Source organism: Pseudomonas sp. 2FE, from assembly GCF_005503735.1.
Lineage (GTDB): Bacteria > Pseudomonadota > Gammaproteobacteria > Pseudomonadales > Pseudomonadaceae > Aquipseudomonas.
The window spans coordinates 1-56,045 of record NZ_SCMO01000006.1; the positions used below are offsets into that span (position 1 = coordinate 1).

General features: G+C 63.8%; 52 protein-coding genes and 1 pseudogene. 25 read left to right on the forward strand and 28 right to left on the reverse strand.

Translation table 11 applies throughout. The annotated features are described in order from the left end of the window. Nucleotides 1–748 precede the first annotated feature (748 nt). Together FFS12_RS11630 and FFS12_RS11635 are read right to left on the reverse strand one after the other, a co-directional pair. Nucleotides 749–2,197 (reverse strand): sodium:solute symporter family protein, encoded by a 1,449-nt coding sequence (locus tag FFS12_RS11630; protein ID WP_137886973.1) that lies wholly within the window; start codon nt 2,195–2,197, stop codon nt 749–751. Nucleotides 2,198–2,747: 550 nt separating this feature from the next. Next, a complete protein-coding gene (locus FFS12_RS11635; protein WP_256657377.1) occupies nt 2,748–4,154 on the reverse strand; it encodes a cytochrome c family protein in 1,407 nt (468 codons plus the stop codon). 676 nt (nt 4,155–4,830) lie between these two features. On the opposite strand from FFS12_RS11635, the gene FFS12_RS11640 reads away from it, so the two are divergent. After that, nucleotides 4,831–5,601 (forward strand): phytanoyl-CoA dioxygenase family protein, encoded by a 771-nt coding sequence (locus tag FFS12_RS11640; RefSeq protein WP_137886975.1) that lies wholly within the window; start codon nt 4,831–4,833, stop codon nt 5,599–5,601. Between the two features lie 202 nt (nt 5,602–5,803). Here FFS12_RS11640 and FFS12_RS11645 read toward each other — a convergent pair whose 3' ends face one another. After that, entirely contained in the window at nt 5,804–6,367 is a 564-nt protein-coding gene (locus tag FFS12_RS11645) for a hypothetical protein (protein ID WP_256657372.1), read from the reverse strand. A gap of 393 nt (nt 6,368–6,760) precedes the next feature. On the opposite strand from FFS12_RS11645, the gene FFS12_RS11650 reads away from it, so the two are divergent. Then, nucleotides 6,761–7,486 carry a hypothetical protein gene (locus FFS12_RS11650; RefSeq protein ID WP_137886976.1) on the forward strand — a complete coding sequence of 242 codons (726 nt, stop codon included), beginning with the start codon at nt 6,761–6,763 and terminating at the stop codon, nt 7,484–7,486. A 262-nt stretch (nt 7,487–7,748) separates the two neighbouring features. Next, nucleotides 7,749–8,093 (forward strand): zinc ribbon domain-containing protein YjdM, encoded by a 345-nt coding sequence (locus tag FFS12_RS11655; RefSeq protein WP_137886977.1) that lies wholly within the window; start codon nt 7,749–7,751, stop codon nt 8,091–8,093. A 155-nt stretch (nt 8,094–8,248) separates the two neighbouring features. Here the strand turns inward: FFS12_RS11655 and FFS12_RS11660 are convergent, their stop codons facing one another. The 3 genes from FFS12_RS11660 to FFS12_RS11670 form a co-directional block, all read right to left on the reverse strand. Continuing rightward, on the reverse strand, nt 8,249–9,742 hold the full coding sequence (locus tag FFS12_RS11660; RefSeq protein ID WP_137886978.1) for a CoA-acylating methylmalonate-semialdehyde dehydrogenase: 1,494 nt from the start codon (nt 9,740–9,742) through the stop codon (nt 8,249–8,251). A 164-nt stretch (nt 9,743–9,906) separates the two neighbouring features. Then, complete coding sequence (locus FFS12_RS11665) at nt 9,907–10,191, reverse strand: cupin domain-containing protein (protein WP_137820346.1); 285 nt, start codon at nt 10,189–10,191, stop codon at nt 9,907–9,909. A 13-nt stretch (nt 10,192–10,204) separates the two neighbouring features. Next, nucleotides 10,205–11,551, reverse strand: coding sequence for an aspartate aminotransferase family protein (locus FFS12_RS11670; RefSeq protein ID WP_137886979.1), 1,347 nt, complete (start codon nt 11,549–11,551; stop codon nt 10,205–10,207). 159 nt (nt 11,552–11,710) lie between these two features. Between FFS12_RS11670 and FFS12_RS11675 the strand changes: the two genes are divergently transcribed. From FFS12_RS11675 to FFS12_RS11700, 6 genes are all read left to right on the forward strand, one after another. After that, the gene (locus tag FFS12_RS11675) at nt 11,711–12,631 is read left to right on the forward strand and encodes a LysR family transcriptional regulator (protein ID WP_137886980.1); all 921 of its coding nucleotides are present in this window, start codon (nt 11,711–11,713) and stop codon (nt 12,629–12,631) included. A gap of 96 nt (nt 12,632–12,727) precedes the next feature. Next, nucleotides 12,728–13,387, forward strand: coding sequence for a TetR/AcrR family transcriptional regulator (locus tag FFS12_RS11680; protein WP_137886981.1), 660 nt, complete (start codon nt 12,728–12,730; stop codon nt 13,385–13,387). A 2-nt stretch (nt 13,388–13,389) separates the two neighbouring features. After that, entirely contained in the window at nt 13,390–13,974 is a 585-nt protein-coding gene (locus FFS12_RS11685; protein ID WP_137886982.1) for a YigZ family protein, read from the forward strand. A 330-nt stretch (nt 13,975–14,304) separates the two neighbouring features. Then, nucleotides 14,305–14,991 carry an SDR family oxidoreductase gene (locus tag FFS12_RS11690; RefSeq protein WP_137886983.1) on the forward strand — a complete coding sequence of 229 codons (687 nt, stop codon included), beginning with the start codon at nt 14,305–14,307 and terminating at the stop codon, nt 14,989–14,991. A gap of 153 nt (nt 14,992–15,144) precedes the next feature. Next, entirely contained in the window at nt 15,145–16,500 is a 1,356-nt protein-coding gene (locus tag FFS12_RS11695) for an 8-oxoguanine deaminase (protein WP_137886984.1), read from the forward strand. Nucleotides 16,501–16,623: 123 nt separating this feature from the next. After that, nucleotides 16,624–17,577 carry an adenosine deaminase gene (locus FFS12_RS11700; RefSeq protein ID WP_137886985.1) on the forward strand — a complete coding sequence of 318 codons (954 nt, stop codon included), beginning with the start codon at nt 16,624–16,626 and terminating at the stop codon, nt 17,575–17,577. Between the two features lie 143 nt (nt 17,578–17,720). On the opposite strand, the gene FFS12_RS11710 is transcribed toward FFS12_RS11700, so the two are convergent. The 6 genes from FFS12_RS11710 to FFS12_RS11735 all read right to left on the reverse strand — a co-directional run bounded on the left by FFS12_RS11710 (nt 17,721) and on the right by FFS12_RS11735 (nt 22,073). Further along, entirely contained in the window at nt 17,721–18,248 is a 528-nt protein-coding gene (locus FFS12_RS11710) for a cytochrome b/b6 domain-containing protein (protein WP_137886986.1), read from the reverse strand. Nucleotides 18,249–18,251: 3 nt separating this feature from the next. Continuing rightward, nucleotides 18,252–18,533 (reverse strand): PepSY domain-containing protein, encoded by a 282-nt coding sequence (locus FFS12_RS11715; protein ID WP_137886987.1) that lies wholly within the window; start codon nt 18,531–18,533, stop codon nt 18,252–18,254. A 93-nt stretch (nt 18,534–18,626) separates the two neighbouring features. Next, complete coding sequence (locus FFS12_RS11720) at nt 18,627–20,003, reverse strand: PepSY domain-containing protein (RefSeq protein ID WP_137886988.1); 1,377 nt, start codon at nt 20,001–20,003, stop codon at nt 18,627–18,629. A 54-nt stretch (nt 20,004–20,057) separates the two neighbouring features. Further along, entirely contained in the window at nt 20,058–20,531 is a 474-nt protein-coding gene (locus tag FFS12_RS11725; RefSeq protein ID WP_137886989.1) for a copper chaperone PCu(A)C, read from the reverse strand. A gap of 170 nt (nt 20,532–20,701) precedes the next feature. Beyond that, entirely contained in the window at nt 20,702–21,082 is a 381-nt protein-coding gene (locus FFS12_RS11730; RefSeq protein WP_137886990.1) for a DUF2946 domain-containing protein, read from the reverse strand. 73 nt (nt 21,083–21,155) lie between these two features. Then, a complete protein-coding gene (locus FFS12_RS11735; RefSeq protein ID WP_137886991.1) occupies nt 21,156–22,073 on the reverse strand; it encodes a LysR family transcriptional regulator in 918 nt (305 codons plus the stop codon). 109 nt (nt 22,074–22,182) lie between these two features. Here FFS12_RS11735 and FFS12_RS11740 point away from each other — a divergent pair. Together FFS12_RS11740 and FFS12_RS19920 are read left to right on the forward strand one after the other, a co-directional pair. Then, a pseudogene (locus tag FFS12_RS11740) lies at nt 22,183–22,327 on the forward strand (zinc-binding alcohol dehydrogenase family protein); the annotation flags it as partial. Between the two features lie 161 nt (nt 22,328–22,488). Beyond that, a complete protein-coding gene (locus tag FFS12_RS19920; RefSeq protein WP_171006510.1) occupies nt 22,489–22,665 on the forward strand; it encodes a hypothetical protein in 177 nt (58 codons plus the stop codon). Nucleotides 22,666–22,678: 13 nt separating this feature from the next. On the opposite strand, the gene FFS12_RS11745 is transcribed toward FFS12_RS19920, so the two are convergent. From FFS12_RS11745 to FFS12_RS11755, 3 genes are all read right to left on the reverse strand, one after another. After that, a complete protein-coding gene (locus FFS12_RS11745; RefSeq protein ID WP_137886992.1) occupies nt 22,679–23,863 on the reverse strand; it encodes a multidrug effflux MFS transporter in 1,185 nt (394 codons plus the stop codon). 132 nt (nt 23,864–23,995) lie between these two features. Beyond that, entirely contained in the window at nt 23,996–27,133 is a 3,138-nt protein-coding gene (locus tag FFS12_RS11750; RefSeq protein WP_137886993.1) for an efflux RND transporter permease subunit, read from the reverse strand. Between the two features lie 12 nt (nt 27,134–27,145). After that, nucleotides 27,146–28,324, reverse strand: coding sequence for an efflux RND transporter periplasmic adaptor subunit (locus FFS12_RS11755; RefSeq protein ID WP_137886994.1), 1,179 nt, complete (start codon nt 28,322–28,324; stop codon nt 27,146–27,148). Nucleotides 28,325–28,487: 163 nt separating this feature from the next. Between FFS12_RS11755 and FFS12_RS11760 the strand changes: the two genes are divergently transcribed. Further along, complete coding sequence (locus FFS12_RS11760; protein WP_137886995.1) at nt 28,488–29,138, forward strand: TetR family transcriptional regulator; 651 nt, start codon at nt 28,488–28,490, stop codon at nt 29,136–29,138. Here FFS12_RS11760 and FFS12_RS11765 read toward each other — a convergent pair. Continuing rightward, on the reverse strand, nt 29,117–29,314 hold the full coding sequence (locus tag FFS12_RS11765; RefSeq protein ID WP_137886996.1) for a heavy-metal-associated domain-containing protein: 198 nt from the start codon (nt 29,312–29,314) through the stop codon (nt 29,117–29,119). The genes FFS12_RS11760 and FFS12_RS11765 overlap by 22 nt on opposite strands. 182 nt (nt 29,315–29,496) lie before the next feature. Here FFS12_RS11765 and FFS12_RS11770 point away from each other — a divergent pair, with 182 nt between their 5' ends. Both FFS12_RS11770 and cueR read left to right on the forward strand, forming a co-directional pair. Further along, on the forward strand, nt 29,497–31,875 hold the full coding sequence (locus FFS12_RS11770; RefSeq protein ID WP_137886997.1) for a heavy metal translocating P-type ATPase: 2,379 nt from the start codon (nt 29,497–29,499) through the stop codon (nt 31,873–31,875). 94 nt (nt 31,876–31,969) lie between these two features. Beyond that, entirely contained in the window at nt 31,970–32,371 is a 402-nt protein-coding gene (cueR, locus tag FFS12_RS11775) for a Cu(I)-responsive transcriptional regulator (RefSeq protein WP_137886998.1), read from the forward strand. Between the two features lie 146 nt (nt 32,372–32,517). On the opposite strand, the gene FFS12_RS11780 is transcribed toward cueR, so the two are convergent. Together FFS12_RS11780 and yedA are read right to left on the reverse strand one after the other, a co-directional pair. Next, nucleotides 32,518–33,411 carry a PA4780 family RIO1-like protein kinase gene (locus FFS12_RS11780; protein WP_137886999.1) on the reverse strand — a complete coding sequence of 298 codons (894 nt, stop codon included), beginning with the start codon at nt 33,409–33,411 and terminating at the stop codon, nt 32,518–32,520. Between the two features lie 205 nt (nt 33,412–33,616). Continuing rightward, a complete protein-coding gene (gene yedA / locus FFS12_RS11785) occupies nt 33,617–34,525 on the reverse strand; it encodes a drug/metabolite exporter YedA (RefSeq protein WP_137887000.1) in 909 nt (302 codons plus the stop codon). A gap of 153 nt (nt 34,526–34,678) precedes the next feature. Here yedA and FFS12_RS11790 point away from each other — a divergent pair, with 153 nt between their 5' ends. After that, nucleotides 34,679–35,137: an Lrp/AsnC family transcriptional regulator gene (locus FFS12_RS11790; RefSeq protein ID WP_137887001.1), complete on the forward strand. Its 459-nt coding sequence runs from the start codon at nt 34,679–34,681 to the stop codon at nt 35,135–35,137. A 178-nt stretch (nt 35,138–35,315) separates the two neighbouring features. Here the strand turns inward: FFS12_RS11790 and FFS12_RS11795 are convergent, their stop codons facing one another. Continuing rightward, nucleotides 35,316–36,593 (reverse strand): acetyl-CoA C-acetyltransferase, encoded by a 1,278-nt coding sequence (locus FFS12_RS11795; RefSeq protein ID WP_137887002.1) that lies wholly within the window; start codon nt 36,591–36,593, stop codon nt 35,316–35,318. A 269-nt stretch (nt 36,594–36,862) separates the two neighbouring features. Here FFS12_RS11795 and FFS12_RS11800 point away from each other — a divergent pair, with 269 nt between their 5' ends. Continuing rightward, complete coding sequence (locus FFS12_RS11800; RefSeq protein WP_137887003.1) at nt 36,863–38,215, forward strand: 3-oxoacyl-ACP reductase; 1,353 nt, start codon at nt 36,863–36,865, stop codon at nt 38,213–38,215. Nucleotides 38,216–38,315: 100 nt separating this feature from the next. Here FFS12_RS11800 and FFS12_RS11805 read toward each other — a convergent pair whose 3' ends face one another. Then, complete coding sequence (locus FFS12_RS11805) at nt 38,316–39,308, reverse strand: AraC family transcriptional regulator (RefSeq protein ID WP_137887116.1); 993 nt, start codon at nt 39,306–39,308, stop codon at nt 38,316–38,318. A gap of 182 nt (nt 39,309–39,490) precedes the next feature. Between FFS12_RS11805 and FFS12_RS11810 the strand changes: the two genes are divergently transcribed. The 8 genes from FFS12_RS11810 (at nt 39,491) to FFS12_RS11845 (ending at nt 45,223) form a co-directional block, all read left to right on the forward strand. Beyond that, nucleotides 39,491–40,342, forward strand: a complete 852-nt coding sequence (locus FFS12_RS11810) for a MaoC/PaaZ C-terminal domain-containing protein (RefSeq protein WP_137887004.1) — start codon at nt 39,491–39,493, stop codon at nt 40,340–40,342. A gap of 37 nt (nt 40,343–40,379) precedes the next feature. Continuing rightward, nucleotides 40,380–40,685, forward strand: a complete 306-nt coding sequence (locus tag FFS12_RS11815; protein ID WP_137887005.1) for a nucleotide pyrophosphohydrolase — start codon at nt 40,380–40,382, stop codon at nt 40,683–40,685. After that, nucleotides 40,682–41,431, forward strand: coding sequence for a methyltransferase (locus FFS12_RS11820; RefSeq protein WP_137887006.1), 750 nt, complete (start codon nt 40,682–40,684; stop codon nt 41,429–41,431). Before FFS12_RS11815 ends, FFS12_RS11820 begins: the two co-directional genes overlap by 4 nt. A gap of 24 nt (nt 41,432–41,455) precedes the next feature. Continuing rightward, the gene (locus FFS12_RS11825; RefSeq protein ID WP_137887007.1) at nt 41,456–42,058 is read left to right on the forward strand and encodes a DUF4136 domain-containing protein; all 603 of its coding nucleotides are present in this window, start codon (nt 41,456–41,458) and stop codon (nt 42,056–42,058) included. 287 nt (nt 42,059–42,345) lie between these two features. After that, nucleotides 42,346–42,906, forward strand: coding sequence for a DUF4136 domain-containing protein (locus FFS12_RS11830; protein WP_137887008.1), 561 nt, complete (start codon nt 42,346–42,348; stop codon nt 42,904–42,906). A 38-nt stretch (nt 42,907–42,944) separates the two neighbouring features. Next, complete coding sequence (locus tag FFS12_RS11835) at nt 42,945–43,427, forward strand: GNAT family N-acetyltransferase (protein ID WP_137887009.1); 483 nt, start codon at nt 42,945–42,947, stop codon at nt 43,425–43,427. Between the two features lie 142 nt (nt 43,428–43,569). Beyond that, a complete protein-coding gene (locus tag FFS12_RS11840; RefSeq protein WP_137887010.1) occupies nt 43,570–44,019 on the forward strand; it encodes a DMT family transporter in 450 nt (149 codons plus the stop codon). Nucleotides 44,020–44,092: 73 nt separating this feature from the next. Beyond that, the gene (locus FFS12_RS11845) at nt 44,093–45,223 is read left to right on the forward strand and encodes a GGDEF domain-containing protein (RefSeq protein ID WP_137887011.1); all 1,131 of its coding nucleotides are present in this window, start codon (nt 44,093–44,095) and stop codon (nt 45,221–45,223) included. 45 nt (nt 45,224–45,268) lie between these two features. Here FFS12_RS11845 and FFS12_RS11850 read toward each other — a convergent pair whose 3' ends face one another. From FFS12_RS11850 to FFS12_RS11865, 4 genes are read right to left on the reverse strand one after another with little or no spacing between them, the layout of a single operon-like run. Beyond that, nucleotides 45,269–45,922, reverse strand: coding sequence for an ABC-type transport auxiliary lipoprotein family protein (locus tag FFS12_RS11850; RefSeq protein ID WP_137887012.1), 654 nt, complete (start codon nt 45,920–45,922; stop codon nt 45,269–45,271). Then, complete coding sequence (locus tag FFS12_RS11855) at nt 45,919–46,857, reverse strand: MlaD family protein (protein ID WP_137887013.1); 939 nt, start codon at nt 46,855–46,857, stop codon at nt 45,919–45,921. The genes FFS12_RS11850 and FFS12_RS11855 overlap by 4 nt, the downstream gene beginning before the upstream one ends. Nucleotide 46,858: 1 nt before the next feature. Further along, a complete protein-coding gene (locus tag FFS12_RS11860; RefSeq protein WP_137887117.1) occupies nt 46,859–47,647 on the reverse strand; it encodes an ABC transporter ATP-binding protein in 789 nt (262 codons plus the stop codon). A 14-nt stretch (nt 47,648–47,661) separates the two neighbouring features. Beyond that, on the reverse strand, nt 47,662–48,807 hold the full coding sequence (locus FFS12_RS11865) for an ABC transporter permease (RefSeq protein ID WP_137820379.1): 1,146 nt from the start codon (nt 48,805–48,807) through the stop codon (nt 47,662–47,664). Nucleotides 48,808–49,077: 270 nt separating this feature from the next. Between FFS12_RS11865 and FFS12_RS11870 the strand changes: the two genes are divergently transcribed. After that, nucleotides 49,078–50,205 (forward strand): glycoside hydrolase family 5 protein, encoded by a 1,128-nt coding sequence (locus FFS12_RS11870; RefSeq protein WP_137887014.1) that lies wholly within the window; start codon nt 49,078–49,080, stop codon nt 50,203–50,205. Here the strand turns inward: FFS12_RS11870 and FFS12_RS11875 are convergent. The 4 genes from FFS12_RS11875 to FFS12_RS11890 form a co-directional block, all read right to left on the reverse strand. Next, on the reverse strand, nt 50,191–51,957 hold the full coding sequence (locus FFS12_RS11875) for an ABC transporter ATP-binding protein/permease (RefSeq protein WP_137887015.1): 1,767 nt from the start codon (nt 51,955–51,957) through the stop codon (nt 50,191–50,193). The two genes, FFS12_RS11870 and FFS12_RS11875, sit on opposite strands and share 15 nt — an antisense overlap. After that, complete coding sequence (gene glk / locus FFS12_RS11880) at nt 51,957–52,937, reverse strand: glucokinase (protein WP_137887016.1); 981 nt, start codon at nt 52,935–52,937, stop codon at nt 51,957–51,959. Before glk ends, FFS12_RS11875 begins: the two co-directional genes overlap by 1 nt. A 196-nt stretch (nt 52,938–53,133) precedes the next feature. Further along, on the reverse strand, nt 53,134–55,461 hold the full coding sequence (gene pbpC / locus FFS12_RS11885; protein ID WP_256657374.1) for a peptidoglycan glycosyltransferase PbpC: 2,328 nt from the start codon (nt 55,459–55,461) through the stop codon (nt 53,134–53,136). Nucleotides 55,462–55,482: 21 nt separating this feature from the next. Next, nucleotides 55,483–55,986: a GNAT family N-acetyltransferase gene (locus tag FFS12_RS11890; protein WP_137887017.1), complete on the reverse strand. Its 504-nt coding sequence runs from the start codon at nt 55,984–55,986 to the stop codon at nt 55,483–55,485. Nucleotides 55,987–56,045 lie beyond the last annotated feature (59 nt).

Genomic DNA, 56,045 nt, shown 5'->3' on the forward strand with positions numbered 1-56,045 from the left:
CGCTGATAATCAGTTGACTATCAGTCTTACCTCACAAGCACCCACACGAATTGCTTGATTCAGTTGTTAAAGAACAGTTGGTTAAGTCTTTCGCCTCAACCGAGGCGCGCATTTTACAGCAGCCTCTCAATCTGTCAAGCGGTTATTTCAACGAAGTTTCAAAATTTCTTTATCAACTTCAACCACTTGCGCTTCCGATCCACTCTAGCTTCTCGTCAGCGGGAGGCGAATTCTACAGCGTTTCAACCCGCTGTCAACCACCTCTTGCAACCGCTTTCGATCCATCCAGCAGACCAACTCACAAGACTCAACCACCACCTTGTCAGCCCGGCGCATTCTACACAGCTTTCGCTGCTTTGCAACCCCTCTTTTAAAGCTAACTTCTTGTTATCTAAGAAGTTTTCCGAGAGGTCTACGCCGGAAGAGGTGCGCATTATAGGCCCAGCAAATTCACCGTCAAGCACTTATTGAAGGCTTTTTGTCATAACCGACGACTTGCGATCTGCAAGCCTTGAAGCAGTCTTACCTGGCTAATCACTACCTATATATAGAAGAAGCGATAAAACGCTTACCACGCAGCCGCGCCGGAGTACTAAGCCTCCCTCTCCAGCACCCTGGCTTCACTTTGAAGCCAGCCCCGTTTTCCAACCGATAAAAAGCAGCCCCAATCCACGGGGAGCAAATCGGGGCTGCGAAAAGAGGCGAACCCAACGACCCGCCGCTTTTCTATGGTTGCATTTGCAATGCCTTAATAGGCCTCTTGCCCACCAGTAACCGAGGCCTCTGCACGCTCCTGCCCGACCGGCAGGAGCTGCGGCAACAGTGAACCCAACAGCATGCCCGACAGACTGAACAGCAAACCGGCCAACTGCGGCGGCCAGAAATCGGCCTCCCGATAAGTCATCTCCAGCGTCACCCAAGAAAGCAGACCGAAAGCACTCGCCAGCAAGGTGCCCTGAGTCGTGGCGCGCTTCCAGAACAGCCCGGCGAATAGCGGCACCACGGCAGCCACCAGCGTCACCTTGTAGGCATTGCCGACCATCTCGCAAATGCTCGCATCGGAGTACAGCGCAAAACTCAAGGTCGCGATGGAGCAGAAGAAGATGCTGATGCGCATGACCTTAAGGAACTGACGGTCGTTCATCTCCGGCATAAAGCGCTTGAGCACGTTCTCGGCGAAGGTCACCGAGGGCGCCAGCAGGGTGCCAGAAGCGGTCGACAGGATCGCCGAGAGCAGCGCGCCGAAGAACATGATCTGGGCGAACAGTGGCGTGCGTTCGAGGATCAGGTGCGGCAGGATCATCTGCGCATCTTCCGCCAACCATTTCTTGACCATTGCCGGGTCGATCATCAACGCGGCATAGGTGAGGAAGATCGGCAGCATGCAGAAGCACAGGTAGAACACCCCGCCGGTCACCGTGGCACGCACGGCGATGTTCTCGGTCTTGGCCGACATCACGCGCGCGTACACGTCCTGCTGCGGAATCGAGCCGAACATCAGGGTAACCGCTGCGCCGATAAAGGCGACGATATCCTTGGGCTCGAAGCTGTGGATAAAGGTGAACTTGCCCGCTGCCGCCGCATGGCTAATCACCACGTCGGCGCCGCCGGCCATGTCGCCAATCAGCCAGGTCCGATAGACCAGGCCGGCGACGATGATGATCATCAGGAAGAAGTCGGTAAACGCCACCGACAACATGCCACCGAACAAGGTGTAGGCCAGCACGATCGCCGTGCCGATCAGCATGCCCTGAGTAGTGCTGATGGTGCCATCGGAGAGCACATTAAACACCAGGCCCAGCGCGGTGAGCTGCGCCGCGATCCAGCCCAGGTAGGAGCCGATGATCACCAGACTGATGATCATCTCGACGTTGGGGCCGAAACGCTTGCGGAAAAAATCGCCGATGGTCAGCAGGTTCATCCGGTACAGCGGGCGAGCGAAGATCAGACCCACTAGCATCAAGCAGCCGAAGGGGTCTTCGATGATTCCGGCGAAACCTTCTTCGATAAACGTGGCCGGAATGCCCAGCACGGCTTCCGAGCCGAACCATGTGGCAAAGACCATAGCCGCCACAATCGGGAACGACATGCGGCGCCCACCGGCAGCGAAGTCATTCGAGTTGCGTACGCGGGTGGAGGCGTAGAAACCGATACCCAGGGTGATCAGCAGGTAACCTGTAACAAACCAAATCAGCATTTGCTCTTGTTCCAATGGCTCTAGCCCGTCGACGGTCTGCACGCTCACACAAGGGGAGCGGGCAGACGTTGCCACGACCGGCAAATGTTTTTGTTTTTAGCTTGGTAGATCAGGCAACGCGCACCATTGCATGGGCTGTTACAGCCCCAGCAGCGGCCTATTTGCCTGGTACAACGGCCGCACCGGCCTGCCAACCTCGTAAAATATGTCAAACAATTACAGCCGAGTGACTCCCTTAAAACCGCTAACCCGCATCATTTAAATGACTAAAAATCATTCCAGTCATTGTAATTAAACGTTTTTTTGTAAATATCCACGCCTCGTTAGTTTTTTATTTTTTACACGCGGGGGTAAGACCAAAACAGAGCATTGGCGGCTCCAGCCCCCATGAATCCGCAGCGCTTTCCGAGGTTCCAGCGGAGGGGATTTGTCGCACAGCGTACCCTCGTCGCCCCTCCCCTCGGAGTAAGACGGGAAGAGGCGAAGCATGCGCAATGGCCGAGGCGCAGAGCGGCAGGCCTGGGCACGCCCAGACGCCGACTAGGCACGCCTAAAAGCGTGCAGCGCCTGGCCCTGCGGCTGGCAGAGCTGTCGAGAGGGGTACGCTCTGCGTGACTTTGGCCATCTGGGTGATTTCCACCTGCAACCTATCCTTGCCGAGCAGGTAGTCGGCCAGCTTCTGCGAAAACGGCCAGTAGTTCAGTTCCGCCGTCAAGGTGAGCGACCCGACGGCGTCGGCCGGCACCAGGAAGGAGAACTCCCGAATATCGTAACCATTGGGCAGAAGGCGGTTATCCGAGAGAATTTGCGTGGCATTCCAGACCTCGATGTCCAACTCATTGCCGTCCTTGTCGCCCAGGTGCACTTTGAAATTTCGCGTGTCGTTCTCGGTCTTGCCGTCCTTGACCGAGCCCAGGCGATAGAGCTGGCGGCCACTGGCATCCAGCACCCGAAAATCGATCCAGATCTCCCGCCCCTCCGGAAAGCCGGTCGGCAGCTTGTGCCCGGCGCCGACGTTGGCCACCTTGACCGCTACCGAGGTGTATTGCCCGGGCAGGATGGCGGCCGGCAGTTGCTGAAAATGGATTTCCCCCGCGCGGGCGAGCATGTCGCGCGCGCGTTGTGCGTTCTCGTGCTGACCGAGATGCGTGAGCATCGTGGCGTTGGCGCCGCTGAACCAATGCGAGGCGACCTGCTCGCGGTCTGGCCCCATGCTCGCGGCCTTACCCGCAAATCCCGGCATATGGCAGCTCTGGCAGGTTTCACCACTGAGGCTGTAGGGGCTCTCCAGCCACTCGTCATAGGTGCGCTCGACCGCCACGCTGCTGAACGGGTGGGTGACGTTGTGGCAGGTCGCGCAGAAGTCCGAGCGCGTGTGCAGGGCGGAATACACGGAGTCGTGATAGGGCGAATCCTCATCTTTACGCGGGCCGAACTTGGTCGGTTTACCGTGCGCCCGCGGGCTCAAGACATAGGCGCCGTTATCCAGGCCGGTGCGGGCACTGATGTTGTGGCAGGTCTCGCAATCGACCCCCGGCATCGGGTGATTCTTTGCGCTGTCCTCAATCGAGGAGCGGTTGAGTTCTGACGTAATCTGCCCGGTCGTGAGACCGATCGGGGTATGGCAGCCGCTGCAGAAGTTATCGACCCGCCCATCGGTGGCCTCGCTCGCAAGCTTGAGCAAGGCCCGATAGATGGGCTCATCCCAGGCCTGGGACATCATCGAAGCGCGCCACTGCCGGTAGATCTCCGTATGGCAGGCGCCGCAAACCTGGGCATCGTCGAAGTCCTTCACATTCAAAACCACATTGCCCGTGGTATTGGCCCGATGCGGAAAGAAGGGCATCCCGCCAATCACACGCATGAGCTTGGAACGTGCCGGCTCCAGCCACTTGTCATTGCCTTGATTGTCATTGCCCTGGGGCTCGTCGGCTGCAACCAGCGTTGCCGCAAGCAGGTAGGCTAGAACACACAAATGACGGCCAGCGGAAGATTTACAAGCGGCCCGGGTATCGGCAACGCGCGTCGAGGGTGGCTGTGTATTTTCTGCCACGTCGCCGACTCTACCCATCTCACGGCCTCCCTCACACTGCTCGACGCTAAAGAGCCAATATCGCGGCACGCTCTGCGCTGGTATTGCGGATAGCCCTGAAACCGCCAAGCCACCTGCTCACACGAGCAAGCGAGATAAAAGCGCCCACTGACACCTGAAGGGTGGCCCAGACAGACCCCGCACCATTGCCCTAGCCAGCACAGCGGTCTGCGCACCCGCCCCAAGCGCAACGAACACACCTATTGCTTGAGCGTACTTAAGGTAGTAGTTGCGCGGCAGAGCCAAGTCAATATTTCGCCAAATATTAAAATTCGTAATTTATGATTACTAACTTATTGATAAAATTCAGTTTTATATTTAATAAAACTAATCGTCACAGATCTTTATAGCTAATCAAACGAACAGCTCGTCGCTCCGCTCGACAGCACGCGGAGTGATCTGAAAATCATTGAAGAAGCCGTTCTAAAATCGATTCGACCGAGTGACCATCACCACGCGTCTTCCGGCACTTGGCAGGGGGGAATTTTCAAACCGCAGCGATCATGCAAGCATGCCAAGGGAGCATTGAAGGGAGTGCGCCATGAGTACCGCCGCCGTTGAGCCGAGGCTTACCGCCAGCCGCCTGCAAGCCTTGCATGAACAGGGTTTCGTGCTACTCCCCGGCGTGCTGGAAGCACAGCAGCTCGCCGAGCTGCGCGAGGCCATCGACCGGCTCAGGCCGGAGCACTGGGATTACACCGGCCTGGTCGATCACTACAAATGCGTGTTCAACCGCGATCCCCTGTGGCTGCCCTACCTCGACCCGCCGGGCGTCATCGAATTGGCCGAGACTGCCCTGGGGGCGGACTGCCATGTGATTGGCCAAACGGCCTGGCGCTGCCACCCCGGCTTTATCGGCGCCGAGCTGCATCTGGATTATCTAGTGATGGAGTTACCGCCGGCCCTGCTGGCCGATCCGGCCTTCGTGTTGCCCATGCAGATCTGCACGGCGCACCTCTACCTCGATGACATCACCGAAGACCTCTGCCCGACCCTGGTCGTACCCGGCAGCCATCGCGCCGGACGCAAGCCTCTGATGAGAGAAACTCAGTGGCAGGGCCGAACAGCGGAGCCGGTGCTGTGCCGGGCCGGCGACGTACTGTTCTTTCGCAGCGAGCTTTGGCATGCCGGCAGCCGCAACCGCACGGCGGACCGGACGCGCTACCTGCTGCAGGTGCATTACGGCCGGCGCATGGTCGCGCAGAAGTTCTCGCCCTATCTGGCGTGGCGGTTCAATCCCGAAGTGATTGCCGCGTGCACGCCGAGGCAGCGCAGGCTGCTGGGGGAACATGAGGCAGCGGAGTACGACTGATAAAGGCCGACGGGCAGGTCCTGCCCCGGCTTCGGCAAGGGTGTGCACGGCGCTGATCGTTCCCAGGCTCCGCGTTGGAATGCAGCCCGAGACGCTCCGCCCTGCACCGCCTAATGGACGCCGAGCCCCGTTGCGCAGCCTTGCTGAAACGCAAAAGCCCCGGCGCAAGGGCCAGGGCTTTCTGCTTGACGCGTGGACGCTGTTATTGGCTCAGCGATACCTGGCGGGCCTCGACCTTCAGTACGCTCAAACGCTTGAGCAGAGCGGCGATGTTTTCCTTGGCCGAGCCCTCGTTGGCCAGGCGCAGGCGCTTGACCCCGTAAAAGGCATCACCCACCCCGGCGGTGAAGGGGGCGCGCACGACTTCGCGAAACAGCACCTTGCCGCTGACATTGTCGACCAGGGTGTACTCGACCTCGGTAGTCACCTCGAAATCCAGACCGAACAGTGGTTGGTCGACCCGCTGCAACTTGGCACGCAGGGCGAAGGGGGCCTGGCTGGAAGCACTCAGCAAGCCGGCATTGTTCAGAGATTGATGCAGCGCAGCTTGAAACGCTGTGCCATCGATTTCCGAGGTCCACAGCGGATTGGTTTTCTCACCACCGGCGACTTCGCTGAGTTGCAGGTTGTCGTGCAGCGGCTTGTCGAACTGCAGAGCCTGCGCCTGGTTGTCGCTGACGGTCATGCCTTCAATCTTCGCAGATGAGGCGCAACCGGTAAGCACGATGGCGAATACAGAAGCAAACAGCAAACGGAGCATGGGCATGGGCTTTCCTTAGCGGTCATGGTGACCTGACAACTGGATGAGATCGGCAGTGCCGACCGCGCCAGGAACGGACGGGCAAGGAGCGGCGGCTAGCCGACCCCTCTGCGCTATTCGTCCATGTTTGCGCGGACAGAAGATTAAGGCCTTAGGCTGGAATGCTCAAGCTGTGATGCTGGGTTGACCGGTGGCGAAGCATTAGAAAGCAGGTTTAGGGGCGTGTAGGGGGCCGGGGTGAGGTATTTGGCCTTAATAAAAGATGGCTATCGCATTGCTCAACTCAACCTACGAACTATGCTCAATCCATCCTCAGGGTCTTGGCTAATTGAAAAGTGGTCAACAACACAAAAAAATTGATCTACCCCAAATCACATTGATGCGGATTGGAGCAATACATTGGACGGACTAACCCAACTCACACTAAACAAGCTAGACGCTCTAACTAGGGCAGAGCCCTTAACGATATTCGCCCTTACAATACTAGTAGTCGCTGCAATAATTTTTATTTTGCACAAAGTCCTTCAGTCAATCACAAACTCACAAAAAGAGTTTATCGAGGTCAACGAAAGCACAATCCATCACTACACCTATACAATAAACACCATATCCGAAAGAAAAGAGACCATAGAGAGCGAGTTTGAATCACTAAAAGTAAAATTGCTTGAAATCCAGTCAAACTTCGCAAAACCAAACAAGCCCACCGAAATAACCGAAAAGGAACCTAATGATCTTGCGAGCCACACCCACAGGGCCACACAAAGCCTGGTAATTGTTAACTATGCTGTTAAGAGCACGCAACTGATAGGCGCAATTCGCGAGACAGGGCTTCTTGTCATCAAGCTGGCAGAAGCCTCCAAAATCCCTGCAACTGCAGATGTAATAGAGATAATAATAAAATTAAACAGCATTGAAAAAGACATACGCCTATATCTAACCGAAATGGAAAACTGTTTTGCAATCACGGATTTCTCACTAAGACTAAACAACCCATCAGAAATATTACTGAAGCTACCCAGCATAATCGACACGTACTCAAAAGAAATTTACAGTTACGACCTTGCCATTCAAGAAAACTTTAACGCAATAACCTCCCAAGCGGCCCCAAGAGCATTAAGGGTTTAAATGGAAAGCCTACCCCACAGAATGGGGTGAGTGCCGTAATACCCATCGTCCACAAAACAAAAAGGCCAGCCCCGCCGACTGGCCTTTTTGTTATCCGCTCACCCTTGATCGTTCCCACGCTCAGCGAATGCCGCCCAAGAGGCTCTGCGCCTGGCAGCGCAAATAAGTCCGTCCCTTTACCCTGTGGCCAGCAAACGCCTCAAAGCCATCGAAACCTTATACAATTTACGGCTTTTAGCCTTCCTGACCGTGAGGATCCCTCGTGAGCACTCTGCCGCCCTGCCCCAAATGCAATTCCGAATACACCTATGAAGATGGCCAGCAACTGGTTTGCCCGGAATGCAGCCATGAATGGTCCGCGGGTGACGCGGCTGAAGCCTCGACCGATGGCGAAAAGGTGATCAAGGATGCGGTCGGCAATGTCTTGCAAGACGGCGACTCGGTTTCCGTGATCAAGGACTTGAAGGTCAAAGGCACATCGCTGGTGGTGAAGGTCGGCACCAAGGTCAAAAACATCCGCCTGTGCGATGGCGATCATGACATCGACTGCAAAATCGACGGCATTGGTCCGATGAAGCTGAAGTCGGAGTTTGTGAAGAAGGTTTAAGCCCGCCGTTGATTGATCGTTCCCACGCTCTGCGTTGGTCCGTTCGGACGCGGAGCGTCCGGGGCTGTGCTCCCACGCTGGAGCATGGGAGCGATCGCAATACCGGGAATGAAAAAGGCCAGTCTCTCGACTGGCCTTTTTCATTCCGCTAACTCTTACAAGCTGGGGAAGGCGAATTGCGAAGCCTCATGGCTGGCACGTTGCGGCCAGCGCTGGGTGATGGCTTTGCGGCGGGTGTAGAAGCGTACGCCGTCCGGGCCGTAGGCGTGGAGGTCGCCGAACAGGGAGCGCTTCCAGCCGCCGAAGCTGTGGTAGGCCACCGGTACCGGCAGCGGTACGTTGACGCCGACCATGCCGACTTCGATCTCGTCGCAGAACAGGCGGGCCGCTTCACCGTCACGGGTGAAGATGCAGGTGCCGTTGCCGTATTCGTGGTCGTTGATCAGTTGCATGGCGTCTTCCAGACTGTTGACCCGCACGATGCACAGCACCGGGCCGAAGATTTCTTCCTGGTAGATGCGCATGTCCGGGGTCACGCGGTCGAACAGGCAGCCACCGAGGAAGAAGCCGGACTCAAAGCCGGCGACTTGCAGGCCGCGGCCGTCAACCACCAGTTGCGCGCCGGAGTTCACGCCGTCGGCGACGTAGCCGCTGACTTTGTCCAGGTGTTGGCTGGTGACCAATGGGCCCATGTCGAGGCCGCAGGAGGTGCCGGCACCGATTTTCAGCGCCTTGATTTGCGGCACCAGTTTGGCGACCAGGGCGTCGGCGACTTGGTCACCCACGCAGACGGCCACCGAGATGGCCATGCAGCGCTCGCCGCAAGAGCCGTAGGCGGCGCCCATCAGTGCGCTGACGGCGTTGTCCAGGTCCGCGTCGGGCATCAGCACCGCGTGGTTTTTCGCGCCGCCCAGGGCCTGTACGCGCTTGCCGCGCTTGCTGCCTTCGGCATAGATGTATTCGGCGATCGGCGTCGAGCCGACGAAGCTCAGGGCCTTGACTTCCGGGGCTTCGATCAGCGCATCCACGGCTTCCTTGTCGCCGTGTACCACGTTGAGCACGCCTTTCGGCAGACCGGCTTGGTTCAGCAGTTCGGCGATCAGCAGGGTGGAGCTTGGGTCGCGCTCGGACGGCTTGAGGATGAAGCAGTTACCGCAGGCAATCGCCAGCGGATACATCCACAACGGGACCATGGCCGGGAAGTTGAACGGGGTGATGCCGGCAACCACGCCGAGCGGCTGGAAGTCGCTCCAGGCGTCGATGTTCGGGCCGACGTTGCGGCTGTATTCGCCCTTGAGGATTTCCGGCGCGGCGCTGGCGTACTCGACGTTTTCGATGCCGCGCTTGAGTTCGCCGGCAGCGTCTTCGAGGGTTTTGCCGTGCTCTTCGCTGATCATCTGGGCGATGCGCGCTTCGTTGGCTTCGAGCAGTTGCTTGAAGCGGAACATGACCTGGGCACGCTTGCCTGGCGGGGTGTTGCGCCAGGCCGGGAAGGCGGCTTTAGCGGCGTCGATGGCCTGTTGCACGGTGGCGCGGCTGGCCAGCGGCACTTTGTGGATCGCCTCGCCGGTGGACGGGTTGAACACATCGGCAGTGCGGCCGGTGTCGGTCACGAACTCGCCGTTGATCAGGTGCTTGATGGTGCTCATACAAAAACTCCGTTATCGAATCCTGGTGTAGGGTGGATGACGCTGTATTCATCCACCATTGGCGGTGTTATCGAGATGGTGGATGTAGCAAGCGACATCCACCCTACGTTCTCCCCCGCCCTCTCCCTGAACGGGAGAGGGGGATTAATCGTGTTGGGCCGCGCTTACTTGATCTCGGTTTCGACGAAGACGATTTCATGCGTGCTGGCGTTGACCACGTTGTGTTCGACGCCCGCTTTGCGGAAATACGCCTGCCCGGCCGTGAGGGTCGCGTGCTTGTCGCCCTCGGGGGTTTCCAACAACAGAGTGCCGGTGGTCATGGGCACCACTACGTAGTCGTAACCGTGGCTGTGGTGGCCGGTTTCGGCACCCGGCGCAAAGCGCCATTCGGTGACGATCACCCGCTCGTTGTTCACTTGCACGGTAGGCACGGCTTGCGGTCGTTTCATCTTGGCTGTGGGCTCAATCCAGTTGATTCAGCGCTTCGCCGACTGCATCGAACAGGCGGTCGAGGTCTGTTGGTTTGGCGTTGAAGGTTGGCCCGAACTGCAGGGTGTCGCCGCCGAAACGCACATAGAAGCCGGCTTTCCACAGCTTCATCCCGGCCTCGAACGGGCGGACGATGGCGTCGCCATCCCGCGGGGCGATCTGAATCGCGCCGGCCAGGCCGCAGTTGCGGATATCGACCACGTGCTTCGCGCCTTTCAGGCCATGCAGGACGTTCTCGAAGTGCGGCGCCAGTTCGGCGGATTGCTGAATCAGGTTCTCGCGCTCGAGCAGCTCCAGCGCGGCCAGGCCAGCCGCGCAGGCGACTGGGTGGGCCGAGTAGGTGTAGCCGTGGGTGAATTCCACCGCATACTCCGGGGTCGCCTGGTTCATGAAGGTCTGGTAGATCTCGCGGCTGGCGATCACCGCACCCATCGGAATCGCGCCGTTGGTGATCTGCTTGGCGACGTTCATCAGGTCCGGGGTTACGCCGAAGTATTCGGCACCGGTGGCCTTGCCCATACGGCCGAAGGCGGTGATCACTTCGTCGAAGATCAGCAGGATGTTGTTGGCATCGCAGATCTCGCGCAGGCGTTGCAGGTAACCCTGCGGCGGCACCAGCACGCCAGCGGAGCCGGCCATCGGCTCGACTATCACGGCGGCGATGTTGGAGGCGTCGTGCAGTTCGATCAGTTTCAGCAGCTCGTTGGCCAACTCGACGCCACCGGTCTGCGCCATGCCGCGGGTAAACGCCAGGCCCGGCTGCAGGGTGTGCGGCAAGTGGTCGACGTCCATGAACTGGCCGTACAGCTTGCGGTTGCCGTTGATGCCGCCGAGGCTGGTACCGGCGATGTTGACGCCGTGGTAGCCACGGGCACGGCCGATCAGCTTGGTCTTGCTCGCTTGGCCTTTCAGGCGCCAGTAAGCACGGGCCATCTTCACCGCGGTGTCGGCGCACTCGGAGCCGGAACCGGTGAAGAACACGTGGTTCAGCTCGCCCGGCGTCAGGTCGGCGATTTTCTCCGCCAGTTGGAACGACAGCGGGTGGCCGTATTGGAAGGCCGGCGAGTAGTCGAGGGTGCCCAGTTGACGGGCCACGGCTTCCTGGATTTCCTTGCGGGTATGCCCGGCGCCGCAGGTCCAGAGGCCGGACAGGCTGTCGTAAATCTTACGGCCCTGCTCATCGATCAGGTAGCTGCCCTCGGCGCCGACGATGAAGCGCGGGTCGCGCTGGAAGTTGCGGTTGGCGGAAAACGGCATCCAGTGGGCGTCCAGTTTGAGCTGGCTGGCCAGAGACGGGGTGGAGGTTTGCGGCATGTTCATGGGCGGCCTCGCAAGGAAGTGCAGTGTTCTTGTCTGTAGGTGCGGGTGTTCGCGGTCATGGCCCGCGCCTACGGTTGTTTCTCTTGCCGCTAAGGTGCCACGGGCTTAAAGTCTGAAAAACACGATTCTTCTAATTCTCAGATTGGTTTTTACTAAACTATGAGCAGCCGCCGCCCCGATCCCTTGGCCCAAGTCAGCGACTTCGATATCCGCCTGTTACGCATCTTTCGCAGCGTGGTGGAGTGTGGCGGCTTCTCCGCGGCGGAAAGCGTGCTGGGCATCGGCCGCTCGGCGATCAGCCAGCAGATGAGCGATCTGGAGCAGCGCCTGGGCCTGCGCCTGTGTCAGCGCGGGCGCGCCGGGTTTGCCCTGACCGAGGAAGGCCGCGAGGTTTACCAATCCTCGTTGCAACTGCTCGGCGCCCTGGAAAGTTTTCGCACCGAAGTGAACGGCCTGCACCAGCACTTGCGCGGCGAGCTGAACATCGGCCTGACCGATAACCTGGTGACCCTGCCGCACATGCGCATCACCCACGCCTTGGCGCGGCTGAAGGAGCGCGGCCCGGATGTGCATATCCAGATCCGTATGACCCCGCCGAGCGAGGTCGAGCAAGGCGTGCTCGACGGCCGTCTGCATGTGGGTGTGGTACCGCAGGCCAGCACGCTGTCCGGGCTGGAATATCAGCCGTTGTATAGCGAGCGCTCGCTGCTCTACTGCGCGGTCGGCCATCCGCTGTTTTATGTCGATGATCAACAACTGGCGGATGAGCGCCTGAATAGCCAGGATGCCATAGCCCCGACCTTCCGCCTGCCGCCCGAGATTCAGGCGCAGTACCAGGCGCTGAGGTGCACGGCCAGCGCCTCGGACCGCGAGGGCATGGCCTTTCTGATTCTCACCGGGCGCTACATCGGCTATCTGCCGGACCACTACGCCAGCCTGTGGGTGCAGCAAGGCCGCTTGCGCGCCCTGAAACCGGCGACGCGCTTCTATGACCTCAGCCTGGCCTCGGTGACGCGTAAAGGGCGGAGGCCGCATCTGGTGCTGGAGAGTTTCTTGGAGGCGTTGGCGGCGACCAGTTGAAGAGCCGCTTGGCTTTTCTACCCGCCGCCCTTGTCTCCGCGCCAGCAGTGCGTTATCTGTGCTTGCGCTTCGCTCCCAAAACGCTCGGAAAGGCTTATGACACTCGACGCGCCCGCGCTCAACGCCACCGCTAAAGCGGTCGGCCGCATCCGCCAGAAAAACGAAGAAGCGATCCTTGCCGCCGCCGAAGAAGAGTTCGCCCGCCACGGCTTCAAGGGCACCAGCATGAACACCATCGCCCTGCGCGTGGGGCTGCCGAAAGCCAATCTGCATTACTACTTCAGCAACAAGCTGGGGCTGTATATCGAGGTGATGCGCACTATCCTCGAACTCTGGGACAGCGCCTTCAACACCCTCACCGTCGACGACGATCCGGCCGAAGCACTGGCCCGCTACATCGGCGCCAAGATGGAGTTCTCCCGCCGTCAGCCGCTGGCCTCGAAGATCTTCGCCATGGAGGTGATCAGCGGCGGCGAATGCCTGTCCGAGCACTTCAACCAGGACTATCAGCACTGGTTTCGCGGCCGCGCGGCGGTGTTCGAGACCTGGATCGCCGCCGGCAAGATGGACCCGGTCGACCCGGTCCACCTGATCTTCCTGCTCTGGAGCAGCACCCAGCACTACGCCGACTTCGCCGACCAGATCTGCCGCCTGACCGGGCGCCAGAAACTGAGCCAGGACGACTTCAGCACCGCCACCGCCAACCTGACCCACATCATTCTCAAGGGTTGTGGGCTGACACCTCCGGCCGTTTAAACATGCCCTTCAGCCTCAGTGCGCCTTGCGAGTACCGCGAGGACATCCGCAAAAGCCGCTTTCTCGCCCAGGCCGCGCCGATTAGTAGTGCCGCCGAGGCGCAGGCCTTTATCGAGCGGGTCAGCGATCGTAGTGCATCGCACAACTGCTGGGCCTGGAAGGTCGGCCAGCAGTACCGTTTCAGCGATGACGGAGAGCCCGGTGGCACGGCGGGGCGGCCGATCCTCGCGGCGATCGAGGGGCAGGACTGCGATCAGGTGGCGGTGGTCGTTACCCGCTGGTACGGCGGCATCCAACTCGGCACCGGCGGTTTGGCCCGCGCCTATGGCGGCAGCGCCAACAAATGCCTGCAAGCCGCCACACGCATCGAACTGGTACAACGCAGTCGCTGTGCCTTGCATTGCAGCTTCGCCGAGCTGCCCTTGCTGAAGGCCCGGCTGGCGGAACTCGAGGCGCTGCTCGAGCAGGAAAACTTCGATGCTCAAGGCGCACAGCTGACCCTGGCCTTGCCCGAGACTCATCTAGCGGCCCTGCAGCGCCTGTTGGCCGACCTCAGTCGCGGACGTATTCAGTTGCAGCGCCTGTAACAGAAGCCCCCACCTGTGACCCACATGGATGTGGGTCACAGGCCCGCTCCTACGGGTTTTGCGTTTTCCCGATCGGCCTCATGCAACAGCTGACTCAGATCTGGTCAATGAGCTCGCTCCTGCAAAAAACCTAGCGAGTTACCCACAAAGGCTGTGGAGCGAACTGTGGATAAGCCTTGGACGACTGCCTACAGAGCCGGTAGGCCGTGGCTTAGCGAGCCCTGTACGTTTATTCGCCAGCGCACCGCTGGGCAAAGGCGGGGTCGGCTCGGCGCCGACTTGCCGCTATGCTGTGGCCCAAACTCAGGGTGACGGGGCATAGGTACGGCTATGGCACAGGCAAAAACGGCATTGATCATCGGCGCCTCGCGCGGGCTTGGCCTGGGCTTGGTGAAACAGTTGCAGGCGGACGGCTGGCACGTCACCGCCAGCGTGCGCGATCTGGCCCGCGCCGAGGCGTTGCAGGCACTCCCCGGCGTGCGGATCGAGCAGCTGGATATCGACGACACCCAACAATTAAGCGCACTGGAGCAACGCCTCGCGGGGCAGGTGTTCGATCTACTGTTCGTCAACGCCGGGATCTCCGGGCCGGCGCACCAATCCGCCAGCGCCGCCACCTCAATGGAAATCGCGCAGTTGTTTATGACCAATGCGATAGCGCCGATTCGCCTGGCCGAACGCTTCGCCCTGCATATCCGCAAGGGCAGCGGCGTGTTGGCCTTTATGAGTTCGGTGCTGGGCAGCGTCGCCAACCAGGAAGGCAATAATCTGGCGCTGTACAAGGCGAGCAAGGCCGCCCTCAACTCGCTGACCAACAGCTTTGTCTGCGAGCTGGGCGATAACCAACTGACCGTGTTGTCGCTGCATCCGGGCTGGGTGCGTACCGACATGGGCGGCGCAGGGGCCACCCTGGATGTCGAGACCAGCTGCCTGGGGCTGCTTGCGCAGATTGAGCAGTACGCCGGCAGCGGCGAGCATCATTTCATCGACTACCAGGGCCAGACCATTCCCTGGTGATGGCCCGCAACCCTGCGCCGCACATGACAAGTGCGGCTTAAGGCTTTATCTTGGCCGCCACGCAGCGCGGCTATCGAGCGCTGTGGACCTGGATCAGCAGACAGGGCAAAACTGAGCTGGCGAACCTGAACTTAACCTCAGAGGAGCCTGCCAATGGCTGCTAACCGTCTCTGGCTGCGTAACCCGCAAGCCATCTTCACCGCTAACGACCTCGACGCCCGTGGCGGCCTGGTGATTGAGAACGGCGTGATCGCCGAAGTTCTCGCCGCCGGCCAGCACCCCGCGACAGCCTGCGCGCAAGTCTTCGATGCCCGCGAGCATGTGCTGCTGCCGGGGCTGATCAACACCCATCACCACTTCTACCAGACCCTCACCCGCGCCTGGGCGCCGGTGGTCAATCAGCCGCTGTTTCCCTGGCTGAAGACCCTCTACCCGGTGTGGGCGCGCCTGACGCCCGAGAAGCTGGCGCTGGCCACGCAGGTGGCGCTGGCCGAACTGCTGCTGTCCGGCTGCACCACCGCGGCGGATCACCACTACCTGTTCCCCGGCGGCCTGGAAAACGCCATCGACGTACAGGTCGACGTGGTCCGTGAGTTGGGCATGCGCGCCATGCTCACCCGTGGCTCGATGAGCCTGGGTGAGGCCGATGGTGGCCTGCCGCCGCAGCAGACCGTGCAGCAAGGCGAAGTGATCCTGGAGGACAGCCAGCGGCTGATCGGGCAGTACCATGAGCGCGGCGACGGTGCGCAGATCCAGATCGCCCTGGCGCCCTGCTCGCCGTTCTCGGTCACCCCGGAAATCATGCGTGCCAGCGCCGAACTGGCGGAAAAGCATGACGTGCGCCTGCATACGCACCTGGCGGAAACCCTCGATGAAGAGGACTTCTGCCTGCAACGCTTCGGTCTGCGCACCGTGGACTATCTGGACAGCGTCGGCTGGCTCGGCCCGCGGACCTGGCTGGCCCACGGCATCCATTTCAACCCGGACGAAATCGCCCGCCTGGGCAAAGCCGGCACTGGCATCTGCCACTGCCCCAGCTCGAATATGCGCCTGGCCTCGGGTATCTGCCCGACCCTGGATCTGGAAGCCGCGGGCGCGCCGATTGGCCTGGGTGTCGATGGCTCGGCCTCCAACGATGCCTCCAACCTGATCCTCGAAGCCCGCCAGGCCCTGTACCTGCAACGGCTGCGCTATGGCGCCGAGAAGATCACCCCGCAAGTCGCTCTTGGCTGGGCCACCCGCGGCTCGGCCAAGCTACTCGGCCGCAGCGATATCGGTGAGCTGGCGGTGGGCAAACAGGCCGACCTGGCGCTGTTCAAGCTGGATGAGCTGCGTTTCTCCGGCAGCCACGATCCACTCTCGGCCTTGCTGCTCTGCGGCGCAGACCGGGCCGATCGGGTGATGATCGGCGGCCGCTGGCGGGTGGTCGATGGGCAGATCGAAGGGCTCGACCTGCAACAGCTGATCCGCTCGCACCGTGAAGCGGCGCGGCAGTTGATCGCCGGCTAGCTCAAACGACTGGGGGGGACAGGCGGCGCCCTGTCCACCCCAGCCCCTGGAGGGGGAAGCCTCTGTCTTCGCGGTCAGGTTAAACTCAACCGAACCCCGGCCACACGACAAGAGGCTCATCCCATGTACGACTGGCTCAACGCCTTGCCCAAGGCCGAACTGCACCTGCACCTGGAAGGCTCGCTGGAACCAGAGCTGCTGTTCGCCCTGGCCAAGCGCAACAAGATCGCCCTGCCCTGGACCGATGTGGAGACCCTGCGCAAGGCCTACGCCTTCCACAACCTGCAGGAGTTCCTCGACCTCTATTACCAGGGCGCCGATGTATTGCGCACCGAGCAGGACTTCTACGATCTGACCTGGGCTTATCTGCAACGCTGCAAAGCGCAGAACGTGATCCACACCGAACCCTTCTTCGATCCGCAGACCCACACCGAGCGCGGCCTCCCCTTCGAGGTCGCCCTCAACGGGATAGCCACGGCACTGCAAGATGGCCGCCAGCAGCTCGGAATCAGCAGCGGCCTGATTCTCAGCTTTCTCCGTCATCTGCCGGAAGAACAGGCGCAGAAAACCTTCGAGCAGGCCCTGCCCTATCGCGACGCCTTTTTCGCCGTCGGCCTGGACAGCTCCGAGATGGGCAACCCGCCGAGCAAGTTTCAACGGGTGTTCGACCGCGCACGCAGCGAAGGCTTTTTGACCGTCGCCCACGCCGGCGAAGAAGGTCCGCCGGACTACATCTGGCAAGCCCTGGATCTGTTGAAGGTCAGCCGCATCGACCACGGCGTGCGCGCCAGCGAAGACCCGCGCCTGATGCAGCGGCTGATCGACGAGCAAATCCCGCTGACCGTCTGCCCGCTGTCGAACACCAAGCTCTGCGTGTTCGCGGACATGCAGCAACACAACATCCTCGCCATGCTCGAGCAAGGCGTGAAGGTCACGGTGAATTCGGACGACCCGGCGTACTTCGGCGGCTACGTCACCGAGAACTTCGCCGCCCTGCATGAAAGCCTGGGCATGACCAAAGAGCAGGCCAAGCGCCTGGCGCAGAACAGCCTGGATGCACGCCTGATCAAGGCCTGATCGCTAACGGAAGTCCTGCTCCGCGGCCAGTGGCTATGCCAGCGGATCAGTCAGGAACGCTTGCGCCGCTGGTTCTTCAGTGGGTTATTGCCGCGGGGTGCCAACCTGGCCTTGCGCGGGCTGTTCTGAGCGCAGCGCCCGAGCTAAAGCTGCCGACGGCGCCCGGTGAACATCGACAGTGGCAGGTTTTCCTGCAGCCGCAAGCTCTCGACCAGCGCCGCCGTTACATGCAGGCAGACCAGGGCGAACAGGGCATCGGCGAAGAACGCATGCACATCCCGCGGCAGGTCTTCGCCCCAGAAGTAGTCGATTTCTTCCAGCATAAAGCCGCTGATGCCCAGACCCAGCATCAACAGCAACATCAGAATCATCACCAACCCGCCCAGCGGCGAATGCCCGAGGCGGTGATGCGGCCGCCCGCCAAGCAGTGCCCGCACATGCTCGGTGAGGCGTGCCGGGGTCGGCCAAAAGTCCGCCCAACGCGCCGCCGCTGAGCCGATGAAACCCCACACCAGGCGAATCAGCAACCAAGCCACGGCGTAGTAGCCGAGCCAACGGTGCCAGCCATCGCCCGCCTCGTTGAGAAAGTAGTCGGCGAAGAAGGCCACCACCAGCGACCAGTGGCACAGGCGCACCACCGGGTCCCATAAACGCAGGGTTCCATCGGACATGACTCAGTAACCGCCTTCCTCGTCCTCGATCTCTTCCTTGACCACCTTGCCGCTGACCGGATCGAAGTAGATCTCGACTTTGCGCTTGTCCTTATCGAAGCCGTAGATTTCGTAGCAGTTGCCCTTGGTCACCTTGAATTTCTTGATCTCGTAGCCCTGAGTCTTGAGGTTGTCCTGAAACTGGGTTTGATCCTGCCACTGCGCCTTGTCGGCGGTGGTGCACTCGGTGGTGGCGAACGCCAGCGGGCTGGCGACGGCGAGAGCAAGCAACAGAAGTTTACGCATGGGAATCTCCTCGAACGGTTGAAATTGCCGCGTAAAAATAAGGCCATGCGCCGGTTTAAGCCAGCAATAATTCTCAGCCGCTACTGCTTCTCGTCATCTTTCCAGCAGTTCCCGGGAACTCGCCAGGCGCGAAAACAGCAGCCAATCCAGCACTGCGATCAGCAGCAATGAAGCGCCAACCAAGGGGAAGACCAGGCCGAGCACGACGATGATCGCCAGCGCGGTCTTCCACAGCGGCAGCTCGTGACGCAGCGGTGGCACGCCAAGACTGCCTTGTGGGCGGCGCAGCCACCAGATCACCAAGCCGCTGATCGAGCTGAGCAGAATCAGCAGGCAGACCGCCAACATCAGCAGTTGGTTGGCCAGGCCGAAGAACTTGCCTTCGTGCAGCACCACACCCAGTTCCACGCTTTTCGCCACCGCGCCGTAGTCCTGCCAGCGCACGTCGGCCAACACCTTGCCGCTGTACTGATCGACATGCAGGGTCGCATCGTTGCGCGGGTCGTCGGCGAATACCGCGATGGTGTAGACCCCTTCCGTGCCCTTCGGCAGGGTCACGCTGTAACCCGCGACCACGCCCTGGGCGCTGGCCGTGTCGAGAATCTGCTGCAGGCCGACTTGCGCAGCGACCGGCGCCGTCGAGTCCATGGCCTGCCCATTGTGCGCGGCATGCGGATCGGAGGCCGGCAGCGGGGTGTTCTCCACCGCCCAGGCGACGGTCTGCCCCTCGGCGGTGTTGAGGCTGCGCACCTGCGGAGCGGACTTCGGCACCTCGTTCCACATCGCGGCCGGGAAGCGGTTCCACACATCGGCGAAGCTCTCGCCCCAGAACCCGCTCCAGGTCATGCCCGTCAGCAGCATGAACAGCAACAGCAGCGCGCCCCAGAAACCGGTCACCGCATGCACGTCGCGCCAGAACAGCCGGCCGCGATTGGCCAGCCGCGGCCAGAACACCCCGCGCAGACCATTGCCGCGCGGCCACCAGAGATACAGCCCGGATACCACCAGGACTATGGCCCAACCGGCAGCCAATTCGACCAGCCGATCACCGAACTTACCGATCAGCAACTCGCCGTGCAGGGCGCGGGCGATCGCTTGCAGATTATTCACCGCGTCTTGGCTGCCGAGCAGGGTGCCGCGGTAGGGATCGAGGAACAGGTTGAGCTTGCGCCCGCCCTCGGTCAGCACGAACTGTGCGCTGTGTTGCGCATCCAGCGGCGGCAGGTACTGGCTGATCGCCGCCTGTGGATAGGCCTGTTTGACCCTCGCCAGCTGCTGATCCGCACTGAGCAGTTGCTCGCCCTGCGGCACCCACAGCAGGTCGACGTAGAGCAGGTTATCCAGCTGCGGTTTGAACAGGTAGATGATGCCGGTCAGTGACAGCATGATCAGGAACGGGATCACCAACAGCCCGGCATAGAAATGCCAGCGCCAGGCCTGGTTGTAGAAGGACACACTCGGCTTGGTCATGCTTAAAACTCCTATTGAATGAATCAGCCCTCTCCGTGAAGAGGGCTCGGCACCTCAGTTCTGCTGTTCGTGCTTAGGTTCGGCTGGCGCCTCTTTCTGCACCGCCACCTCAACCTGTACGTCACCGGCTTTCTCGAAGTGCAAGGTCAGCGGGAAGCGCTCGCCGTCGCGCAGCTGCCGCTTCAGGTTGAACAACATCAGGTGGTAAGCCATGGGGGCGAAAGTCGCCTCGCCACCGGCGGCTATGCTCACGGCCTGGATCTGCTGCATCCGCATCAGGCCGTCCTTGTGCACGTGCTCATGCAGTTCGGCCTTGCCTGCTGCCGGGGTGTCCGCACCGAGCAAGCGGTCGGCGCTCGCGCCTTGGTTATGCACGACGAAGTAGGCCGCGGCGGTTGGCGCATTCGCGGGCATTTCCCGTGACCACGGATGCTCGATGTGCAGGTCACCGGCCTGGTACTCGTGCGCCGAGGCACCCCAGGCGCAGGTCAGCAGGGCGGTCAACAGCAGGGATTTAGTGAGGATCATGATGTCTCTCCTGGGTTGCGACTCAAAAGAACTGCTAGTACTCGGTCACGGCTGCAGCGGGATAGGCTTTGCCAAGCCCGCGCAGCCGCTGGCGATGACGGCGCCCGCGACCCAAATCAGACGCGCAGAAACGCGCACCGACAGGCGACTACAGGGGCCGAACCGGAGAGTTAGAAGGGGGAGGCGCGAGGGCTGGCCGAGGGCCAGGTATAGCGGGGCGGCGCTTTGCTGCATGGTTCATACGCAGGGCGCAGATTGCCAGGCGCCCGGCGCAGCCAGCTGAGGCAGAACAGCAGGGCCAGGCCGAGGCTGAGGGTGCCGCACAGCGGGCAACTGAAGGTACTCGACCAAGCACTGCCCGACTGGGCGCCTGAGCCAGAATCCAGGGTCGGGCCGGCGTTGCCTGCGGCCGAGCAGAATGCGCCACCGACACCATTCAGGCTCAAGCCGAGCATTTGCCCGTGACCAATACCGCAGGCGAGCACATTGAACAGGACGCTGAAGTACAGCATCCATGCCATGAGCGAACGATCGGTACGCGCTAGTTTCATGGCCGCGACTCTAGCATTGCGCCCTCGGATAGCAAGCCCCAGCCCTGTGCTCGATTGCCGCAGCCACCCTGGGCTAGCCGGGCCAAGGCTTCTGCGTCAGCAGTTCGGCGCAGCGGCGCTGGACACACTCGCGGAGCAAATGCACCGCTTTACTCAGTTGGACGCGATGAGTACAGACGAGGTTAAGCGCTGCCAGCTCGCCACGCAGTTCGGGCAACAACACCTGCAAACGGCCGGCCTGCACATCGTCCGCGACATCCAGCCAAGACTTGTAAACCACGCCGCGGCCAGCCACGGCCCAGCGGCGTACCACGTCGGCATCATCACTGACGCGATTGCCACTCACCGTCACGCTGAGCTCACGCTTGCCGTCTTGAAAGCGCCAGCGCTCATGCAGCCGCCCGCCGAGTATGTACAGCAGGCAATTGTGCTGCGCCAGCTGATCCAGCCGCCGCAGTTCGCCGTGCCACTGCAGGTACGCCGGCGCGGCGCAGAGTACCCGCCGGTTGCTCGCCGCCAGTGGCAACGCCACCAGGCTGGAGTCTTCTGGCGCGCCATAGCGAATGGCGATGTCCACCGGCTGACGATACAGATCGGCCACCCGGTCGCCGAGCAGCAGCCGCAGGTTCAGCTGCGGGTGCTCCTGCTGGAACTCATCGAGCCAGGGCAGGAGCACGTTGCGGCCAAAATCTGAGGGTGCCGAGAGCTGCAGCACGCCGCTGATGCCGAGCTTGCTCCCGGCCAGTTGCTGCTGACCTTCGTCCAGGCTTTGCAACGCCGCCCGCGCATAGCCGAGGAATTGCTCGCCTTCCGGGGTCAGGCGCAAGCTGCGGGTGGAACGGGCAAACAGCCGTACCTCCAACTGGCGCTCCAAGCGCTTGAGCGCCGCGCTGGCGACCGCCGGCGACACGTCCAAGGTCCGCGCGGCGGCGGACAAACTGCCGAGATCGGCAGTCCGCACCACGATTTGCAGGTCATCCAGGCGCAACATGGTTCAGCCCTCTATTTTCAACGAATAGTTGAAGGAGCCTGTATCTCTACGCGGTTTTTCTACTTTGCGGAATAGTCGACCATGGATTCAGCCGACGGAGACGCACCCCATAAAAGCCATCGCCTATTACCAGTCCCTCGCCTTCGACAACCCCCGGCCCACGCGACCTGCTGGTCGAAGTCCGGGCCATCTCGGTCAACCCGGTGGATACCAAGATCCGCCAGAACGTGCAGCCGGAAAACGGCCAGGCCAAAGGCAAAATCGTGCTGGAAGACTTCTGATCGGCGCCCCGCTACGCCCCGAACCATTGCTGGTCTGAAAGCCTGGCGACCGTCAGTCGGCCGGTTGCTCCAGGTCAAGGAAAGTTCACCCACGAGGACTAGACTGCACTCTCTTCGATCAGTGGGAGGCAGCCATGAACATCCTTATTCGTACGCTCTCCAAGCCCCAAGGCACCTGCTGGCAGGTACGCCTAGATCAACATGCGGTGAGCTTTCGCAGCGAGGCCGAGGCCCGTGCGTTCGTCACCACCCTCGAAGCGCGACTACGCGCGCCACACGTTTTCCCAGCCGAGCAGCGGGCCGCCGGTTAACTGTACGGAGCGCCTAACTGCGCGCAGCGGTTGGCTTGGCGCGGGCGGTGAGTTGTGCGATCACCACTGCCGAGACACCACACAGGCTGATCACTAACGCCATCGGCAGGGCGCTGCCATCGTGTAGCGCCCCGACCAAAGCCGCCGCACCGGCGGCTACGCCGAACTGCAAACAGCCCAGCAATGCCGAAGCACTGCCGGCATTCGCGCCCTGCCCGGCCATGGCGCACGCGGAGGCATTGGGGATGATGCAACCGAGGCTGGCGATGCAACCGAAGAGTGGCATCAGTAGCGGCCAGAGCGCCGCCGGACGCAGTGCCGCCAGCCCCAGCAGGATCAGCGCACAGGCCAGGTAGAACCACACCACCCGGACCAGCCAATACGCCGGACCGTGGCGGCGCAGCAGCCGCGCGTTGACCTGCGCCAGCAAGATAAAGCCGGCCGCGTTACTACCGAACAGCCAGCCGTAGTGCTCGGCCGGCACGCCATACAGCTCGATGAACACGAACGGCGAGCCGGCGATGTAAGCGAACATCCCGGCCATCGCCACCCCACCGGTCAAGGCATGGCCGATGAACTGGCCATTGGCGAACAGCCGCCAATATTGCGCGAAGGTACCGCGCAGCGGCGGGCGCGCAACGCCTGCGGGGATGGTCTCCGGCAACCAGAGCGCGACGGCCGCTGCGCACAGCGCACCGAAGCCGGTCAGGCAATAGAAAATCGACTGCCAGCCAAACACCCCCAACAGCAAGCCGCCGGCGAACGGCGCCAAAATCGGCGCCAGGCCCATCACCAGCATCAGTTGGGAAAACACCTTGGCCGAATGGATAGGGTCACAGAGGTCGCGCACCACCGCGCGCGACACCACCATCCCGGCACAGCCGCCAAGCGCCTGGACGAAGCGGGCAACGATCAGCCACTCCAGGCTCGGTGCCAGTGCGCAGGCCACCGACGCCAGGGTGAACAGCAGCACGCCGACCAGCAGCGGCCCGCGTCGACCATAACGATCGGCCAGCGGCCCATAAGCCAACTGGCCGATCGCCAAGCCGATAAAGTAGACCGCCAGCGACAGTTGCACATGTTCGACATCCGTCGCGAAAGCCCGCGCCAGCGTGGGGAAACTCGGGAGGTAGAAGTCGATCGCCAAGGGTGCGAAAGCGCTTAACGCACCGAGGATCAAGAGCACTCGTAGATTCATCGCATATCCAACAGCAGGCACGCTCGGCGAACTCAGTTCGCAGCGCGTGAGGCGTTAGCCAAGCAACTTACTTGGCCCCGCAAAAGGGAAACCCCGCCGCCACCCTCGCAGATGGCGGCGTGGGGGTGACTCTTACTCGTCGTGGAGCACTGCCGCGGGTTTCTTTTCTTTGCTGAGCTTCGCCGCCGCCGACTCCACCAACAGGTAGAACATCGGAATCATGAAGGTCGCCAGGATAGTCGCGGCCAGCATGCCACCGATCACCCCGGTACCGATCGAGTGGCGGCTAGCCGAACCCGCGCCACTACTGATGGCCAAGGGTACGCAACCGAGGATGAAGGCCAGCGAGGTCATCACGATCGGTCGGAAGCGCAGCTTGGCCGCCTCCAGCGCCGACTCGTAGATGCCCATGCCTTGCTCCCGGCAGAGCACGGCGAACTCGACGATCAGGATGGCGTTCTTCGCCGCCAGACCGATCAAGGTCACCAAGCCGACCTGGAAGTACACATCGTTCTGGATGCCCCGCAGCCAGACCGCCAGGATCGCGCCGAATACCGCAAAGGGCACCGCGGTGACCACCGCCACCGGCAAGGTCCAGCGCTCGTACTGCGCGGCGAGAATCAGGAACACCATGATCAAGCCGAACACGAAGGCGGTACTGCCGGAGCCCTGGGACGCCAGCTCCTGGTAGGCCGAGCCAATCCAGCCGATGCTGTAATCTTCGCCCAGTACCTGATCGGCCACCTCCTGCATGGCCGCCAGCGCCTGCCCCGAGCTGTAGCCCTTGGCTGGTCCGCCGAGCACCTTGGCCGCCGGATAGACGTTGAAGCGCGCGTAGCTGTCTGGCCCGAGGATGCGCTGCACGCTCACCAGCGACGACAACGGCACCAGCTCATCGCTGGCCGAACGCACGTAGACCTGGCTGAGGTCTTCCGGCTTGCGGCGAAACTCCGACTCGGCCTGCAGGCTGACCTGCCAGGTCCGCCCGTAGAGGGTGAAGTCGTTGACGTAGTAGCTGCCGAAAGTCGCCTGCATGGCGGTGAACACATCGTTGACCGCCACGCCCAGGGCATGAGCCTTGGTGCGGTCGAGGTCGATGTAGTACTGCGGCACATTGGCGTTGAAGGTGCTGTTGAGCCCGGCCAGCTCGGGGCGTTTGGCCGCCTCGGCGAGGAACTTCTGCACCATCACTTGCAGCTGCTCGCTGCTGCCACCGCTGCGATCCTGGATATACGCCTCGAAGCCACCGGTGGTACTCATACCGGTGATCGGCGGCGGGTTGAACGACATCACCACCCCATCTTTTTGCTTCGCACCCATGGCCATGAACTCATGGATCAGGTTGCGCGCATCCAGTTCGGGCGTGGTCCGCTCGTCCCAATCCTTCAACGGCACGAACGAGACCCCGGCGTTGCTGCGAGTGCCGAAGGTGAGAATGTCGAAACCGGCGAAGGTCACCACATCCTGCACCGCCGGGTGCTTCATCAATTCCTCGGTGACCGCGCCGGTGACTTTCTCGGTACGGGTCAGCGAGGCCGCTGGCGGCAGGAAGTAGGCGTTGAGCACATAGCCCTGGTCCTCGTCCGGCACCAAGGATCCCGGCACCCGGCCAAACAGCACGACCATCAGCGCGATCATCCCGCCGAACAACAACAGACCAACCACCGAGCGCTTGAGGAAGAACTGCACCCCGGCGCCATAACCGGCGGTGGCGCGATCGAAGACCCGGTTGAACCAGCGGAACGGCGCCGCCGGCTCATGTTCGCCGGGCTTGAGCAGCAGCGCGCAGAGTGCCGGCGACAAGGTCAGCGCCACCACCCCGGAGACCATCACCGAGACCGCGATGGTGATCGCGAACTGCTGGTACATCTGCCCAGCCAGGCCGCCGAGAAAGCCGACCGGGATGAATACCGCACAGAGCACCAGCACGATCGCGATGATCGGCCCGGTCACCTCTTCCATCGCCTTGATCGCCGCTTCACGCGGGCCGAGTTTCTCGGTGCGCATCACCCGCTCGACGTTTTCCAGCACCACGATGGCGTCGTCGACCACTATGCCGATGGCCAGCACCATGCCGAACAGGGTCAACAGGTTGATCGAGAAACCGAGCAGGTACATGCCGGCGAAGGTGCCGATCAGCGACACCGGAATCGCCAGCACCGGGATCAGTGTGGCGCGCCAGTTCTGCAGGAACACGAAGACCACCAGCACCACCAGCAGCAGGGCCTCGAAGAAGGTGTGGATCACTTCCTTGATCGAGACCTTGACGAACTTGGTGGTGTCGTAGGGGATCTTGTAGGCGATGCCCTCCGGGAAGCGCTTGGCCAGTCGCGCCATGGTCGCCTCTACCGCATCGGCGGTGTCCAGGGCGTTTGCCCCCGGCTGCAGATAGATGCCGAATGCGGCGTTCTGCTGGCCGTTCAGCGAGGTCATCAGCGAGTAATCCTGGGCGCCCAATTCGACCCTGGCGACGTCCTTGAGCAACAGGCTGGCGCCGGTCGCGTCGGTGCGCAGGATGATGTTCTCGAACTCCTGCGGGTCGGTGAAGCGGCCCTGGGTGGTCACCGTGTAGGTGAAGTCCTGCTCCTGCTTGAGCGGCTGCTTGCCGAAGCTGCCGGCGGCGAACTGCGAGTTCTGCTCCTGGATCGCGTTGACCACATCGCTCGGGGTCAGGTCGTACTGCGCCAGCTTGTCCGGCCGCAGCCAGATGCGCATGGAGTAGTCCTTGGAGCCGAACTGACTGGCGTCACCGACCCCCGGCAGACGCTTGATCTCGTCGATCACGTTGATCAGCGCGTAGTTGCTGATGAAGATCGGATCGCGCGAGTTGTCCGGCGAGTACAGGGTGATCACCTGGAGGATGTCGGAGGATTTCTTCTCCACCTTCACCCCTTGCCGACGCACCTCCTCGGGCAATTTAGCCAGCGCCGCCTGCACCTTGTTGTTGACGTTGATGGTGGCCTGGTCCGGGTCGGTGCCGACCTGGAAATACACCGTCAGGCTCATGGCCCCACTGCTGTCGGAGTTGGACAGCTGGTAGATCATGTTCTCGACGCCGTTGATTTCCTGCTCCAGCGGCGCAGCCACAGTTTCGGCGATGACCTGGGAGCTGGCGCCCGGATAGGCGGCGCTGACCGAGACCTGCGGCGGCAGGATCGCCGGGTACTGGGCGATCGGTAGCGTGCGCATGGCGGCGAGGCCGGCCAGCACTATGACGATGGAAATGACCGTGGCGAAGATCGGCCGGTCGATAAAGAAGCGCGAAATCACGTGAGGCGCTCCTTAGGACTGTTTGGCGGGTTGGGGTTCAGGCTGTTTGGCGCTGGACTCGACCGCCTTGACCGGCTGATCGGGGCGCACCTTGGGCAGGCCCTCGACTATCACCCGATCGCCGGCGGCGACGCCGGACTCGATCACCCAGCGACCATTGGCGGTCTGCCCGGTGGCGACCTGGCGGATCCGCGCCAGCCCTTGTTCGTCGACCACATACACGAAGGTGCCACGGGGTCCCTGTGCCAGCGCGCGCTCGGGTACGGTCACCGCATTCGGCCGGCTGATGCCTTTGATCAGCACCCGCACGAACTGCCCGGGCAGCAGCTTCTGCTCGGGATTGGGCACCACGGCGCGGGCACTGACCGTGCCGGTGCCGGTATTCACGAAGCTGTCGGTGAAGTCCACCCGCCCTTCGAGTGGGTAGGCGCTGCCGTCGCCGAACTTGAGCACGGCAAACAACTTGCCGTCCGCCGGCAGCACCAGCTTGCCGCTCTGCACCCCGTCACGCAGGCGCTCGGCCTCGGTGTCCGGGTAGGCGAAGTTGACGTAGAGCGGATCGAGCTGGGTCAGTTGCGTCAGCAGGCTGGCGTTGGGGTCGGAGGCCACCACCAGGCTGCCCTCGGAGACGGTTTCCTTGCTGGTCATGCCGGAGATCGGCGCTTCTACCGTGGTGTAGTCGAGGTCGATCTGCTTGGCCTGCACCTCGGCCTTGGCCGCCTCGACATTGGCCTTGCTCTGCTCGAAGTTGGAGATGGCGTTATCCAGCTCACTCTCGCTGGCGTAGCCCTTCTTCTGCAGCTCGCGGATCCGCTTGAGATCGCGATCGGTCTGCCGATAGCGCGCCTCGGCCTGGGCCAGCGCGCCCTTGGCCTGCCCGAGAGCGGCCTGGTAGGACCTGGGGTCGATGCGAAACAGAACTTGCCCCTGCTTGACCCGACTGCCCTCATCGTAGGTGCGCTGCTGCAGAATGCCGCTGACCTGCGCCCGCACCTCCACCTCGCGGTAACCCGCGGTGCGCCCGGAGTATTCCAGCACCAGTGGAAAAGGCGCGGTGATTACCGTTTCCACCGTGACCTCGGGGGCGGGTGGGGCGGCGGCAGGGGCTTCGGCCGCCACTGCGTACTGTCCCAACGCGGTACTGAGCGCAAAAACCTTAAGGACAGAAGGAAGGCGACGAGCAAACAACATAGAGGTCTCCATGACAGCCCAAGGCGGGCGAAAGCAGCAGGGCAACGATGCTAATTACATACATTCATGCCTGTAAACAGAATATCGGCATTAAACTCATTACACTTAGTTTCCAAACAAGTAGCTCCCAAACCAGAGCCTAGCCAGAAATACCCTGACCGCCATGCGCCGCACTAAAGAAGAAGCCGAGAAGACCCGCAGCGCCATCCTCCTGGCGGCGGAAATGCTGTTTCTGGAAAAGGGCGTGGCCCACACCACGCTCGAGCAGATCGCCCGCGCCGCCGAGGTGACCCGCGGCGCGGTGTATTGGCATTTCCAGAACAAGGCCCATTTGTTTCACGAAATGCTCAATCAAGTGCGTCTGCCACCGGAGCAACTGGCCGAAGTCCTGTCCAACTGCAACGAGCAGGAGCCCCTGCAGATGCTGCGCAATCTCTGCGTGGAAGCCCTGGAGAACCTGGCACGGGACGAGCAGAAACGGCGCATCTACACCATCCTGCTGCACCGCTGCGAGTTCACCGACGAGTTGCGTGAGGCCGAAGACCGCCACAAGGCCTTTATCAATCAGTTCATCGCTCTCTGCGAGGAGCTGCTGAGCCGTGCCGCTGCGCGCGGCCGCCTGCAACCGGGCATGACCCCACGCCTCGCCGCCCGCGCCCTGCACGCGATGATTGTCGGTCTGTTCAGTGACTGGCTGCGCGACCCGACGCTGTTCGATCCCCTGCAGGACACCGCCGCGCTGATCGACGCGCTGTTCCGCGGCTTGGCCCGCGACTGGCCAGGCAGCAACGATCAGACCGCAGTAACTGCGTAGCCTTCGGCCTGAATCGCTTGCAGCACCTCAGCCACCGACAATTGGCTGGCCACCCGCACCTCGCCCGCGGCGAGATCCACCTGCACCTCGGCCCGCGGATCACGCGCCTGCAGCGCCTGGATGATGGCCCGCACGCAGTGTCCACAAGACATGCCCTGCACCTTGAACCTTTGCATCCTTAGCCTCCTGGGTGAACTGCTCGCTAACACTTGCACTGGTTAAACCTTGCACTTTAAGCATCGACCTTGCCACCTGGGCAAGGTCAAGGGCCCGCCACCCAGCATCAGCCAGCATAAAGGCTTGACCTTACCCAGGGGTCAAGGTTGATCCTGTGGACGAACTCAGAGGAGATCGGCCCATGTCCAGCTTGACCGCCTACGACCTGCCCATCGCCGGCATGACCTGCGCCAGCTGTGTCGGCCGCGTCGAACGGGCGTTGCAGAAGGTGCCCGGGGTACAGCGCGCCAGCGTCAACCTGGCCACCGAGCAAGCGCGCATCGAGGCGGCCGATACCGACCTGCCGGCGCTGATCGACGCGGTGGAAAGCGCCGGTTACCAAGTCCCCAGCCAACGCCTGGAACTCGCCATCGAGGGCATGACCTGCGCCAGCTGTGTCGGCCGCGTCGAACGCGCCCTGGAAAGAGTCCCCGGAGTGCGCGCGGTGAGCGTCAACCTGGCCAGTGAGCGTGCGCATCTGCACATGCTCGACGGCCTCGACAGCGGCCTGCTGCTCCAAGCCATCGAGGCCGCCGGCTATCACGCCGAAAAACTGGATGACCGCCACCCCGCCAGCATTCCCGAGCAGCACCTGCGGCACGAACGCTGGGCCGTGCTGCTGGCGATTGCGCTGGCGCTGCCACTGCTCGCCCCGATGCTGCTGGAAGGCTTTGGCTTGCACTGGCGGTTGCCGGCCTGGGGCCAGTTCGCCCTGGCCACGCCGGTGCAGTTCATCCTCGGCGCGCGCTTCTATAAAGCCGCCTACAAAGCCGTGCGCGCCGGTGCCGGCAATATGGATCTGCTGGTCGCGCTGGGCACCAGCGCGGCCTATGGCCTGAGCCTCTATCAGTGGTGGACGGCTCCCGTCGGCGCCATGCCGCACCTGTACTTCGAGGCCGCCGCCGTGGTGATCAGCCTGGTGCTGCTCGGCAAATACCTGGAAAGCCGCGCCAAGCGCCAGACCGCCAGCGCCATCCGCGCCCTCGAAGCGCTGCGCCCGGAGCACGCCATCCGCCTGCGCGACGGTCACGAAGAGCGGGTCGCCATCGCCGCGTTACGGCTGGACGATCTCATCGTGGTCAAACCCGGCGAGCGCTTCGCGGTCGACGGTGACGTCATCGAAGGGCAGAGCCACGCCGACGAGGCGCTGATCAGCGGCGAAAGCCTACCGGTGCCCAAGCAGCCCGGCGACCCGGTCACCGCTGGCGCCATCAACGGCGAAGGCCGGCTGTTGGTGCGCACCCGCGCCCTCGGCGGGGAAACCGTGCTGGCGCGGATCATCCGCCTGGTGGAAGACGCCCAGGCGGCCAAGGCGCCGATCCAGAAGCTGGTGGACAAGGTCAGCACAGTCTTCGTCCCGCTGGTGATCGCCATCGCCGCCGCCACGCTGCTCGGCTGGCTATCGCTCGGTAGCTCGCTGGAAAGCGCGCTACTCAACGCCGTGGCGGTGCTGGTGATCGCCTGCCCGTGCGCCCTCGGCCTGGCCACGCCGACCGCGATCATGGCCGGCACCGGCGTGGCCGCGCGCCACGGCATCCTGATCAAGAACGCCGAAGCCCTGGAAGTCGCCCATGCGGTCAGCGTCATCGCCTTCGACAAGACCGGCACCCTGACCTCGGGCAGCGCGCAAATCGTCCACCTCAGTGCGGTCAACGGCGACCCAGCGGAGCTGCTGCAACTGGCCGGCGCCCTACAACGGGGGAGCGAACACCCGCTGGCCAAAGCCGTGCTGGATGCCTGCCGCGAACGCCGCCTTCGCCTCGCCACTGTCGGTGCCAGCCAAGCGCTGGCCGGTCGCGGCATCGCCGGCAACCTGGACGGTCGCCAACTGGCCCTGGGCAATCGCCGGCTGTTGGCGGAAAGCGGCTTGCCGGCCGGCGCACTGGCGGCCTCGGCGCAAGCCTGGGAGGCCGAGGGCCGCAGCCTGTCCTGGCTGATCGAACAGGCGCCGCACCCTCGGGTGCTCGGCCTGTTTGCCTTTGGTGACAGCCTCAAGCCGGGCGCCGCGCAGGCCATCCGCCAGTTGAACGCCCGCGGCATCCGCAGCCACCTGATTACCGGCGATAACCGCGGCAGCGCCCGGGTGGTGGCCGTCGCCTTGGAAATCACCGAGGTGCATGCCGAAGTGCTACCCGCCGACAAAGCCGCGATAGTCGCCCAACTGAAAACAAGCGCCGTGGTGGCGATGGTCGGTGACGGCATCAACGACGCCCCGGCCCTGGCCGCCGCGGATGTCGGCATCGCCATGGGCGGCGGCACCGATGTGGCCATGCACGCGGCCGGCATCACCCTGATGCGCGGCGACCCGCGGCTGGTGCCGGCGGCGCTGGACATCAGCCGGCGCACCTACAACAAGATTCGGCAAAACCTGTTCTGGGCCTTCGTCTACAACCTGGTCGGCATTCCGCTGGCGGCTTTCGGCCTGCTCAATCCGATGCTCGCCGGCGCCGCCATGGCCCTGTCCAGCGTCAGCGTGGTGAGCAACGCGCTGCTGCTGAAAACCTGGAAACCCAAGGAATAACTTAATCCGTAGGGCGGTCTCGCCGCGTAGCGGCAGCCTGCCAACCAGCGGCGTACTACCCTGCGGGCGAGTACGCCCTACCGGGAGGCACCTCATGAACATCGGCCAAGCAGCCAAAATCAGTGGCCTGAGCGCCAAGATGATCCGTTATTACGAAGCCATGGGCCTGCTCAAACCGGCCAGCCGCAGCGACAGTGGCTACCGCCGCTACAACCCGCGGGACTTGCACAGCCTGGCGTTTATCAAGCGCTCACGCGACCTGGGTTTCTCGCTGGAGCAAGTCGGCAAACTGCTCGCCCTCTGGCAAGACCGCCAACGCGCCAGCGCCGATGTAAAAGCCTTGGCCCACCGCCATATCGACGAGCTCAACCGCAAGATCGCCGAGCTCAGCGGCCTGCGCGACACCCTGCAGGAACTGGTCGAACACTGCCAAGGCGATCAGCGTCCGGATTGTCCGATCCTTAAAGACCTGGCCTCAAATGGCGCTGGCCATTGAGCCGGCGGGTGAGGCCATGCTCCCAGACGCGGCGCCCGGTGGATAAAGCAAAGCTTATCCGGCCGACAAACGAAACAGGCGCCACAGCAGGTCTTTGGGCAGCACGGTGATCGCCAGCCCTGCGGGTTAGAGCTTTCGTGAAAGGCTTATTGCAGCCACGGCGGCGGTGGCGGCTCTGCGGCTTGCGCTGGGCCATCCACCTCGGCGCGGGCGGCCTGGCGGCGGAGTTCGTCCAGACGCGCCGCTTCGATTTCGCGGATCACGCCATCGACGTCGGCCAACTCCTCCGGCTCGTCGAATTCGCCGGTCAACGGGCTGAGGGGATGCAGCGTGCCGGCCTCGTACAAGGCCCACATTTCCTTGGCGTACTTGGTGGCTCTCAGCTCCGGGGCGAAACGGCCGAAGTAGGCAGCCATGTTGCCGACATCCCGCTCGAGCATGCTGAAGGCGTGGTTATTGCCCGCCGCGTCCACCGCCTGCGGCAGGTCGATGATCACCGGGCCGTCGGCGTCGAGCAGCACGTTGAATTCGGACAAGTCGCCATGCACCAGCCCGGCGCAGAGCATCCGCACGATCTGACGGATCAGGAAGCCGTGGTACTCGCGCGCTTGCTCCGACTCCATCACCACGTCATTCAGACGCGGCGCCGCATCACCGTAGCCGTCGGCCACCAACTCCATCAGCAGCACGCCTTCGAGGAAGTCATACGGCTTGGGCACCCGCACGCCGGCGTTGGCCAAGCGGAACAAGGCGGCCACTTCGGCGTTCTGCCAGTTGTCTTCCTGTTCCTTGCGCCCGTATTTGGAGCCCTTGGCCATGGCCCGCGCATCGCGGCTGTTACGCACCTTGCGGCCTTCCTGATACTCGGCGGCCTGGCGGAAGCTGCGTTTGTTCGCCTCTTTGTAGACCTTGGCGCAGCGCAGCTCTTTACCGCAGCGCACCACGTAGACCGCGGCTTCCTTACCGCTCATCAGTGGGCGCAGCACCTCATCGACCAGGCCATCCTCAATCAGGGGTTCAATGCGTTTTGGAGTCTTCATCGGCTTTTATCGCGGGTCCTTTGTTGCCAGGTTCGGGTGTTGCCAAGCTCAACGGCTGTCAAGTGCGCCATCCTCTCACAGCGCGCCGCAGATGCCGACCACTGAACGCATCGTCGCGCGCTTATGTGTTGAACTCAGGCGGCGAGTAAGTTTTACCGCAACGCCTCAGTGGTGTAGCGCACTTTGCATCGGCACGTGGCGCGGGCTAATCGGCCGCCGCCAGCTCGTCCTGGCGCTGGCGCCACTGCGGCAGGCCGATCAGCACCACCGCACCGATGATCACCAGCATCGCCAGCCATTCCGCACTGCCGATCCGTTCGCCGGCGAAGAGGATGCCGAGCAGCACCGCCACCACCGGATTGACGTAGGCATAGCTGGTCGCTGCCGCCGGGCGCACATGCTTGAGCAGGTAGAGGTAGGAGCTGAAGGCGATGATCGAGCCGAACAGCACCAGATAGGCCAGAGCGCCCCAACCGACGGCGCTGGGCATCTGCGTCAGCCGCTCGCCACTGAGCAGGCTAGCGATCAGCAGCGCCACGCCACCGGCGAGCATCTGCGCGGCACTGGCCATCGGCCCGCTGGGTAAGGGCAGTGACTTGCCCCACATCGAACCCAAGGCCCAACTGGCCGCGGCGAACAGAATCAACGCCGCACCCGCCGGGCTCGCCTGCAAGTTCGAGCCCAGGTTAAGCAAGGCGATCCCCACTAGGCCGAGGGCAATGCCGGCCCATTCCAGCTGGGTATTGCGCTGACCCCAGAACATCCCGAACAACAGGGTGAGCAGCGGCACAGTCGCCACCGCCAACGCCGCCACGCCGGAGGCTACGCCCCAATGTTCGGCCACCGTCACCCCGCCATTGCCACAGGCCAGCAGCAGAAAGCCGATCTTCCCGGCCGCGCGCCATTCACGCCCGGTCGGCGCCGGCACGCCGCGCCAACGCAGCCAGGCATACATCAGGCTGCCGGCGATGAGAAAACGGATAGCGGCCATCAACAGCGGCGGCCAGGACTCCACGCCGATGCGGATGGCCAGGTAGGTGGAGCCCCAGATCAGATACAGCGCGGCAAACGCGCCGAGCAGCAACAGGGGAAAACGGACGACAGGCGCGCTCATGTTCGACTCGACCAAGCGAAGAGGTGAGCCGATAGTTTATGAGGCTTAACCAGGACAGCTAATAGCGAACAAACGCTTATTTTCGTGCAAACTTTATTCTCGATGGTATTTTCAACAAATCGCCAACGATTCGAAAACCTTACGGGTATCAGCATGGATAAATATGACCGCCTGATTCTCACCGCCCTGATCGACGACGGCCGCCTGTCATTTGCCGAACTGGCGCGTCGGGTCAACCTGTCGCCACCCGCCGTCGCCGAGCGGGTGGCCAAGCTGGAAAGCAGCGGGGTAATCAGCGGCTATCAGGCCAATGTCGACGTCAGCAAACTCGGCCTGCCGATCGAGTGCATGATCGAACTGCGCCTCACCAACCATCAGTCGCACTCCAGCCTGGCGGAACTCGAACGCTTCCCCGAGCTGACCAGTTGCTACCGCGTGACCGGCGATGCCTGCGTGATCATGCACGCCGCCGTCGCCTCGATGAGCCAGCTGCAAGCGCTGATTGACCGGCTCTCGGAGTACGGCGCGAGCAAGACCTCGATCATCCTCTCCACGCCCTTCAATGGCCGGGTGCCGACTTCGCTGTTGCAACCAGGCAATGGCCAGCGCTGAGAGCCCAGCACGCGCCTATCGGTGGGCTAAAGCCCACCCTAGCAGTCCTCCACGGGATGCCGTGAAGAAGCAAAAAAAAGGCGGCACCGCCGAAACGGGCCGCCGCTCTCAAAAGGAAGAGAATCACGGAGTTGCTTACATCCTGTGGCCGCGCTGAACTGCGGCAACAACTGTTAGATTACTTTTCGATGATCGCGGTCACACCTTGACCGCCGGCGGCGCAAATTGAGATCAGGCCACGGCCCTGCTCGGCCACCGACAGCAGCTTGGCCAGGTTGGCGACGATGCGCCCGCCGGTGGCGGCGAATGGGTGGCCGGCGGCCAAGGAGCTGCCTTTGACGTTCATTCTGCTGCGGTCGATCGACCCCAATGGCTGCTCGAGGCCGAGTCGGGTTTTGCAGTACTCGGGGTCTTCCCAGGCCTTCAGGGTACAGAGCACCTGGGCGGCGAAGGCCTCATGGATTTCGTAATAGTCGAAGTCCTGCAAGCGCAGCTTGTTGCGCGCCAGCAGGCGTGGCACGGCGTACACCGGCGCCATCAGCAGGCCCTCCTGGCCGTTGACGAAGTCCACCGCCGCCGCTTCGCCATCCTTGAAGTAGGCCAGAATCGGCAGGCCGCGAGCCTTGGCCCAGTCTTCGCTGGCCAGCAGCAGCACCGCGGCGCCATCGCTCAGCGGCGTCGAGTTGGCGGCGGTCAGGGTGCCGCGCGGGCCTTGGTCGAACGCCGGTTTGAGGGTCGCCAACTTCTCCAGGCTGATCTCCGGGCGCAGGTTCTGGTCGCGGGTCAGACCCAGGAACGGCGTCAGCAGATCATCCTGCCAGCCCTCGGCATAAGCGGCCGCGAGTTTCTGGTGGCTGGCGACGGCGAGTTGGTCCTGTTCATCGCGGGGGATGGCCCAGGTCTGTGCCATCTGCTCGCAATGCTCGCCCATCGACAAGCCGGTACGCGGCTCGCCATTGCGCGGGAGATGCGGCGCCAGATGGCGCGGGCGAATCTTCAGCAGGGTTTTCAGCTTGTCGGCCGTGGACTGGCCGCGATTGGCCTCCAGCAGAATCTGCCGCAGCCCTTCGTTGACCCCGATCGGCGCATCGGAGGTGGTGTCGACGCCGCCGGCGATGCCGCTGTCGATCTGCCCGAGGGCAATCTTGTTGGCCACCAGGATCGCCGCTTCCAGGCCGGTGCCGCAGGCTTGCTGGAGGTCGTAGGCCGGGGTTTGCGGCGCCAGCCGCGAGCCCAGCACGCATTCACGGGTCAGGTTGAAGTCGCGCGAATGCTTGAGCACCGCGCCGGCCACCACCTCACCCAGGCGCTCGCCATGCAGGTTGTAACGCTCGATCAGGCCTTCGAGCGCGGCCGTCAGCATCTGCTGATTGCTCGCGGTGGCGTACAGAGTATTGGAGCGGGCGAAGGGAATACGGTTGCCGCCGACAATGGCGACCCGGCGCAGCTGGGTCATGGGTGACTCCTCGCGGGATAAGTGGGCACCAGACTAGCCGGCCGCGCCTGACTCGCATTGGCCGCCTCGCCGGCACCGCGAGCGGCCCAGCCAATTGCGCCATCAGCCGGGCTGCGTAGGCTGTACTCGCGAAGCAGTACAGCTTGCCGAGCGGCGGACTGTGCGCTTCGCGCCTGAGTCCGCCCTACGTGGCCATCGCATTGCGATCAACCACGCCCCCTGTCCGCGTGGCAGGTCTATTCTCGATTCGCCAGCAGGAGCCGACTGCCATGTCTGACCCTTATCTGAACTTCGCCAACTCCGCCATGGGCCGTCGCCTGGTCGGCGCCCTCGGCCTGCCCGCGCCGCTGCGTTTGGAGCGCTGGATGGCCGGACGGACTCGGCCGGTCGATGGTGCCCTGCTGATCGGCGGCGGAGTGCTGGCCGAAGCCGCCAGCAGCTGCCTGAAGCGCCTGACCGATGCCGCCTTCGCCCAGCAGGACGGCCAGTTCGGCCTGCGCCGCTGGACCGCCGAGCACGGCCCCAAACTCAAGGCCCTGATCTTCGACGCCAGCGGCATCGGCAGCGCCGAGCAGTTGCGCGAACTGCGCGAGTTCTTCCAGCCGGCCCTCAAAGGCCTGGGCCACTGCCCACGGGTGGTGGTGCTCGGGCGGCCACCGGAGTCGCTGCAAGATCCGTTCGCCGCCAGCGCGCAACGTGCGCTGGAAGGTTTCACCCGCTCGCTGGGCAAGGAAATCCGCCGCGGCGGCAGCGTGCAACTGCTGTATGTCGGCCAGGGCGCCGAAGATCAGTTGGAAGGGACCCTGCGCTTCTTCCTCTCGCCAAAAAGCGCGTACGTCTCCGGCCAGGTCATCCGCCTGGCCGCCTGTGCGGCGCAGGTGAAAGACTGGACTCGGCCGCTGGCCGGCTTGACGGCCCTGGTGACGGGCGCCAGCCGTGGCATCGGCGCCGCCATCGCGCAAACCCTGGCGCGCGATGGCGCGCAGGTGCTGCTGCTGGATGTGCCGCCAGTCAAAGACGCGCTCGACGCCCTCGCCGCACGCCTCGGCGGGCGCGGCATAGCCCTGGACATCTGCGCGGCGGATGCCGCGGCGCAACTGCTCGAAGCGCTGCCGGAGGGCGTGGATATCCTGGTACACAACGCCGGCATCACCCGCGACAAGACCCTGGCGAAGATGAGCGAGGCCTTCTGGGACTCGGTGATCGACGTCAACCTGCGCGCGCCACAGCGGCTGACCCAGGCCCTGCTGGAGGCCGGCAAGCTGCACGATAACGCTCGCGTGGTATTGCTTGCCTCGATCAGCGGCATCGCCGGCAACCTGGGCCAGAGCAACTACGCGGTCAGCAAGGCCGGCCTGATCGGCCTGGCCCAGGCCTGGGCACCGGCACTCGGCAAACGCGGCATCAGTATCAATGCGGTGGCGCCGGGCTTTATCGAAACGCAGATGACCGCCGCCATCCCCCTGACCATCCGTGAAGCCGGCCGGCGCATGAACTCCATGGGCCAGGGCGGCCTGCCCCAGGATGTCGCCGAAGCCGTGGCCTGGTTCGCTCAACCGAGCTCCGGGGCGGTCAGCGGGCAGGTACTGCGGGGCTGTGGGCAGAGCCTGTTGGGGGCGTAGGGCGGCCTCGGGAGCGCAGCGACCAGCCCGCCATGCCCAACGCCTGGCTCGAGTTCGTTGGCGTCCTGCTTCGCGAGTACCCCTACGTGCTGGCCCCAACCTAGGATTTACCGCGTTTTCTGAACTCCACCGGAGTCTCGCCGACCCAGCGCTTGAACGCCCGGTAGAAGGTGCTCGGTTCGGAGAACCCGGTGCGCTCGACTATCACTTCGATGCGCTCATCGGTCTTCAGCAGCAACTCTTTGGCCAGCCGGCAACGGTAGTCGGTGACCAGATCGTTGAAGCGCACCCCGGCCATGGTCAAGCGTTCACGCAGCCGGCGCGGCGGCATGTGCAGACGCCCGGCGACCTGTTCCAAGGTGGCGCCGCTCTCGACCAACAGCTCGCCGATCAGCTCGCGCACCTTGCGCACCAGATCCAGACGCTCCACCTCGGCCAATTGCCGGCGCGCCAGGGACTCGTGCATCCGCAGCAATTCGGGGGCGGCGTGGCGGGAGGCTTGGTCCAGTACGGCGGCGTCGAACAGCACGGCATAGCGCTTGGCCCCCAGCTGCGCGGGGCAGCCGTAGACCTCGAGGTAACGTTCAGCCGGCGCGCCCTCGTGGTGCATCAAGTGCACGGCGTATGGCCTGAAGTTGCCCTCGGTCAGCGCGCCGAATAGGCGAATCACCGCACCGGCGAACATTTCCGGAAAATGTCGCGGCCCCCCGGCCATCATGCCGAGCACCAGGGTGGCGCGCTCACCCTCGACTTCCAGCTTGGCGTTCAGGGTGTCGGAGAGCAGACGCACATAGCGCAGGGCATGGCGTAAACCCTCGCCGAAGGTTGCGCTGGAGAGGAATAGGTACTCCAGCAGCAGGCCATGGAAGGCCGGCAGATGCCGCGCCAAATACAGGCCGATGTGCTCCTGGCCGCACTCGGCAGCGGCGGCCTTCCAGAACAGCGTCTGGGCAGAATGGGGAAAGCGGCCGGCGGGTAAGCCACCGGGGGGTAAGCCGACACGCACCAGCACCCGATTGGGGTCGGTTCCACTGGCCCGCAGGGCGTCGATCGCCGGGCGCAGCAGCGCCACATCGTCGGTCAGATCACGCAGCATTTTTAGGGTTCTTATTGTCCGTGGGGCGCGGCCATCTTAGGCAGCTTTGGCCTTCCGGCTCAAGGCGCGAATCACCGGCGCAGACCGATTGGCTCGCCTGCCAGGCGCGCACGCCGCGCGGCCAATGTAGCCGCGGCGCGGCAGACTAAGCTGCTGGCATCTGCACCAGGAGATTATCCATGGCCACCGCTTGGCTCGACCTGCCCACCCCGCCGGCACTGCCCGGCCTGTTCGCCCGTGCCGCACTACGCCATGGCGTAACCGGGCAGAGCCTGCCCAACGGTGGCCTGCGCTGCTCGATCAGCGTCGATCCAGAGCATCTGGCGCGTTACCGGCAAATCTGCGGCTTTAGTGACGACGGCCGGTTGCCGCCGACCTACCCGCACATTCTCGCCTTCGCGCTGCAAATGCAGTTGCTCACCGAGAAGGCCTTCCCCTTCCCCTTGCTCGGCCTGGTGCACCTGGAAAATCGCATCCGCGTGCTGCGCCCGCTCGGTGGCCTCGGCCCGTTCAGCGTCAGCGTGCAGGTGGAAAACCTCCAGCCCCACGAAAAGGGCGCGGTCTTCAGCCTGATTACCCGTCTCGAAGACCAGCTCGGCCTGCTCTGGGAAGGCGACAGCCGCATCCTCTGCCGGGCCCTGCGCCTGGATGGCCAACCCACCCAGCGCGCCGAGGACGAGCCGCTGGCGCTGGACGAAATCGCGCGCTGGCAGGCGCCAGCGGATATCGGCCGGCGCTACGCCAGGGTGGCGGGCGACTACAACCCGATCCATCTGTCCGCCCTCAGCGCCAAGCTGTTCGGCTTCCCCCGCGCCATCGCCCATGGCCTGTGGAACAAGGCCCGCGCGCTAGCCGCCCTCGGCGAACGGTTGCCGGCGACCGGTTATCTGGTCGAGGTGCGTTTCCAGAAACCGCTGTTGCTGCCCGGTGAAGCCACCCTGCTGGCCAGCGCTGTGGCGCCCAGCGGGCAGTTCAAACTGCAAGGCCAAGACGGCATCCCGCATATGAACGGTAGCTGGCGAGCGATCTAGCTGCGTGAAACAATGCGCCTCTGCCCCGGAGAGCCGCATGAACCTCGAAGAACTCACCACCCGCTTGCACGCCATTCGCGACAGCAATGACTGGCGCGGCTTCCACAGCCCGAAGAACCTGGCCATGGCCGCCAGCGTGGAGATGGCCGAGCTGGTGGAAATCTTCCAGTGGCTCAGCGAAGACCAGTCGCGGCGACTACCGACGGATCAGCTGGCACACGCAGGCCAGGAAGTCGGCGACATCGTGCTGTATCTGTTGCTGCTTTGCGCTGAACTCGGCATCGACCTGGAGCAGGCCGTGCGCGCCAAGTTGGCCGATAGCGAACGGCGGTTCGGCAAATGAGCGACAGACACTTCGATGAGCTGGCGACACGCTTCGCCGAGAAGATCTACGGCGGCGCCAAGGGTTCGATTCGGCTGGCGGTGCTTCAGGCCGACCTCGCCGAAATCCTGCCGGACCGCCCGCTGCGGGTGCTGGATGTCGGCGCAGGCCTAGGCCATATGTCGTTGTGGCTGGCCGAGCTCGGCCATCAGGTTACCCTCAGCGAGCCTGCCGAACCCATGCTGCAGGGCGCCCGCGAGCGCTTCGCCGCGGCTGGGCAGAGCGCGACCTTCATTCAGGCGCCCTGGCAGGAGTTGCTCGGCCAACTGACCGAACCCTACGACCTGGTGATTTGCCACGCGGTGCTGGAGTGGCTGGCCGAACCGCACGCGATCCTGCCGGTGCTGCACCAGTTGACGGCGGCTGGCGGCTGGCTGTCGCTGGCCTTCTACAACCGCGATGCGCTGATCTACCGCAACCTGCTCAAGGGCCACTTCCGCAAGCTACGCAAACACGAGTTTGCCGGTGAAAAACAAAGCCTGACACCGCAGCGGCCGCTTGATCCACGTGAGCTGGCGGCGCAACTCGACGGCCGCTGGCAGGTCGAAACTCAGAGCGGTGTACGTGTGTTTTACGACTATATGCCGGTGGAATTCCAAGCCAAAGCAGAACTGGTCGACCTGCTGGAAATGGAACTGGCGCACCGCCGCCACCCGAGCTTTATGGGCCTTGGGCGTTATTTGCATTGGGTCTGCCGCCCGCTCTAGCGGGTCGCTCCGCAGGAGGACGTGATGAATCGCCGTGTTTGTCTATTGGCCTGCTGCCTTAGCCTCGCGGCCTGCCAAGGCAGCAACCCCTATACCGCCAGCTCCAACCCGTTACCAGCGGCTCCGGCTCAGGCGGCTAATACGCTCGATCTCAGTGCTTACCCCGCCGCGCCACGCGATTACGGCCGCTACCGCAGCTGGGCGTGGCTGGATGGCCGACTACCGGCCGGCACCTCCTGGGCCAGCCCGGAACTCGTGCAGGAAACCCTCAGCACCAGCCTCGACCAACGCGGCCTGCGCCCTGCCCCACGAGGCGCCAAGGCCGACCTGCGCGTCAGCGCGGATATGCATGTCGAGCGCCGTTTGCGCCAAGTGCGGGATGACTACGGCAGCTATTACGGCTACGGCCCTTATGGCAACCCCTACGGCCTGTATGGCAGCGTGCCGCTGGTGCGCACCTACGAGGAGGAAGTCGTGGTGGTGCGCATCGAGCTGTTCGACGCCAGCAATGGCCAGGCGGTGTGGAGCGGCAGCGCCGAAACGGATAACCGCGGCAGTCAGTCGGAGCGCGCCACTGCATTGCGTTCCGCCGTACAGCAAGCCCTGAGCGACTATCCACCGAACTAGTGGGTTGGACGGTTGCTTGGTGCACTTATCGCGATGCCTGTAGGTTGGCGTAGAGCGAAGCGACAAAACGGCAGGAAAGCCGTTTTGCACAGCTTCAGCTGCCCGCAGGGCGAGGTGCATGGATGCACCTCATAAAACCCAGCAAACAGCGACTCAATGCTGCCTCGCTAGAGCCTCAAGGGCTCGCCGACCGGCCGAAAAACGCGGCTCATACGCCGTTGCAATCGGCGCTTGCCGTCGCCCTCCGCTTGCGCTTGGATAGAGGCTCTAGCCCCGGAGATGCCATCATGTCCCCCCGCTTTTTCTTAGTCCCCATCCTGTTGTTACTGGCCGCCTGCCAGACCGGCCAAGTCAGCCGTGATTACGACGCTACTCGCGATTTCGGCGCTTATCGCAGCTGGAGCTGGCAAGAACCGGCGTTGCAGTACCGGCCGGACGACCCGCGGATCAAAAGCGACCTCACCGAACAACGCATCCGGGCAGCGGTCAGCCAGCAGCTCGAGCAACGCGGTCTGCGCCCGGCGCCAGCCGGTACCAAGCCAGACCTCAAGGCCCAGGCCTGGCTGATCGTCGAAAACCGTCAGGATCAGGTCAGCACCAGCTACGGCGGGGCCTGGGGCGGTGACTGGAACGGCTATTGGGGTGGCCCGGCCTACACCGAGACGCGCCGCTACGACTACAAAGTCGCCACCCTCCAGGTCGACCTGTTCGACGGTAAGGACGGCAAGCTGGTCTGGCGCGGCAGTGCCGAGCAGGTCATGCCTAGCGCCCCGCCGAGCCCCAGCGAGCGCGAAGCGGCAATCCGCGAAACCGTCGGCAAGGTGCTGTCGCAATATCCGCCGCACTGATGGCTGAATACCCGAACACTAAGGAAGGACGACTAGGCTTGCCCACACAACTCAGCCACCGCCCGGCGACTGTCGCCGACCTCGACGACATAGTCGGCTTCCCACAGAGCCCGGACGAGCTGTTCTTCTGTTATCCCAAAGCCATCTGGCCGCTGACCGTCGGCCAGATGGCCACGGCGATGGCCGAGCGCCGCGCCAGCAGCGTGGTGCTGCTCGACGGCCGGGTTGCCGGGTTCGCCAATTTCTACCAATGGCAACACGGCGAATTCTGCGCCCTCGGCAACCTGATGGTGGCTCCCTGGGCGCGCGGCCACGGCGTGGCCAACTACCTGGTCGGGGTGATGGAACAACAGGCGCGGGAGCACTACAACGCCAAGCTGATGAAGGCCTCCTGCTTCAACGCCAACAGCGCCGGCCTGCTGCTCTATCCCAAGCTCGGCTACCAGCTCAGCGGCCTGGTCGAGCGACGCAATCGGCTCAATCAGCGCGTGGCCCTGCTGCAATTTAGCAAACCGCTCTAGCACGCGGCGCCAGGCACGCGCCTGGGCTGGCGTCGCGGAAGCAACGGCCGTAACCGTCAAGGGTCACAACCGCGCGGACAACCGCTAACCACTGGCCCAATCCGAGGCATACTCTGCGCCCCTCGCCTGCTGGAGATTGCCCATGCCCGCCCCCGCCTGGTGGCTGCTGACCCTGCCCTTTATCGCTGGCGCCTTTCTGCCGCTGCAGGCCGGCATCAACGGCCAGTTGGCCAAACAGGTTGCCAGTGTGCTGGCCGCCGCGCTGATTTCCTTTCTGATCGGCTCGCTGGCGCTGCTGTTGCTGGTCCTGCTGCAACGCGAGGTGCCAAGCCTGGCGGCCCTCAAAGGGCTGAGCTGGTGGCATTGGAGCGGCGGCCTGCTCGGTGCGTTCTTTATCACCACCGCCGCCTTCACCGGCCCTCGTATCGGCGCGCTGCTGTTTATGACCCTGGTGCTGGCCGGGCAACTCGGCATGGCGCTGCTGCTCGACCACTTCGGCTGGGCCGGTTTCCGCGAGACGCCGGTGAGCCTGGGCAAGATCGCCGGGCTGCTGCTGATAGTCGTCGGCATCTGGCTGATCCGCCGCGGCTGATTTCGGCAAAAGATGGCGCCTCGACAGCGCAAGCGACTAAGCTCGGTTCAGGCCGCATTTGTGATCTCAGCCCATGACCGACGCCGAGCTACCCCATTCGTCGCACGCCTTCCGCCTCTGGCGCGAGGCCCAGCACACTTACTCGCGCACCCGCCTGGGCGGCATCTATTACCTGCTGGCCTGGCTGCTGGTCTGGGGCTTCAGCGCCGCGCCGGGCGCGCACCTGCTGCTGGGCCTGGGCACCACGGCCTTCTTCGCCCTGATCATGGTCCTGCGCTGGCTGCACCGGCTGCCCGCCGGGTATGACGAAGACCGCCTGCGCCGCTGGCTGGGCCGGCAAGCCTGGCTGGTCTGCGGCAACGCCCTGGGCTGGGGCCTGGTTCAGGCCTGGACCCTGCAAGCCATCGACTTCGCCCCTTCGCAGTCGATCGCCGCCATCAACACCATCGCCATCAGCGCGGCGATGGTCTTCATCTTCTCGATGGATCGCAGTCGCGGCACCCTGGCCATCCTGCTGCTCTATCTGCCGGGGCTCGCGGTGCTCCTGCCGGATGCCGCGGCGCACCTCGGCGAGCTGGTGGCCCTGGCCTTCTTCCTCGGCTATCTGCTGCTGACCCTGGGCCACAGCCACCGCGAATACCTCAACACCCTGGAACTGGAACTGCGCCTGCTGGAACAGCAGGAGAGCCTGGATCACCTGAGCCGCACCGATAGCCTGACCCAACTGGGCAACCGCTACCAATTCAACAGTCTGTTCCAGACCTTGGTGGCCAACGCTCGGCGCGACGGCGAGCCCTTGTCGCTGGTGCTGCTGGATATCGACTTCTTCAAGCGGGTCAACGACGAGCATGGTCACGCCAGCGGCGATGCCTGCCTGAGCGCCTTCGCCATGCGCATGCGCAACGTATTCCGGCGCGACAGCGATGCCCTGCTACGCCTCGGCGGCGAGGAATTCGGCGTGTTGATGCCCAACACCACGCTGCAGCAGGCGCGGGAGTTGGCCGAACGTTTTCGCCAGGAACTGGCGCAGACCGGCCTCGACCTGAAAGGCCAGCGCTTGCCGCTGACCGCCAGCCTGGGCGTGGGCTGTTTCGATATGCTTCTGGACAGCGACGCCGAAGCCTTTTTCAAACGGGTCGACAGTGCCCTCTACCAGGCCAAGAGCAGCGGCCGCGACCGCCTGGTACTGGCGCCTGCGGGCTGACCGCCCCCGGCAGCCAGCCTGCGGGCTTTGGCCTACAGGCCGCGGTCAGCGCAGGTTCCGGGCCTGCAGTTGGCCTTGTTGCAGGGTCCAGGTCAGCAGTTGCCCGGCGAGCGCATTGCTGGCCTGGCCGAACGCCGCGACCACATCCGCCACCCGCGCGCTGCTGGCCGCCTGGCGCACCTCGAAGCGCCGCATCGCGACTATCTTGTGGCTAGCGCTCTGCACCAGCCGCACATCCAGGCGGATCACCACCTCGGGCTGCCCTGCGCGGTATTCACTCTGAAAGGCCCGCAGGTCGCTGACCAGTTCCAGGTCGGCCTGCAGTTGCCGGTCGTCGCTGCTGAGCGAGCTGATCCGGCCATCGGCCTGGAAGGTTTCGAGCAGACGGTCGCGCAGCAGCACCGGGCCGGCGTCGCTCCAGCGCGCGCCCTTGTAGCTGCTGATCAGGCTGCCGTGGGGCAGCACGGCAATGCGCGAGTTATCCAGCACCTGGTTGGCCTGCGGTTTGGCGACCCGCAGAGACCAGTCGACCGCAGGGCCCCCGCTGGCCTGAGGGCTAACGCCGCCGGGCAACAGGTAGACATCGTTCGGCTCGGCCTGCGGCAGCAGCGAGCAGCCTGACAGCAGGCCCAGCAGCGCACCCGCGCAGAGCACACTTAAACGGCAGCGCAAACCAAGCGGCTGCAGGGACGGCCTCATGGTTCAAACTCCTTGCTCTTGTCGCCGCCGAGCAGGTAGCTCGCCGGGTCTTCTTCGAGGCGGCGCGAAATCGAACGCAGCCCACTGAGGGTTTCCCGCAGCTCGCTGACCGCCGGGCCGATTTCACCCAAGCCCCGAATACCGGCGTTGAGCGAGTCATGGTTGTCGTTCAGCAAGTGCTCGATATTGCGACTGGCCCGCGCCAGTGCGGCCAGGGCCTGCTGCGCGCTGTCGAGCGCTGCCTTGCCCTGCTGGTCCAGCAGGCCATTGGCGGAGCGCATCAAGTGCGCACTCTGCTCGAGGGTCAGGCTCGCCTGTTTGCTGGCGCTGGCCAACTGCTGCAGCACTTCGCGAATGTCGTTGTGCTGCTCGGCGAGCACCCCGGTCGCCAGATCCAGATGCTCCAGGGTCCGGCTGATGCGCGCGGCGTTCTCCGGCGAGAACATCCGGTTAGCGCTGTCGACGAATGTATTGATATTGCTCAGCAGGTCTTCGCCATTGGCCAGCAGCGTGGCGATCGGCGAAGGGTCGGCGACTATCACCGCCACCTGGCCATTTTTGCCCGCAAGCGCCGGGCTATCTGGCGAGCCGCTGTTCAGCTGGATAAAGGCACCGCCGGTGATACCGGTCAGTGCCAGTTTGGCCCGCGTATTCTGCTTGATCGGCGTATCGCCAGCCAGACGCACGCGCGCCCACACCTTGCGCGGGTCCTGCGGGTCGAGTTTGAGCTGAACGACATCGCCGACCTTGATCCCGCTGTACTGCACCGCACTGCCCTTCGACAGGCCAGTCACCGCCTCGTTGAAGACAATGTCGTAGAGGGTGAACTCGCTGTCCGCGCTGGACTTGGTCAGCCATAAGCCGAACAACAGCGCGGCGGCCACCACCAGCACGGTAAACAGGCCGATCAACACATGATGGGCGCGGGTTTCCATATCAACGAGTCTCCGCCAGACGTGCGCCTGCCTGCTGGGCCGCACGGCCCCGTGGGCCATGGAAATAGGCGTGCACCCAGGCATCGTCAGCGGCCGCCACCGCCTCCAGGCTACCGACCGCCAGCACGCGTTTTTGCGCGAGCACCGCGACCCGGTCGCACAGGGTGTAGAGCGTATCGAGGTCGTGGGTGACGAGAAAAACCGTGAGGTCGAGCGCGGCGCGCAGGGTCAAAAGCAACTGGTCGAAAGCCGCCGCACTGATGGGGTCGAGGCCGGCGGTCGGCTCATCGAGAAACAGAATTTCCGGGTCCAGGGCCAACGCGCGGGCCAGCGCCGCGCGCTTGACCATGCCCCCGGACAGCGAGTCGGGATACTTATTCGCGGCACTGGCGGGCAAACCGACCAGCGCCAACTTCACCCCGGCCAGGTGCTCGGCGTCGGCGCGGCCAAGCCCGGCATGCTCGATCAGCGGCAGGGCGATGTTCTCGCTCACGGTCAACGAGGAAAACAGCGCGCCGGCCTGGAACAGCACGCCGAAGCGGCGCTCCAGTTGCGAACGGCGCTCGGCCGACAGGCTCAACCACTCCTCACCGAACACCTGCACGCTGCCGGAGGTCGGCCGCCGCAGGCCGACTATGGTGCGCAGCAGCACCGACTTGCCGGTCCCCGAGCCACCGACCACGCCGAGTATCTCGCCGCGCTGGAGATCCAGGTCGAGGTGCTCATGCACCGTCTGCGCGCCGAAGCGGTTGCCCAGGTCGCGCACCTGGATAATCGCCTCGCGGGCCACTGCGGGACTCGTGCTCACCAGCCCATCTCCATGAAGAACAGCGCGGCGACGGCGTCCAGCAGGATCACCACGAAGATTGACTGCACCACGCTGGAGGTGGTGTGGTCGCCGACCGATTTAGCGCTGCCACTGACTTTGAAACCCTCCAGGCAACCGATTAGCGCAATCAGGAAGGCAAACACCGGCGCCTTGGCCAAGCCGACGAGGAAATGCCGGACCTCGATATCGCGTTGCAGGATCGCCATGAACATCGCCGGCGAAATATCCAGCGTCAGCACGCAGACCACGGCGCCACCGATGATCCCCGCGAGCATGGCCAGAAACGTCAGGAGCGGCAGCGTCACCAGCAGCGCCAGCACCCGCGGCAGGACCAGCAACTCGATGGGGTTAAGGCCCAGGGTGCGGATCGCGTCGATTTCCTCGTTGACCTTCATCGAGCCGATCTGCGCGGTGAAGGCGCTAGCAGTGCGCCCGGCCATCAGGATCGCCGTGAGCAGCACGCCGAATTCACGGAGAAAGGCGAAGGCCACCAGATCGACGGTATAAACGCTGGCACCGAACCTGGCCAGCACCGTGGCGCCGAGAAACGCCACCACCGCACCGACCAGAAAGGTCAGCAGCACGACGATGGGCACGGCGTTCAGCCCGCTCTGCTCAATCTGTGCGACCAGTGCGGTAACCCGCCAGCTACGCGGCCGCAACAGGCTGCGCGCCAGGGTTTCCAGGGTCAGGCCGATAAAGGCCAGCAGCGCGCTGAGCAGCCGCCAGAGCACTTCGAGCGCACGGCCAATCTGGGCCAGCCATTCGAGCAAGCCCGAACGCTGCTGGGGTTTTTCCGGCGTGCCATCTTCCGTCAGTGCGCTGCCAACCGTTTGCAGCAGCGCGCGCCGCGCCGCCGCCAACCCCGGCGCACTGCTCGCCAGACTGAGCAAACGCTCGGCCCCGAGCAGCTCGGCCAACAGCGCCGCGCCGGCGGTATCCAGTGCACCGAGGCCATCGAGCAGCACCTGAGTCTCCGCGTCGAGGCCCGCGCGCAGTTCGGCGACTTCGCGGGCCAGGGCGGTGTAATGAGGCAGGGTCCAGTCCCCGGAGACAAACAGACTCGGCGGGGTAGCCGAGGCTTCCAGGCGGACGCTTCCTGCTTGCGGCACTCTAGTCATAGCTAGGTCTTTCTCGGCCGGGAAGTACGGCTGTGCTTTAGCGAACTCTGGCGCGACACCTGAAGCCCGGTCTAAGGCGGCGCCAGCTAAGCTTCAGTCAAGCACACTGCACTCGACCCGCGCCGTTTGCCCGGCCTCGTCGAGCACGCCGAGCCATAGCGGCCGCGGGGTTATCTGTTATCGCAGAGCAAGATCAGCATGGCCGGCCCATCTATGCTTAAGCCGTCGCGGTCTCTTGCCGCAGTCCTGTCTGGTTAAAGGAGCACAGTCATGGAGCAGAAGATTCCTGTCCACGCCAACCCTGGCAAGAAATTGCGCGGAGTAAATCTAGGCGGCTGGCTGGTTCTGGAGAAGTGGATGACCCCCAGCCTGTTCGAAGGGTTGCAGGCCGTCGATGAAACCAGTTGGTGTGTCGAGCTGGGCCCACAGGCCACGGCAAGGCTGCAACAGCACTGGAACAGCTTTATCGGCCGCGAGGACTTCGTCTGGCTGCACGAGCGCGGCATCAATGCCGTGCGCATTCCACTCGGCCACTGGATATTCGGCCCGGCTTATCCCTATCACCGCAGCTACGGCGAAAACCGCCACCCCTTTGTCGAGGGCGGGCTCGAGGTGCTCGACCGGGCGTTTGCCTGGGCGGAAGAATTCCAGCTGAAGGTTGTCCTGGATCTGCATGCCGCCCCCGGCTGCCAGAACGGCTTCGATAACGGCGGGATCAAGGATGTCTGCGAATGGCACACCCAGGCGCACTACCGCGAACACTCGCTGAGGGTGCTCGAGCGCCTGGCCGAACGCTACCACGGCCAGCCCAGCCTGCATGCCATCGAGGTCCTCAACGAACCGCGCTGGGACGTGCCGACCGAATACCTGAAGCGCTACAACCTGGACGCCTACCAGCGCATTCGCCGGTACTGCAAGGCCGAGCAGGTCAGCGTGGTCTTCCATGACGGCTTCCGCTCCTTCGAGGAGTACCTGGGTTTCATGCAGGCGCCGGAATTCGCCAACGTGGTGTTCGATATCCACCGCTACCAGTGCTTCGAGCGCGGCGACATCGACAGCGATATTTACACCCACCTGCACAAGGCCAGCGGCCAATGGAAAACCGAAGCCGATGCGCTCATCGAGCAACTGGGGGTACCGGCCTATTGCGCCGAGTGGAGCCTGGGCCTCGACCTGAAGGTGGTCTCGCTCTGGGCGGAGGGGCCATTCAATCACGCCCTGGACAGCATGGACGGCTTCCAGCAGGACATCGCCTATCGCGGCTATGCCGCCGCCCAGTTGCTGACCTTCGAGAAGTACCTGGGCTGGTTCTTCTGGAGTTATAAAACCGAAACCACGCCGGCCTGGTGTTTTCGCGAATGCGTCCGGCGCGGCTGGTTGCCCTCAGGTTTTTCTTAGCACGCGAATCGGCGCGCGGTAGCCGAGGAACTTCTCTTGCGGCAGGTGCTTGAGCAGCAGTTTGCGCTGGTAGTAACGCTCGAGCCCGGTTTGAAAACTGATGGCCAGCAGCGTCGCGTTGGGCAGTTCATGGTGCAGCATGTCCATCATGTATTCCTCGCCCTTGGGGTCAAAGGCATTGGTCGCCTCTTCGATGAACACCCAGGCCGGCTGCTGCAGGAACAGCCGGGCAATGCCGAGGCGTTGCTGCGCGCGCAGCGGCAACACGCGATCCCAGTTATCGACCTCGCCCAGGCGCGGCGCCAGCCAGGCAACCCCGGCGCATTCCAGGGCATGCTGCATGGCACTGGCCGCGAAGGTATCCGCCGGCCGCGGATAACTCAGCACCGACTGCAAGCTGCCAAACGGCAGAAATGGCCGCTGCGGCAAGAAGCTGATCGCCGACCCCGCCGGCAGCCAGACCTCGCCATGCCCCCACGGCCACAAGCCGGCCAGCACCTTGAACAGGCTGATGGTGACCGCCGGATCGCCGGCAATCAGCACCCGCTCGCCAGGCTGGATCACCGCGTTGAGCCCCTCGATCAGAATCTGCCCGTCGGGGTTGGCGATGCACAGATCGCGCAGCACCAACTCGGTCTGGTTCGACTGCGCCAGGCTGATGCGATGCTCTTGCGGCTCGGCGGCCCGCGCTTCGAGCAGCAGCAGGTCGCCGTAGAGGCTCATCACCCGGTCCGCGGAAGCCCGGCAGCGCGCCAGCTCGGCGAGGTTATCGATCGGCCAGGAGAGTGCCGAGGTCAGCTGCTGGAACGCTTGCGCGGCCTGCATCAACACCCCCAGGCTCATGCTGCCGGCAATGTACTGGGGGGCCATGACCAGGATCGGGAACACCGGCAAGAGCACACCGTAGCCCGAAGAAAACGACACGATTCCCAGATAGCCGAGGGTCTGGCGGTACCAGCGGCGGCCCAGCTCGGCGAAAAACGCCGTCGAGTTCTGCCGCTCGACCCCTTCGCCCTGCATCAGCGCAATCGACTCGGAACTCTCCCGTGAATGCGCCAGCCCAAAGCGGAAATTCGCCTCCGCGGTTTGCAGCTTGTTGGTCGCATTGATCAGCGGACGCCCGAGCAGCATGCCGAACAGGGTGCCGGCGGCGGCGTAAGCAAACGCCAGGATCACCATGTAACCCGGCACCAGCAGGGCGGTACCGGGTAAGTGGGCACTGCCGGTAACCGTCAGCAGGATGTCGACAAAACTGCCGAAAATCAGCAGCGAATAGACTAGCGAGTGGGCCAGGGCGATCGCGCTTTCGGTGACGACGCGGATATCTTCGGCGATACGTCCATCTGGGTTGTCATGCTCACCGGCGGTCAACTGCAACTGATAGTGATGCCCGTGCGCCATCCATTGGTCGAGGACCTTTGCCGTCAGCCACCTGCGCCAGTCCAGCTGTAACCAGCGCTTGACCTGCATATGCAGCGCCGTAACGCCCATGGTCAGCAGGAGGATCAGCACGAAGGTGCCAATCTGCACCAGCAAGCGGTTTAACGACTTCTCTTCCAGGGCATCGAAGAGCGCGCGGCTCCAGTAATTCATCCAGATCACCAGGCCGACCTGGGCCAGGGTCAACAGCAGCAGTGCCAGGGTAAAGGCGCGCACCTTCCACTTCTCGGCGGAGTTCCAGTACGGCATGACCAGCCGCAGGAACTGCCAGGGCAACCTCGACGGTTGCCGCAGCTCTGCCGGCCCAGCCATTACTCGATCCCCCGCGCGGCGGCTGACGGTCGGCACAGTTGCGCCGCCAGAGTGGTAGCGCCGAACAAGCCCAGTTGCTCATTCAACACCACATGCAGCGGGATGCTCTCCAGCAACTCGCGCAGCGGCGGTTTGTTCACGAACGCCTCGACAACCGCCGGACTCTGCAGAAAGCCGAGGATTTTCGGGGCTATCCCACCACTCAGGTAAACCCCGCCGCGGGCCAGGCTGAGCAGCGCCAGATTGCCCGCGCAGGCGCCGTAGATCCGCGCAAACAGCGCCAGCGCCGCAGCGGCCAGCGGTTCCCCGCGCTCCGCCGCGAGGCTAATCGCCCGCGCATTCGGCGAGGCCTCGCGCAACTGCACACCCGCCCCGCAGAGAAACCCGTAGATGCGCTCCAGGCCAGGCCCGGACAGCAGCAGTTCCTGGCTGGCGCGCCCGTAAGCGCTCTGCAGCGCCTGGCATAAAGCCAGTTGCTGAGCATCCAGGGGGGCAAAATCGGCCAGCCCGCCCTGACTGGCTAAGGCCTGCCAGTGCGCGCCGCAGCGGACCTGCATGGCCATGCCCAAGCCGCTGCCGGCCCCGAGCAACGCCCGCACCCCGTCAGGCTCAGGCTGGCCCTGTTGCAAGGTGCACAGATCGCTCGCGGGCAAAGCCTCCAGGGCATAGGTTTGCGCGGCAAAATCATTCAACAGACGCACTGTGGGGATGCCGAACTGCTGGCTGATCAGGCTGGCATCGAGCTGCCAGGGCAGATTGGTCATGCTCACCCGCTGCCCCTGGACCGGCCCGGCGACGGCAATGCAGGCCGCGGCCGGACGTTCACCCGCGCCCAGGAACACCTCCAGCAGGGCAGGCAACCCGGGATACTCATGACCCAGAAAACTCTGCTGGCGAACCCTGCGCCAACCCGTAGCGCAGGGCTCCCCCAACAACAGGCGGGCATGCGTACCACCCACATCTACCGCCAGAAAAGTCATCAAACCCCCTATTGCTCAAGGCCAAAAACCTTAGGTTGCTCAGCGAATTCCGGGGAGCGCGTCGTCCACCCTACGAAACTATTCCTTCTCGGTCAGTGATATAGCCGCGGGGCGCAGCGGCGGTGTGCGCAAGCAAACGCGGGCGGTGACGGTGTTTGCTGCACCTTGAGCCCAGCGCGAGGCGGAGCCATAAGCTTCAGTCAAGCACACTGAACTCGATCCGTGCGGTTTGCCCGGATTCATCGAGCACGCTGAGCTGATAGCGACCGCTGCGTTCGAGGGGCTGGTTGATCGCGGTTTCCGCTGCGCTAGCGGCCAGCGGCGCGCCGTTCAGGAACCACCAGCGGTGGCCGCTGCCACCCAGGGCGGTGAGTTTCAGGCGCAGGGGTTCGGCGCTGGCAGCCGGCCGACGCAGGCTATCGCCTTCGCGCACGCCGACGATGGACAGCGGCGCCGCTGCCGGCGGCAGTTGCGCCGGGCAGCTGGGGTCCAGCGCCGGCAGACGCGCGTCGCGCCGTTCGCGCCGCGGCAGCCAGGGCTCCAGCGGCGCCGGCCAGAACGCCAGCTCATGGGCCGTGGCGCCGGGGCAACTGGCATCCACCCGTAGGCCTTGCGGGTTGAGCCAGACTTTTTGCCGCAGGCCCAAGCCCAGCGGTTGATCCTCGGCCTGCAGGGTCGGCGGCGTGGTGCCGTCGAGCGTCCAGGCGAAACGCTGGCGCCGGCAATTTGGGTCATCCTTGTTCAGCGGCTGGCCGAGCGGCCAACAGATCGCCGCCACGCCGATGCTCGGCGGCACCACCTCGACGGGCGTCGCGATGCCGCGCTGGCTGTCGCGGTTGACCAGTAGGTCGTGCACCTGCAGCAGCAACGGCGCCGCCGAGGCCAGGCCGAATTGGCCGGGCACCGGGGTGCCGTCCGGGCGACCGATCCAGATGCCGATCAGATAGCGCGGTCCCACGCCAATCGCCCAGGCATCGCGAAAGCCGTAACTGGTGCCGGTCTTCCAGGCCAGCACCGGCCGCTGCAGCAGCTGCGCGCGCGGGTCACGGTCCGGGCGCGCCTGGCCACTGAGAATCCGCCGCACTATCCAGGCCGCTCCGGGTGAAAGCAGGCGCCGTTCGCGCAAAGCATCCTCGGGTTGAAAGCGCAGCCGCGCGGTTTTGCCGGCGCGGGCGAAGGCGCTATAGCCGGTGAGCAACTCCTCCAGGCGGCTGCCGGCACCCCCCAGGATCAGCGCCAGATTCGGCTCGGCCAAGGGCGGCAGAGCCAGGGGCACGCCGGCGCTGCGCAGTTCGCCGGCAAAACGCTTCGGCCCATAGGCTTCGAGCAACTGCACCGCAGGCAGGTTGAGCGAAGTGGCCAACGCCTCACTGACCGACACCGCGCCGCTAAAGCCCGCCGAGAAATTCCCTGGCCGGTAGTCGCCGTAGCGCCGCGGCACGTCCTGCAACAGCGATTCGGAATGGATCAACCCGGCGTCCAGGGCCATGCCGTAGAGAAAGGGTTTCAGCGTCGAACCGGGCGAGCGCTGGGCGCTGACCATGTCGACATGGCCGAAGCGGCGCGCATCGCCGATATCCACCGAGCCCAGATAGGCGCGCACCGCCATGCTCTCGTGCTCGACCACCAGCATCGCCGCCGAGTTGTGCTCCGGCAGGCGCGCGCGCCAGCCGAGCAACAAGTCTTCCAGGCGCCGCTGCAGGGCTGCATCGAGGGTGGTGCGAATCAAGGGCGGGCTCTCGGCTTTATTCAGCCGCCGCGCCAGCAGCGGCGCCAAGCGGGGCTCCTGGCGCGGCGCCAGCAGCACCGGCTCCTCCAGGGCTTCCTTGACCGCCAGCTGTGGCCACACCTGGAACTCGGCGACGCGCTTGAGCACTTTGTCGCGCGCCGCCTGGGCGCGCTCGGGGTGGCGATCCGGGCGCAAGCGGCTGGGCGCCTGCGGCAACACCGCGAGCAAGGCCGCTTCGCCACGGGTCAGTTGCGCCGGCGGCTTGCCGAGGTAGGCCCAGCTGGCTGCCGCCACGCCTTGCAGCGTGCCGCCGAAGGGCGCGCGATTGAGGTAGAGGGTGAGGATTTGCGCTTTCGACAGGTGCCATTCCAACTGCGCGGTGCGCCAGAGCTGTCGCAGTTTGCCGGCGAAGGTTCGCGAGTGCGGCTCGAGCAGCCGCGCGACCTGCATCGACAGGGTGCTGCCGCCCGACAATACGCGCCCACCGCTGAGGTTCTGCCAAGCCGCACGCACCAGCGCCAGCGGATTGACCCCGGGGTGCCGATAGAACCAGCGGTCCTCATAGGTCAGCAGCGCCTCCAGGTAATAGGGCGAGACTTCCTCGGGTGTGATCGGGTAGCGCCAAACCCCCTCGGCATCGGCGAAGCGCCAGAGCGGGGTGCCGTCTTCGGCCAGCACCACCCGGGCCAGATCGTCGCCGGGCAACGGCAACGGGAACAGCCGGTCGGCGGACCAGAGCACGGCCAGCACCAGCAGCGGGCCGGCGAGCCAAGGGCGAGCCAGCCAGGCTCTCAACCCGAGGCTCACCGGAGCGGCTTAGTCATGGGCAACCCGACAGCCGACAATCACTAGATCGCGCTCGACCCCATCGAGCAGCGCCACCCGCGGCAACTGGCCCCAGCGCTGAAAACCCAAGCGCGCGAACAAGGCCAAACTCGCCGTGTTATGGCCGAAGATAAAGCCCAGCACGTTGTCCAGCCCCAGCGCTGGCGCAGTCTTTAGCGCCTGCTCCAGCAGGTACTTGCCCAGCCCCTGGCCACGCCAGGCTTGATCCAGATAGATGCTGAGCTCCGCCGTGCGCGCGTAAGCCGGGCGACCATAGAAGGAGGAGAAACTCAGCCAGCCGACGACCTCCCCGGCCTGCTCCACCACCCACAGCGGCCGCCGATCGGCTTGATGCTCGGCAAACCATTGCACTCGGCTGTGCACGCTGATCGGCTCAAGATCGGCGGTAACTTGCCGCGAGGCGATGGTCGAGTTGTAGATCGTCACGATCTGCGGCAGATCGGCCTGGGTGGCCAGTCGGTGGTGCCAAACCATAAGCAACTCCTGGAAGAAACAGCGAGCCGATCGTCGCTCAAGCGACACGCACCGGGCAA

Excerpts from the sequence above, each read along its gene's own strand:
- FFS12_RS11630 (WP_137886973.1), bottom strand. The coding sequence starts at position 2,197 with ATGCTGATTTGGTTTGTTACAGGTTACCTGCTGATCACCCTGGGTATC.
- FFS12_RS11640 (WP_137886975.1), top strand. The coding sequence starts at position 4,831 with ATGAGTACCGCCGCCGTTGAGCCGAGGCTTACCGCCAGCCGCCTGCAA.
- FFS12_RS11645 (WP_256657372.1), bottom strand. The coding sequence starts at position 6,367 with ATGCCCATGCTCCGTTTGCTGTTTGCTTCTGTATTCGCCATCGTGCTT.
- FFS12_RS11660 (WP_137886978.1), bottom strand. The coding sequence starts at position 9,742 with ATGAGCACCATCAAGCACCTGATCAACGGCGAGTTCGTGACCGACACC.
- FFS12_RS11665 (WP_137820346.1), bottom strand. The coding sequence starts at position 10,191 with ATGAAACGACCGCAAGCCGTGCCTACCGTGCAAGTGAACAACGAGCGG.
- FFS12_RS11670 (WP_137886979.1), bottom strand. The coding sequence starts at position 11,551 with ATGAACATGCCGCAAACCTCCACCCCGTCTCTGGCCAGCCAGCTCAAA.
- FFS12_RS11675 (WP_137886980.1), top strand. The coding sequence starts at position 11,711 with ATGAGCAGCCGCCGCCCCGATCCCTTGGCCCAAGTCAGCGACTTCGAT.
- FFS12_RS11680 (WP_137886981.1), top strand. The coding sequence starts at position 12,728 with ATGACACTCGACGCGCCCGCGCTCAACGCCACCGCTAAAGCGGTCGGC.
- FFS12_RS11685 (WP_137886982.1), top strand. The coding sequence starts at position 13,390 with ATGCCCTTCAGCCTCAGTGCGCCTTGCGAGTACCGCGAGGACATCCGC.
- FFS12_RS11690 (WP_137886983.1), top strand. The coding sequence starts at position 14,305 with ATGGCACAGGCAAAAACGGCATTGATCATCGGCGCCTCGCGCGGGCTT.
- FFS12_RS11695 (WP_137886984.1), top strand. The coding sequence starts at position 15,145 with ATGGCTGCTAACCGTCTCTGGCTGCGTAACCCGCAAGCCATCTTCACC.
- FFS12_RS11700 (WP_137886985.1), top strand. The coding sequence starts at position 16,624 with ATGTACGACTGGCTCAACGCCTTGCCCAAGGCCGAACTGCACCTGCAC.
- FFS12_RS11710 (WP_137886986.1), bottom strand. The coding sequence starts at position 18,248 with ATGTCCGATGGAACCCTGCGTTTATGGGACCCGGTGGTGCGCCTGTGC.
- FFS12_RS11715 (WP_137886987.1), bottom strand. The coding sequence starts at position 18,533 with ATGCGTAAACTTCTGTTGCTTGCTCTCGCCGTCGCCAGCCCGCTGGCG.
- FFS12_RS11720 (WP_137886988.1), bottom strand. The coding sequence starts at position 20,003 with ATGACCAAGCCGAGTGTGTCCTTCTACAACCAGGCCTGGCGCTGGCAT.
- FFS12_RS11725 (WP_137886989.1), bottom strand. The coding sequence starts at position 20,531 with ATGATCCTCACTAAATCCCTGCTGTTGACCGCCCTGCTGACCTGCGCC.
- FFS12_RS11730 (WP_137886990.1), bottom strand. The coding sequence starts at position 21,082 with ATGAAACTAGCGCGTACCGATCGTTCGCTCATGGCATGGATGCTGTAC.
- FFS12_RS11735 (WP_137886991.1), bottom strand. The coding sequence starts at position 22,073 with ATGTTGCGCCTGGATGACCTGCAAATCGTGGTGCGGACTGCCGATCTC.
- FFS12_RS19920 (WP_171006510.1), top strand. The coding sequence starts at position 22,489 with ATGAACATCCTTATTCGTACGCTCTCCAAGCCCCAAGGCACCTGCTGG.
- FFS12_RS11745 (WP_137886992.1), bottom strand. The coding sequence starts at position 23,863 with ATGAATCTACGAGTGCTCTTGATCCTCGGTGCGTTAAGCGCTTTCGCA.
- FFS12_RS11755 (WP_137886994.1), bottom strand. The coding sequence starts at position 28,324 with ATGTTGTTTGCTCGTCGCCTTCCTTCTGTCCTTAAGGTTTTTGCGCTC.
- FFS12_RS11760 (WP_137886995.1), top strand. The coding sequence starts at position 28,488 with ATGCGCCGCACTAAAGAAGAAGCCGAGAAGACCCGCAGCGCCATCCTC.
- FFS12_RS11765 (WP_137886996.1), bottom strand. The coding sequence starts at position 29,314 with ATGCAAAGGTTCAAGGTGCAGGGCATGTCTTGTGGACACTGCGTGCGG.
- FFS12_RS11770 (WP_137886997.1), top strand. The coding sequence starts at position 29,497 with ATGTCCAGCTTGACCGCCTACGACCTGCCCATCGCCGGCATGACCTGC.
- cueR (WP_137886998.1), top strand. The coding sequence starts at position 31,970 with ATGAACATCGGCCAAGCAGCCAAAATCAGTGGCCTGAGCGCCAAGATG.
- FFS12_RS11780 (WP_137886999.1), bottom strand. The coding sequence starts at position 33,411 with ATGAAGACTCCAAAACGCATTGAACCCCTGATTGAGGATGGCCTGGTC.
- yedA (WP_137887000.1), bottom strand. The coding sequence starts at position 34,525 with ATGAGCGCGCCTGTCGTCCGTTTTCCCCTGTTGCTGCTCGGCGCGTTT.
- FFS12_RS11790 (WP_137887001.1), top strand. The coding sequence starts at position 34,679 with ATGGATAAATATGACCGCCTGATTCTCACCGCCCTGATCGACGACGGC.
- FFS12_RS11795 (WP_137887002.1), bottom strand. The coding sequence starts at position 36,593 with ATGACCCAGCTGCGCCGGGTCGCCATTGTCGGCGGCAACCGTATTCCC.
- FFS12_RS11800 (WP_137887003.1), top strand. The coding sequence starts at position 36,863 with ATGTCTGACCCTTATCTGAACTTCGCCAACTCCGCCATGGGCCGTCGC.
- FFS12_RS11810 (WP_137887004.1), top strand. The coding sequence starts at position 39,491 with ATGGCCACCGCTTGGCTCGACCTGCCCACCCCGCCGGCACTGCCCGGC.
- FFS12_RS11815 (WP_137887005.1), top strand. The coding sequence starts at position 40,380 with ATGAACCTCGAAGAACTCACCACCCGCTTGCACGCCATTCGCGACAGC.
- FFS12_RS11820 (WP_137887006.1), top strand. The coding sequence starts at position 40,682 with ATGAGCGACAGACACTTCGATGAGCTGGCGACACGCTTCGCCGAGAAG.
- FFS12_RS11825 (WP_137887007.1), top strand. The coding sequence starts at position 41,456 with ATGAATCGCCGTGTTTGTCTATTGGCCTGCTGCCTTAGCCTCGCGGCC.
- FFS12_RS11830 (WP_137887008.1), top strand. The coding sequence starts at position 42,346 with ATGTCCCCCCGCTTTTTCTTAGTCCCCATCCTGTTGTTACTGGCCGCC.
- FFS12_RS11840 (WP_137887010.1), top strand. The coding sequence starts at position 43,570 with ATGCCCGCCCCCGCCTGGTGGCTGCTGACCCTGCCCTTTATCGCTGGC.
- FFS12_RS11845 (WP_137887011.1), top strand. The coding sequence starts at position 44,093 with ATGACCGACGCCGAGCTACCCCATTCGTCGCACGCCTTCCGCCTCTGG.
- FFS12_RS11850 (WP_137887012.1), bottom strand. The coding sequence starts at position 45,922 with ATGAGGCCGTCCCTGCAGCCGCTTGGTTTGCGCTGCCGTTTAAGTGTG.
- FFS12_RS11855 (WP_137887013.1), bottom strand. The coding sequence starts at position 46,857 with ATGGAAACCCGCGCCCATCATGTGTTGATCGGCCTGTTTACCGTGCTG.
- FFS12_RS11865 (WP_137820379.1), bottom strand. The coding sequence starts at position 48,807 with ATGACTAGAGTGCCGCAAGCAGGAAGCGTCCGCCTGGAAGCCTCGGCT.
- FFS12_RS11870 (WP_137887014.1), top strand. The coding sequence starts at position 49,078 with ATGGAGCAGAAGATTCCTGTCCACGCCAACCCTGGCAAGAAATTGCGC.
- FFS12_RS11875 (WP_137887015.1), bottom strand. The coding sequence starts at position 51,957 with ATGGCTGGGCCGGCAGAGCTGCGGCAACCGTCGAGGTTGCCCTGGCAG.
- glk (WP_137887016.1), bottom strand. The coding sequence starts at position 52,937 with ATGACTTTTCTGGCGGTAGATGTGGGTGGTACGCATGCCCGCCTGTTG.
- FFS12_RS11890 (WP_137887017.1), bottom strand. The coding sequence starts at position 55,986 with ATGGTTTGGCACCACCGACTGGCCACCCAGGCCGATCTGCCGCAGATC.